Origin of the sequence: Georgenia sp. SUBG003 (assembly GCF_000715355.2) — a bacterium.
Taxonomy (GTDB): Bacteria; Actinomycetota; Actinomycetes; order Actinomycetales; family Actinomycetaceae; genus Georgenia.
In genome coordinates this window covers 2,624,856-2,678,914 of sequence record NZ_CP180204.1, presented here as the reverse complement: position 1 = coordinate 2,678,914, position 54,059 = coordinate 2,624,856, and the positions used below count along the sequence as shown (strand labels likewise).

The 54,059-nt window shown below is 73.7% G+C and carries 59 protein-coding genes and 9 pseudogenes (2 of these 68 cut by a window edge); 37 read left to right on the top strand and 31 right to left on the bottom strand.

The annotated features are described in order from the left end of the window. From DA06_RS13620 to DA06_RS13610, 3 genes are all read right to left on the bottom strand, one after another. Nucleotides 1–982, bottom strand: partial view of an MFS transporter gene (locus tag DA06_RS13620; protein ID WP_043500941.1) — the 5' portion only. It extends 284 nt beyond the left edge of the window; 982 of the gene's 1,266 nt are visible here — the first part of the coding sequence; its start codon is at nt 980–982; its stop codon lies beyond the left edge, outside the window. A 93-nt stretch (nt 983–1,075) separates the two neighbouring features. After that, nucleotides 1,076–1,480: a TetR/AcrR family transcriptional regulator C-terminal domain-containing protein gene (locus tag DA06_RS13615; protein WP_418605252.1), complete on the bottom strand. Its 405-nt coding sequence runs from the start codon at nt 1,478–1,480 to the stop codon at nt 1,076–1,078. Nucleotides 1,481–1,523: 43 nt separating this feature from the next. Next, on the bottom strand, nt 1,524–1,712 hold the full coding sequence (locus DA06_RS13610) for a TetR/AcrR family transcriptional regulator (protein WP_418605251.1): 189 nt from the start codon (nt 1,710–1,712) through the stop codon (nt 1,524–1,526). A gap of 160 nt (nt 1,713–1,872) precedes the next feature. On the opposite strand from DA06_RS13610, the pseudogene DA06_RS13605 reads away from it, so the two are divergent. The 3 genes and pseudogenes from DA06_RS13605 to DA06_RS13595 form a co-directional block, all read left to right on the top strand. Next, nucleotides 1,873–2,733, top strand: a pseudogene (locus DA06_RS13605) (NAD(P)-dependent alcohol dehydrogenase); the annotation flags it as partial. A gap of 67 nt (nt 2,734–2,800) precedes the next feature. Beyond that, nucleotides 2,801–2,917, top strand: a complete 117-nt coding sequence (locus DA06_RS13600; RefSeq protein WP_418605250.1) for a hypothetical protein — start codon at nt 2,801–2,803, stop codon at nt 2,915–2,917. Nucleotides 2,918–2,974: 57 nt separating this feature from the next. Further along, nucleotides 2,975–4,060, top strand: a complete 1,086-nt coding sequence (locus tag DA06_RS13595; RefSeq protein ID WP_418605249.1) for a DNA polymerase IV — start codon at nt 2,975–2,977, stop codon at nt 4,058–4,060. Between the two features lie 16 nt (nt 4,061–4,076). Here DA06_RS13595 and DA06_RS13590 read toward each other — a convergent pair whose 3' ends face one another. Next, nucleotides 4,077–5,333, bottom strand: a complete 1,257-nt coding sequence (locus DA06_RS13590; protein ID WP_043500936.1) for a M18 family aminopeptidase — start codon at nt 5,331–5,333, stop codon at nt 4,077–4,079. Between the two features lie 296 nt (nt 5,334–5,629). Between DA06_RS13590 and DA06_RS13585 the strand changes: the two genes are divergently transcribed. Continuing rightward, nucleotides 5,630–6,061 (top strand): ester cyclase, encoded by a 432-nt coding sequence (locus DA06_RS13585; protein ID WP_418605248.1) that lies wholly within the window; start codon nt 5,630–5,632, stop codon nt 6,059–6,061. Between the two features lie 209 nt (nt 6,062–6,270). On the opposite strand, the gene DA06_RS13580 is transcribed toward DA06_RS13585, so the two are convergent. Next, nucleotides 6,271–6,681 carry a YchJ family protein gene (locus DA06_RS13580; RefSeq protein ID WP_043500933.1) on the bottom strand — a complete coding sequence of 137 codons (411 nt, stop codon included), beginning with the start codon at nt 6,679–6,681 and terminating at the stop codon, nt 6,271–6,273. A 97-nt stretch (nt 6,682–6,778) separates the two neighbouring features. Between DA06_RS13580 and DA06_RS13575 the strand changes: the two genes are divergently transcribed. Then, complete coding sequence (locus DA06_RS13575) at nt 6,779–7,021, top strand: hypothetical protein (RefSeq protein ID WP_418605247.1); 243 nt, start codon at nt 6,779–6,781, stop codon at nt 7,019–7,021. A gap of 239 nt (nt 7,022–7,260) precedes the next feature. Here DA06_RS13575 and DA06_RS13570 read toward each other — a convergent pair whose 3' ends face one another. The 3 genes from DA06_RS13570 to DA06_RS13560 all read right to left on the bottom strand — a co-directional run bounded on the left by DA06_RS13570 (nt 7,261) and on the right by DA06_RS13560 (nt 8,756). Further along, complete coding sequence (locus DA06_RS13570; RefSeq protein ID WP_418605246.1) at nt 7,261–7,485, bottom strand: hypothetical protein; 225 nt, start codon at nt 7,483–7,485, stop codon at nt 7,261–7,263. A 267-nt stretch (nt 7,486–7,752) separates the two neighbouring features. After that, a complete protein-coding gene (locus DA06_RS13565) occupies nt 7,753–8,214 on the bottom strand; it encodes a tRNA (cytidine(34)-2'-O)-methyltransferase (RefSeq protein WP_418605245.1) in 462 nt (153 codons plus the stop codon). Beyond that, nucleotides 8,097–8,756 (bottom strand): AAA family ATPase, encoded by a 660-nt coding sequence (locus DA06_RS13560; RefSeq protein WP_418608007.1) that lies wholly within the window; start codon nt 8,754–8,756, stop codon nt 8,097–8,099. Before DA06_RS13560 ends, DA06_RS13565 begins: the two co-directional genes overlap by 118 nt. 526 nt (nt 8,757–9,282) lie before the next feature. Here DA06_RS13560 and DA06_RS13555 point away from each other — a divergent pair. The 6 genes and pseudogenes from DA06_RS13555 to DA06_RS13530 form a co-directional block, all read left to right on the top strand. Next, a pseudogene (locus DA06_RS13555) lies at nt 9,283–9,630 on the top strand (IS30 family transposase); the annotation flags it as partial. A gap of 155 nt (nt 9,631–9,785) precedes the next feature. Next, nucleotides 9,786–10,592 (top strand): histidinol-phosphatase, encoded by an 807-nt coding sequence (gene hisN, locus DA06_RS13550; protein WP_043500923.1) that lies wholly within the window; start codon nt 9,786–9,788, stop codon nt 10,590–10,592. An 89-nt stretch (nt 10,593–10,681) separates the two neighbouring features. Then, on the top strand, nt 10,682–11,209 hold the full coding sequence (locus tag DA06_RS13545; protein ID WP_043500922.1) for a DUF1992 domain-containing protein: 528 nt from the start codon (nt 10,682–10,684) through the stop codon (nt 11,207–11,209). A gap of 58 nt (nt 11,210–11,267) precedes the next feature. Further along, nucleotides 11,268–11,675: a metallophosphoesterase family protein gene (locus tag DA06_RS13540; protein WP_418605244.1), complete on the top strand. Its 408-nt coding sequence runs from the start codon at nt 11,268–11,270 to the stop codon at nt 11,673–11,675. A 41-nt stretch (nt 11,676–11,716) separates the two neighbouring features. Further along, complete coding sequence (locus DA06_RS13535; protein WP_418605243.1) at nt 11,717–12,472, top strand: exonuclease SbcCD subunit D; 756 nt, start codon at nt 11,717–11,719, stop codon at nt 12,470–12,472. Beyond that, nucleotides 12,472–14,031 carry an AAA family ATPase gene (locus tag DA06_RS13530; RefSeq protein ID WP_418605242.1) on the top strand — a complete coding sequence of 520 codons (1,560 nt, stop codon included), beginning with the start codon at nt 12,472–12,474 and terminating at the stop codon, nt 14,029–14,031. The genes DA06_RS13535 and DA06_RS13530 overlap by 1 nt, the downstream gene beginning before the upstream one ends. A 174-nt stretch (nt 14,032–14,205) precedes the next feature. On the opposite strand, the gene DA06_RS13525 is transcribed toward DA06_RS13530, so the two are convergent. Continuing rightward, complete coding sequence (locus tag DA06_RS13525) at nt 14,206–14,913, bottom strand: hypothetical protein (RefSeq protein ID WP_418605241.1); 708 nt, start codon at nt 14,911–14,913, stop codon at nt 14,206–14,208. Nucleotides 14,914–15,003: 90 nt separating this feature from the next. On the opposite strand from DA06_RS13525, the gene DA06_RS13520 reads away from it, so the two are divergent. From DA06_RS13520 to DA06_RS13505, 4 genes are all read left to right on the top strand, one after another. After that, complete coding sequence (locus DA06_RS13520; RefSeq protein ID WP_418605240.1) at nt 15,004–15,246, top strand: hypothetical protein; 243 nt, start codon at nt 15,004–15,006, stop codon at nt 15,244–15,246. 495 nt (nt 15,247–15,741) lie between these two features. Further along, complete coding sequence (locus DA06_RS13515; protein ID WP_043500910.1) at nt 15,742–16,116, top strand: cold-shock protein; 375 nt, start codon at nt 15,742–15,744, stop codon at nt 16,114–16,116. A 117-nt stretch (nt 16,117–16,233) separates the two neighbouring features. Then, nucleotides 16,234–17,289 carry a DUF3027 domain-containing protein gene (locus DA06_RS13510; RefSeq protein WP_418605239.1) on the top strand — a complete coding sequence of 352 codons (1,056 nt, stop codon included), beginning with the start codon at nt 16,234–16,236 and terminating at the stop codon, nt 17,287–17,289. Further along, a complete protein-coding gene (locus DA06_RS13505; protein WP_418605238.1) occupies nt 17,286–17,540 on the top strand; it encodes a hypothetical protein in 255 nt (84 codons plus the stop codon). Before DA06_RS13510 ends, DA06_RS13505 begins: the two co-directional genes overlap by 4 nt. A 111-nt stretch (nt 17,541–17,651) precedes the next feature. Here the strand turns inward: DA06_RS13505 and DA06_RS13500 are convergent, their stop codons facing one another. Then, nucleotides 17,652–18,038: a hypothetical protein gene (locus tag DA06_RS13500; RefSeq protein ID WP_418605237.1), complete on the bottom strand. Its 387-nt coding sequence runs from the start codon at nt 18,036–18,038 to the stop codon at nt 17,652–17,654. On the opposite strand from DA06_RS13500, the gene serC reads away from it, so the two are divergent. Next, nucleotides 18,016–19,128: a phosphoserine transaminase gene (gene serC / locus DA06_RS13495; RefSeq protein ID WP_043500903.1), complete on the top strand. Its 1,113-nt coding sequence runs from the start codon at nt 18,016–18,018 to the stop codon at nt 19,126–19,128. The genes DA06_RS13500 and serC overlap by 23 nt on opposite strands. A 33-nt stretch (nt 19,129–19,161) precedes the next feature. On the opposite strand, the gene DA06_RS13490 is transcribed toward serC, so the two are convergent. Together DA06_RS13490 and DA06_RS13485 are read right to left on the bottom strand one after the other, a co-directional pair. After that, a complete protein-coding gene (locus tag DA06_RS13490) occupies nt 19,162–19,716 on the bottom strand; it encodes a carbamoyltransferase N-terminal domain-containing protein (protein WP_418608005.1) in 555 nt (184 codons plus the stop codon). Nucleotides 19,717–19,879: 163 nt separating this feature from the next. Next, nucleotides 19,880–20,287, bottom strand: a pseudogene (locus tag DA06_RS13485) (carbamoyltransferase N-terminal domain-containing protein); the annotation flags it as partial. Nucleotides 20,288–20,594: 307 nt separating this feature from the next. On the opposite strand from DA06_RS13485, the gene DA06_RS13480 reads away from it, so the two are divergent. Continuing rightward, entirely contained in the window at nt 20,595–20,810 is a 216-nt protein-coding gene (locus tag DA06_RS13480; protein ID WP_418605236.1) for a PfkB family carbohydrate kinase, read from the top strand. Between the two features lie 39 nt (nt 20,811–20,849). On the opposite strand, the gene DA06_RS13475 is transcribed toward DA06_RS13480, so the two are convergent. Next, nucleotides 20,850–21,335 (bottom strand): VOC family protein, encoded by a 486-nt coding sequence (locus DA06_RS13475; protein ID WP_043500890.1) that lies wholly within the window; start codon nt 21,333–21,335, stop codon nt 20,850–20,852. 100 nt (nt 21,336–21,435) lie between these two features. Here DA06_RS13475 and DA06_RS13470 point away from each other — a divergent pair, with 100 nt between their 5' ends. After that, complete coding sequence (locus DA06_RS13470) at nt 21,436–22,287, top strand: helix-turn-helix domain-containing protein (RefSeq protein ID WP_052436740.1); 852 nt, start codon at nt 21,436–21,438, stop codon at nt 22,285–22,287. Nucleotides 22,288–22,324: 37 nt separating this feature from the next. On the opposite strand, the gene DA06_RS13465 is transcribed toward DA06_RS13470, so the two are convergent. After that, nucleotides 22,325–22,552, bottom strand: coding sequence for a hypothetical protein (locus tag DA06_RS13465; protein WP_043500888.1), 228 nt, complete (start codon nt 22,550–22,552; stop codon nt 22,325–22,327). A 203-nt stretch (nt 22,553–22,755) separates the two neighbouring features. Between DA06_RS13465 and ppk2 the strand changes: the two genes are divergently transcribed. The 4 genes and pseudogenes from ppk2 (at nt 22,756) to DA06_RS13445 (ending at nt 26,409) form a co-directional block, all read left to right on the top strand. Beyond that, complete coding sequence (gene ppk2 / locus DA06_RS13460) at nt 22,756–23,682, top strand: polyphosphate kinase 2 (protein ID WP_418605235.1); 927 nt, start codon at nt 22,756–22,758, stop codon at nt 23,680–23,682. Nucleotides 23,683–23,753: 71 nt separating this feature from the next. Further along, nucleotides 23,754–25,046: a hypothetical protein gene (locus DA06_RS13455; RefSeq protein ID WP_043500886.1), complete on the top strand. Its 1,293-nt coding sequence runs from the start codon at nt 23,754–23,756 to the stop codon at nt 25,044–25,046. Nucleotides 25,047–25,134: 88 nt separating this feature from the next. Continuing rightward, complete coding sequence (locus tag DA06_RS13450; RefSeq protein ID WP_043500884.1) at nt 25,135–25,491, top strand: winged helix-turn-helix domain-containing protein; 357 nt, start codon at nt 25,135–25,137, stop codon at nt 25,489–25,491. Continuing rightward, nucleotides 25,488–26,409 (top strand): annotated as a pseudogene (locus DA06_RS13445) (cation diffusion facilitator family transporter). Before DA06_RS13450 ends, DA06_RS13445 begins: the two are co-directional and overlap by 4 nt. 548 nt (nt 26,410–26,957) lie before the next feature. Here DA06_RS13445 and DA06_RS13440 read toward each other — a convergent pair. Then, entirely contained in the window at nt 26,958–28,085 is a 1,128-nt protein-coding gene (locus DA06_RS13440; RefSeq protein ID WP_043500877.1) for a ferrochelatase, read from the bottom strand. Continuing rightward, a complete protein-coding gene (locus DA06_RS13435; protein ID WP_418605234.1) occupies nt 28,082–28,465 on the bottom strand; it encodes a hypothetical protein in 384 nt (127 codons plus the stop codon). Before DA06_RS13435 ends, DA06_RS13440 begins: the two co-directional genes overlap by 4 nt. Here DA06_RS13435 and DA06_RS13430 point away from each other — a divergent pair. Further along, on the top strand, nt 28,464–28,808 hold the full coding sequence (locus tag DA06_RS13430; protein ID WP_418605233.1) for a hypothetical protein: 345 nt from the start codon (nt 28,464–28,466) through the stop codon (nt 28,806–28,808). The genes DA06_RS13435 and DA06_RS13430 overlap by 2 nt on opposite strands. Before the next feature lie 55 nt (nt 28,809–28,863). Here DA06_RS13430 and DA06_RS13425 read toward each other — a convergent pair whose 3' ends face one another. Both DA06_RS13425 and rpmB read right to left on the bottom strand, forming a co-directional pair. Next, a complete protein-coding gene (locus tag DA06_RS13425) occupies nt 28,864–30,258 on the bottom strand; it encodes an FAD-binding oxidoreductase (protein WP_043500867.1) in 1,395 nt (464 codons plus the stop codon). A 354-nt stretch (nt 30,259–30,612) separates the two neighbouring features. Further along, a complete protein-coding gene (rpmB, locus tag DA06_RS13420) occupies nt 30,613–30,804 on the bottom strand; it encodes a 50S ribosomal protein L28 (RefSeq protein ID WP_139929421.1) in 192 nt (63 codons plus the stop codon). Between rpmB and DA06_RS13415 the strand changes: the two are divergent. Then, a pseudogene (locus DA06_RS13415) lies at nt 30,739–31,407 on the top strand (DAK2 domain-containing protein); the annotation flags it as partial. The gene rpmB and the pseudogene DA06_RS13415 sit on opposite strands and share 66 nt — an antisense overlap. A gap of 93 nt (nt 31,408–31,500) precedes the next feature. Here DA06_RS13415 and DA06_RS13410 read toward each other — a convergent pair. Beyond that, nucleotides 31,501–31,944, bottom strand: a pseudogene (locus DA06_RS13410) (MFS transporter); the annotation flags it as partial. 314 nt (nt 31,945–32,258) lie between these two features. On the opposite strand from DA06_RS13410, the gene DA06_RS13405 reads away from it, so the two are divergent. Then, nucleotides 32,259–32,528, top strand: a complete 270-nt coding sequence (locus tag DA06_RS13405; RefSeq protein WP_052436737.1) for a type II toxin-antitoxin system VapC family toxin — start codon at nt 32,259–32,261, stop codon at nt 32,526–32,528. A gap of 43 nt (nt 32,529–32,571) precedes the next feature. On the opposite strand, the gene DA06_RS13400 is transcribed toward DA06_RS13405, so the two are convergent. Together DA06_RS13400 and DA06_RS13395 are read right to left on the bottom strand one after the other, a co-directional pair. Continuing rightward, a complete protein-coding gene (locus DA06_RS13400; protein ID WP_043500857.1) occupies nt 32,572–32,979 on the bottom strand; it encodes a TIGR03668 family PPOX class F420-dependent oxidoreductase in 408 nt (135 codons plus the stop codon). A 39-nt stretch (nt 32,980–33,018) separates the two neighbouring features. Beyond that, nucleotides 33,019–34,200, bottom strand: coding sequence for an FAD-dependent monooxygenase (locus tag DA06_RS13395; RefSeq protein WP_043500855.1), 1,182 nt, complete (start codon nt 34,198–34,200; stop codon nt 33,019–33,021). Nucleotides 34,201–34,373: 173 nt separating this feature from the next. Between DA06_RS13395 and DA06_RS13390 the strand changes: the two genes are divergently transcribed. Continuing rightward, nucleotides 34,374–35,069 carry a hypothetical protein gene (locus tag DA06_RS13390; RefSeq protein ID WP_052436736.1) on the top strand — a complete coding sequence of 232 codons (696 nt, stop codon included), beginning with the start codon at nt 34,374–34,376 and terminating at the stop codon, nt 35,067–35,069. Nucleotides 35,070–35,276: 207 nt separating this feature from the next. On the opposite strand, the gene DA06_RS13385 is transcribed toward DA06_RS13390, so the two are convergent. Then, on the bottom strand, nt 35,277–36,140 hold the full coding sequence (locus tag DA06_RS13385; RefSeq protein WP_043500853.1) for a potassium channel family protein: 864 nt from the start codon (nt 36,138–36,140) through the stop codon (nt 35,277–35,279). 107 nt (nt 36,141–36,247) lie between these two features. Continuing rightward, a complete protein-coding gene (locus DA06_RS13380; protein ID WP_043500850.1) occupies nt 36,248–37,477 on the bottom strand; it encodes a metal-dependent hydrolase family protein in 1,230 nt (409 codons plus the stop codon). Between the two features lie 79 nt (nt 37,478–37,556). Here DA06_RS13380 and DA06_RS13375 point away from each other — a divergent pair, with 79 nt between their 5' ends. Then, nucleotides 37,557–38,423 carry a hypothetical protein gene (locus DA06_RS13375; RefSeq protein WP_043500849.1) on the top strand — a complete coding sequence of 289 codons (867 nt, stop codon included), beginning with the start codon at nt 37,557–37,559 and terminating at the stop codon, nt 38,421–38,423. A gap of 31 nt (nt 38,424–38,454) precedes the next feature. Beyond that, nucleotides 38,455–39,153: pseudogene (locus tag DA06_RS13370) on the top strand (sodium:solute symporter family protein); the annotation flags it as partial. Nucleotides 39,154–39,249: 96 nt separating this feature from the next. Here the strand turns inward: DA06_RS13370 and DA06_RS13365 are convergent. The 7 genes and pseudogenes from DA06_RS13365 to DA06_RS13335 all read right to left on the bottom strand — a co-directional run. Then, nucleotides 39,250–40,356: a hypothetical protein gene (locus DA06_RS13365; RefSeq protein WP_418608330.1), complete on the bottom strand. Its 1,107-nt coding sequence runs from the start codon at nt 40,354–40,356 to the stop codon at nt 39,250–39,252. Further along, a complete protein-coding gene (locus DA06_RS13360; protein WP_418605232.1) occupies nt 40,314–41,093 on the bottom strand; it encodes a dynamin family protein in 780 nt (259 codons plus the stop codon). The genes DA06_RS13365 and DA06_RS13360 overlap by 43 nt, the downstream gene beginning before the upstream one ends. Before the next feature lie 88 nt (nt 41,094–41,181). After that, nucleotides 41,182–42,336, bottom strand: coding sequence for an IniB N-terminal domain-containing protein (locus tag DA06_RS13355; RefSeq protein ID WP_043500848.1), 1,155 nt, complete (start codon nt 42,334–42,336; stop codon nt 41,182–41,184). Nucleotides 42,337–42,496: 160 nt separating this feature from the next. After that, nucleotides 42,497–42,805, bottom strand: coding sequence for a helix-turn-helix domain-containing protein (locus tag DA06_RS13350; RefSeq protein ID WP_418605231.1), 309 nt, complete (start codon nt 42,803–42,805; stop codon nt 42,497–42,499). Next, nucleotides 42,777–43,340, bottom strand: a complete 564-nt coding sequence (locus tag DA06_RS13345; RefSeq protein WP_418605230.1) for a hypothetical protein — start codon at nt 43,338–43,340, stop codon at nt 42,777–42,779. Before DA06_RS13345 ends, DA06_RS13350 begins: the two co-directional genes overlap by 29 nt. A gap of 188 nt (nt 43,341–43,528) precedes the next feature. Further along, a complete protein-coding gene (locus DA06_RS13340) occupies nt 43,529–43,729 on the bottom strand; it encodes a glycerophosphodiester phosphodiesterase (RefSeq protein WP_418605229.1) in 201 nt (66 codons plus the stop codon). Nucleotides 43,730–43,842: 113 nt separating this feature from the next. Beyond that, nucleotides 43,843–44,493, bottom strand: a pseudogene (locus tag DA06_RS13335) (glycerophosphodiester phosphodiesterase family protein); the annotation flags it as partial. A gap of 182 nt (nt 44,494–44,675) precedes the next feature. Between DA06_RS13335 and tatA the strand changes: the two are divergent. The 9 genes and pseudogenes from tatA to DA06_RS13290 all read left to right on the top strand — a co-directional run bounded on the left by tatA (nt 44,676) and on the right by DA06_RS13290 (nt 53,708). Further along, a complete protein-coding gene (gene tatA, locus DA06_RS13330) occupies nt 44,676–44,990 on the top strand; it encodes a Sec-independent protein translocase subunit TatA (RefSeq protein ID WP_043500842.1) in 315 nt (104 codons plus the stop codon). Between the two features lie 51 nt (nt 44,991–45,041). Further along, nucleotides 45,042–45,773 carry a twin-arginine translocase subunit TatC gene (tatC, locus tag DA06_RS13325; protein WP_043500839.1) on the top strand — a complete coding sequence of 244 codons (732 nt, stop codon included), beginning with the start codon at nt 45,042–45,044 and terminating at the stop codon, nt 45,771–45,773. Nucleotides 45,774–45,775: 2 nt separating this feature from the next. Beyond that, the gene (locus DA06_RS13320; protein ID WP_052436733.1) at nt 45,776–46,810 is read left to right on the top strand and encodes a diacylglycerol kinase family protein; all 1,035 of its coding nucleotides are present in this window, start codon (nt 45,776–45,778) and stop codon (nt 46,808–46,810) included. Beyond that, nucleotides 46,807–47,727: a DEAD/DEAH box helicase gene (locus DA06_RS13315; protein ID WP_418605228.1), complete on the top strand. Its 921-nt coding sequence runs from the start codon at nt 46,807–46,809 to the stop codon at nt 47,725–47,727. The genes DA06_RS13320 and DA06_RS13315 overlap by 4 nt, the downstream gene beginning before the upstream one ends. A 174-nt stretch (nt 47,728–47,901) precedes the next feature. Then, nucleotides 47,902–49,163 (top strand): annotated as a pseudogene (gene urtA / locus DA06_RS13310) (urea ABC transporter substrate-binding protein). A gap of 58 nt (nt 49,164–49,221) precedes the next feature. Continuing rightward, nucleotides 49,222–50,106 carry an urea ABC transporter permease subunit UrtB gene (urtB, locus tag DA06_RS13305; RefSeq protein ID WP_043500829.1) on the top strand — a complete coding sequence of 295 codons (885 nt, stop codon included), beginning with the start codon at nt 49,222–49,224 and terminating at the stop codon, nt 50,104–50,106. Next, the gene (urtC, locus tag DA06_RS13300) at nt 50,103–51,227 is read left to right on the top strand and encodes an urea ABC transporter permease subunit UrtC (RefSeq protein WP_052436732.1); all 1,125 of its coding nucleotides are present in this window, start codon (nt 50,103–50,105) and stop codon (nt 51,225–51,227) included. The genes urtB and urtC overlap by 4 nt, the downstream gene beginning before the upstream one ends. After that, nucleotides 51,224–53,068, top strand: coding sequence for a PhoX family protein (locus tag DA06_RS13295; protein ID WP_418605227.1), 1,845 nt, complete (start codon nt 51,224–51,226; stop codon nt 53,066–53,068). Before urtC ends, DA06_RS13295 begins: the two co-directional genes overlap by 4 nt. A 154-nt stretch (nt 53,069–53,222) precedes the next feature. Continuing rightward, nucleotides 53,223–53,708, top strand: a complete 486-nt coding sequence (locus DA06_RS13290) for an NUDIX hydrolase (RefSeq protein ID WP_043500814.1) — start codon at nt 53,223–53,225, stop codon at nt 53,706–53,708. A 51-nt stretch (nt 53,709–53,759) separates the two neighbouring features. Here DA06_RS13290 and DA06_RS13285 read toward each other — a convergent pair whose 3' ends face one another. Then, nucleotides 53,760–54,059 carry the 3' portion of a DsrE/DsrF/DrsH-like family protein gene (locus DA06_RS13285; RefSeq protein ID WP_418605225.1) on the bottom strand. It continues 36 nt past the right edge of the window, so 300 of the gene's 336 nt are visible here — the last part of the coding sequence; its start codon lies off the right edge, out of view; the stop codon is at nt 53,760–53,762.

Genomic DNA, 54,059 nt, shown 5'->3' with positions numbered 1-54,059 from the left:
CGCCGACCACGGACCACGTCGTGAACGCTCCGGGCGCGAGCAGCAGCCCGAGCGGGAGCACAGTCCACAGCGCGCCGATCACCACGACCGGGACCCAGGCCGGGGCGCGCGCGGCGATGACGGGCACGGTGAACGCCCCCGCGATCGCGGCGATCTGGAAGAGCGAGGCGGTCGCGCCGGACGCGGTGGCGCCGAGCCCGCGGGTGTCGGCGAGGAGCGTCGGGAGCCAGGCGCTGACGGCGAAGTAGGAGAAGGACTGCCCGCAGAACGCGACGAGGAGCAACCAGCCGATGCGATCGACGCGGTCGGAGGTCCGGGCGGTCGCTCCTGGTGCCGGTTCGGCGTTCGTCGGCGGCGTGACCGCGTCGGTCCCCGCGGTGGCCGCGGCTGCGGCGGTGGTGCTCCGGCGCCGGGCCAGCCACATCCAGAACACGGCGCCGACAGCCGCGAAGAGCCCCCACGCGGCCAGCGCCCAGCGCCACCCGAACGCCGCAGCCAGCGGTGCCGTGCCGAGCGAGGTGATCATCGAGCCCACGTTCAGCGCCGCCGTGTACACGCCCGTCACGACCGACGTGCGGCTCCAGTGCACGTCCCTGCGGATGATCACAGGCACGACGATGTTCCCGATCGTGATCGCCGCCCCGATGACGGCCGTGCCGGCGAAGACGGCCCACGACGGGCCGGACGACCGGACGACCGTTCCCGCCAGCACACCGAGGAGGCAGGTCACGACGGCGAGCTCCGGTCCGGCCCGTCGGATCACGCGCGTCGCCAGCGGGGTGGCGAGGGCGAAGCAGAGGACCGGAAGGCTCGTCAGCAGTCCCGCAGCGGTGGCCGAGAGGCCGAGGTCAGAACGGATCTCGCCGATCACCGGTGCCGGAGCAACGATCGGCCCACGCAGGCTGAGCGCCACGAGGACGACGCCGGCGATGACGGCCCACGGCATCACCACCCGTACCGGGAACGGAGGATCGGTTGCCATCGGCTCGATCGTAGGCCGCGGGCGGCGAGGGGCCGGGAGGGGTCCGGCTGGTGGCTCCGGACGTCAGGTCCGGCCCCTCCGCCAGGCGGTGCGTCAGCCGCGAGAGCCGCGCTCTCCGTCGGGGAGGAGCCTCGCCAGGGAGTCCAGGACGACGTCGATCCCGAAGTGGAACTCGTCCCCGAAGTCGTAGCCGGGCCGCAGGACGCGCTCGGTGGCGTACTCCACCAGGTGCGGATACTCGCCGGGGTCGAACTGTGCCGCGATCGAGCTCGCCACCTCCGGCGGCGTGTCCGTGCCGGTGAACGGCAGACCGGCCTCCTGGACGGCGAAGCCGTAGAGGAAGGCGTCGAGCAGGGCGTAGGCGTGGCCGGTCATCTCCACGGAGAAGCCGGCGGAGCGCAGCGTGGCGAGCACCGCCTCGTGGTGCCGCAGCGTCGCGGGCCCCGGAGTCGCCCGCGACTCCAGGAGCGGGATCGCCCAGGGGTGGCGGCGCAGCACGAGGCGGGCCGACGACGTCCGGCGGCGGAGCTCCTCGCGCCAGTCACCGCCGGGGGGAGGGGAGGTCCATCTCGCCGAAGACCACGTCGACGATGCCGTCGAGGATCGCGCTCTTGTTGGGGACGTGGTGGTAGAGCGACATGGGCTTGACGCCGAGCGCCGCGGCCAGCGACCGCATCGTCAGCCCGTCGATGCCGTTCTCGTCCGCGAGGTCGATGGCCTGCTCGAGCACGCGTTCACGGCTCAACGGAGCCCGCGCGCCGACGGCGGCGCTCGTCCGGCTCATGGATGCTGCTCCAAGTCTCTAGACGACCGTACTTTGTAAGGGTACCGTCCCGTACTAAGTAAGGCAGCCGGTGGGGCTTGCCTGACAGGACACGAGGAGCACGGAGATGACCGCTCAGCAGAACCTCACCGACGCCGGAGGCTCGCGGGGGGCCGAGGCCGCCACGATGCGTGCGGCGGTGCGGGAGGAGTACGGCCCCGCGGACGTCGTGCGGGTGGCGTCGGTGCCACGGCCGGCGCCTGGCGACGGCGAGGTGCTCGTGCGCGTCCACGCCGCGGGCCTCGACCGCGGCGCATGGCACATGATGACCGGCGAGCCGTACCTCGGTCGGCTCGCGTTCGGGCTCCGCCGGCCGAAGAACCCGGTCCTCGGCTCCGAGCTTGCCGGCACCGTCGTCGGCCTCGGGCGCGGCGTGAGCCGTTTCTCGGTGGGGGACGAGGTGTACGGCGTCGGCCGGGGGAGTTTCGCGGAGCTCGCCGTGGCCAAGGAGGGCCAGCTCGCCCTCAAACCACAGAACCTCACGTTCGAGCAGGCCGCCGTCGTCCCGGTCTCCGCCGCCACGGCGCTCCAGAGCGTGGTCGACGTCGGTCACGTCCGGGCGGGCCAGCATGTTCTCGTCACGGGCGCGTCGGGCGGCGTCGGCAGCTATGCCGTGCAGATCGCCAGGGCCAACGGCGCTGAGGTTACCGGCGTGGCCGGCACCGCGAAGCAGGATCTCGTGCGCGGTCTCGGTGCCGAGCACGTCCTCGACCGCACGCGCGAGGACCCCTTCGACGGTGCCCGCCGGTACGACCTGGTCCTCGACGTCGCCGGGCGACCGTCGCTCACCAGGCTGCGGCGGGCCCTGACGCCGCGCGGGACCGCGGTGCTCACCGGTGGCGAGGGCGGCGGACGGCTGAGCGGCGGCATGAACCGCCAGCTGCGCGCGGTGCTGCTGTCGATGTTCCTGCGTCAGCGGCTCGCGATGTTCGTCGCCGTCGTCCGCGCGCCCGCGCTCGAGCGCCTGTCGGCGCTGGTCGAGACGGGGGGAGCTGGTGCCGGCCCTCGGCGCGACCTATCCCCTCGACCAGGCGCCCCAGGCGATGCGCGACCTCGTCGCCGGGCGGCTGCGCGGCAAGGCGGCGATCTCCGTCGTGGACTCCGCGACGTAGCCTCTCCACCGGTCGAAAGGCGTGGCGGCACTCCTCCCGCACGGGAAGACTCGTGCCATGAGCGACGGTGCCAGACCCTGGGTGCTGCACGTGGACCTCGACCAGTTCATCGCCGCTGTCGAGATCCTGCGCCGGCCCGAGCTCGCCGGCCTGCCGCTGATCGTCGGCGGGCGCGGGGACCCCACCGAGCGTGCCGTGGTCTCCACGGCGTCGTACGAGGCCCGCGAGTTCGGCGTCGGGTCCGGGATGCCGCTGAAGACGGCGGTCCGAAAGATCCCGGACGCCGTGCTCCTGCCCGTGGACGCCCCGGCGTACGAGGCCGCGTCGGCGCAGGTGATGGCGGCGCTGCGGGACCTGGGCGGCGTCGTCGTCGAGGTGCTCGGCTGGGACGAGGCGTTCGTCGGCGCGGAGACCGCGGACCCCGAGGCGCTGGCACGGCGGGCGCAGGAGGTGGTGCTCGCCGCGACGCGGCTGCACTGCTCCGTGGGGATCGGCGACAACAAGGTGCGGGCGAAGATCGCGACCGGGTTCGGCAAGCCGCGGGGGATCTTCCGGCTCACCGCGCAGAACTGGTTCGAGGTGATGGGTGAGCGGCCCACGCGCGAGCTGTGGGGCGTCGGTGCGAAGGTGTCCAAGCGGCTGGCCGACCACGGCATCCGCACGGTCGCCGAGCTGGCGGCGGCCCCGCGCGAGGAGCTCGTCGCCGAGTTCGGTCCCCGCATGGGGCTCTGGTACAGCGAGCTCGGGCACGGCGTGGGGCCGGCGGTGGTCGACGACAGCCCGTGGATCGCCCGCGGCCACAGCCGCGAGACGACGTACCAGCAGAACCTCACGACGACGGAGCAGGTCGCCGCGGCCGTGCGCGAGCTCGCCGAGCAGGTCTTCGCGGACACCGTGCGTGAGGGCCGGCCGGTCTTCCGGGTCACGCTGAAGGTGCGGTACGCCCCGTTCGTCACGAAGGTCATGGGGAAGAAGCTGCCCGCCCCCACGAGCAGCCGGGAGGTCGTGGTGGACGCGGCCCTCGCGCTGGTGGAGCGTCTCGACCGTGACCGGGAGATCCGGCTGCTCGGCGTCCGGGCCGAGATGGTGATGCCCGAGGCCGGGGACCAGGCCGAACGGACGCCGGTGCGCGGGCGGCTGTGACCGCCTCGTGCGGCGGTCAGGCGCCGGCGTAGAACGCTCCGGCGGCCGCGGCCAGCGCCGCCACGTCGTCGACGTGCGCGAGCTCGCGGGCCGAGTGCATCGACAGCAGCGGCACGCCCACGTCGACGGTGCGGATCCCGAGGCGCGTGGCCGTGAGCGGCCCGATCGTCGAGCCGCACGGGACGGCGTTGTTCGACACGAACTCCTGCCACGGCACGCCCGCGGCCTCGCACGCTCGCGCCCACAGCGCCGCACCGTGCGCGTCGGTGGCGTAGCGCTGCTTGGCGTTGATCTTCAGCAGCGGGCCGCCACCGAGGGCGGGGCGGTTCACCGGGTCGTGGCGCTCGGGGTAGTTGGGGTGGATCCCGTGGCCGGTGTCGGCCGAGAGGCACGACGACTCGGCGTACGCGCGCCGCAGCTCCCCGGCCGTGCCGTCCGAGAGGCGGGTGAGGACGTCGTCGAGGAACGGGCCGGAGGCCCCGGACCGTGACTCGGAGCCCAGCTCCTCGTGGTCGAAGGCCGCCAGCACGCTGACGTGCGCGGCGTCGTCGGGCGCCTCGGCCAGGGCGGTGACGCCCGCGTGCACCGAGACGAGGTTGTCCAGGCGGCCCGCGGCGAACAGGGCGTCTTCCAGGCCGAAGCGGCGCGGCGCCTGCGTGTCGGCGGTGAGCACGTCGTACCCGGCGACGTCCTCCACCCGGAGGCCGGCGTCCTCGGCCAGCCGGGCGAGGACGTCTCCGTGCGCCCCGACCCCGAACACCGGTGCGGTGTGACGCTGCGGGTCGAGCGTGACGCCCTTGTCGTTGACCGAACGGTCGAGGTGGATCGCCAGCTGCGGGATGCGCAGGAACGGGCCCGTGCGCGCGAGGTGCTCGCGGCCGTCTCGGTCCACGAGCCGGCCGGCCAGCTCGAGCTCCCGGTCGAGCCAGGAGTTCAGCAGAGGGCCGCCGTAGACCTCGACGCCGGCCTGCAGCCAGCCGTGCGCCGTGACCGTCGGGTGCGGCTTGAGCTTGAAACCGGGGGAGTCGGTGTGCGCGCCGAGGATGCGGAACGGGGTGGTGGGCCCCGACGCCGTCGGCCTGACCCAGGCGACGACCGCGCCGTCACGAACCACGTAGTGCCGTCCCGCGGGCTCCCAGTCGGTGGCCTCGTCGAGGCGGCTGAACCCCGCGGCGTCCAGGCGCCGCGCCACCTCGGCGGCGGCGTGGTACGAGGACGGCGAGGCGGTGACGAAGTCGGTGAGATCGGCGATGTGGTCGGCGGGGTCCGGCATCCGACCATCCAAGCACGCGCCCGGACTCGGACCGCCCGCGAGGTGGCGGGGCCCCCAGTGCGGGCCGGAGGCGCCGGGTGCGCCGGGGGACTACCGGCGGCCGCGGCGCGGTGGGAGAATTTCTCGCTGTCCCCGGAAGTGACTCCGGGGGGTGGCTCATCGGCGGACGACGTTCACAGTCGAACCCGAAGCGGGGCCCACCTCGGCCCCGGCGGCGCGGGAGCGCACACCCGCGCCGACCACGCGCGGGCACGCGCGCCCGCACCGACCGAACGAGATGACTCACGATGATGACGATGGACGAACGTGTCGACCTCTACCGGCGCACCATTGACGCCGTGTGGAACAAGGGCGACCTCGACGCGTGCGACAACCTCTTCGCCGCGCACTGCATGTTCCACGACCCGACGTTCCCGATCGACGGCCTCAAGGGCTTCAAGGAGTTCGTGCGCGACCTGCGCGCCGCGCAGCCGGACTTCCACATGGACGTCCACGACGTCGTGGCGGGCGAGGACATGACGGCCACCCGGTGGACCTGCGGCGCGACCGACACCGGCGAGTTCCGCGGGATTCCTCGGACGGACAAGACGTACGTCATGAGCGGCATGGGCATGAGCAAGTGGGAGGGGGACGAGATCGTCGAGGACTGGGTGGTCTACGACATGCTCGGCGTCCTCCGGCAGCTGGGCCTGGTGCCCGAGCAGGCCTCGCAGGAGACGACCGCCTGAGAGGCGCACGCCTGAGACGCGCGTCGATCGAACCGGCGCGCACCACCGGGTCCGCGGCACCGCGCCGCGGACCCGTTCGTGTGGCGGCGGCCCAGGCTGTGACGGTGGGCCACCTGCCGGCCCACGCTATGACACGGAAACGGTGCGCTTTTCGCACCGAAGTTGTAGCGGTCCATGGCCCGTGCGGCCACGCCGGCCCTTCGCCGTCGTCACGGCGACGGATGGTGCCCCTCGACGTAGTACCAGCGACCGCCCTCGCGCACGAACCGGCTCACCTCGTGCAGCTGACCCGGCCCGACGGCGGAACTGTGGCGGGCCACGAACTCGACCACGCCGGCGTCGTCGAAGGGACCGCCCCCCTCGGTGCGGAGGACGTCCAGGCGCCGCCAGGTGACGCCGTCGTCCAGGTCGAGCCCGTCCGGGCGGGTGGTGGGGTGCCACGTCGCCAGGAGGTAGGCGGCGTCGCCGACGGCGAACGCGCTGTAGCGCGAGCGCATGAGCGCCTCCGCGGTGGGGGCGAACGGGCCACCCGACCCGAGGGCCGCGTGGAAGCGGCCGCAGCAGCCTCCGTAGGTCTCGCCGGACAGGCACGGGCAGCGGGCGTCGGGGAGGGCAGGCACGGCGCCATTGTGCCGCCCGAGGCAGGACCGTCCCAGTGCGCGGGCAGACCGGCGGGCCCTCTGTGGCCGTTCGGGCACAGCACGTAGTCTCGGACACATGAGGCAGCGAAACGCCGTGGTCGCGCTGGTCACCGCCGCCTGCCTCGGGCTCGCCGGGTGCGCCGCCGACGAGGAGGCCCCGGTCCGCGCGGACGCCCCGTCCCCGGCGGCGACGGCGGAGCCGGGCCCGGTCCCGGCGCACCGGACGTGGCCGCCTCCACCGCGACCTGGTGGGCCCGCCGGCTGTCCGCCCTGGTCGCCGCGCTGCTCGCGGTCTCGTCGCTGGCCGGGCTGCTGGTGACCGGGCTCTACCGGGACCCGGACGCCGTCGTCGCGATGCTCCGGGGCAACGACCTGGTGACCGTCGTTCTCGCCGTCCCCGTCCTCGTGTGGTCCCTCCTCGCGGAGCGCCACGGGTCCGGGCGGGCGGCGCTGGTGCGGGCGGGGATGCTCGCCTACACGGTGTACGCGTTCGCGACAGTCGTGTTCGGCACCGCCTTCAACGCCCTCTTCCTGGTGCACGTCACGGTGTTCTCGCTGTCACTGATCGCCCTCGTCCTGACGTTGATCGGCCTCGACGTGACGGGCCTCGCGAAGCGGGTCTCGCCCCGCACACCGCTGCGGCCCGTGGCCGTGCTGCTCGGGGTGCTCGGCGCCGGACTGGGCGGGATGTGGGCGTTCTACGCCGTGCGGTTCGCGCTGACGGGCGAGCCGCCGGCGGAGAGCCAGCTGGTCCTGCCGATCTCGGGCGTCCACCTCGCCCACACGCTGGACCTCGCCCTGCTCGTGCCGGGCTACCTCCTCGCAGCGGCGGGCCTGTGGCGGCGGACCCCGTGGGGCTACGTCCTCGCCGCCGTCCTCCTGACCTCGGGCACCCTGCAGCAGCTGCAGTACATGACCGCCCTGCTGTTCCAGACGGCGGCCGGCATCCCGGGCGCGTCGCCCACGACCCCGCCGAGCCGTTCATCGCCGCGGCGTTCCTCGCCGCCACGGTGGTCGTGCTCGCCGGTCTCCGTCCCGCCGGGGAAGGGGTCACACCCCCTGGGCGTAGCCGTGCTGGCGCCACGCCTCGTACACCGCGATCGCTGCCGAGTTCGACAGGTTGAGCGATCGGATGCCGGGCACCATGGGGATCCGCAGGCGGTCCGTGAGCCGTCGGTCGGCGAGGACGTCGGCCGGCAGGCCCGTCGGCTCCGGACCGAACAGGAGCGCGTCGCCGGGGACGTAGTCGACGTCGGCGAAGCTGCGGGTGGCGCTGCCCGTGAACGCGAAGACCCGTCCCGGCAGCGCCGCCAGGGCGGCGTCGAAGCTCGGATGGACGACGACGTCGGCCAGGTCGTGGTAGTCCAGCCCGGCCCGGCGCAGGTGGGCGTCCGTCAGCTCGAAGCCAAGGGGCTCGACGAGGTGGAGGGTGGCGCCGGTGCACGCGACCATGCGGATGGCGTTGCCCGTGTTGGGCGGGATCCGGGGCTCGTAGAAGACGACGTGGAACACGCCCGCCATCCTCGCACCCGGCCGCCGGACCGACCGCCGCGCGTCGTCCCGTCCACCCGGGTCGCCCGGCTCACGGCCACCGCCACGCGGGCCGGTCCAGCAGGCCTTCCTGCCCGGCGACGACCGTCTCGCCGGCCCGCTTGGCCAGCTCGACCATGACGACGCCGTCCTCCTGGGGGGCCGGGACCGTCGCGCGCGCTCCCGAGCTCGGCGGCCAGGGCGGTGGAGTGCGTGACGACGACGACCTGCGTGTGCCGCGACGCCCGCACCATCATCCGCGCCAGCGCCGGCAGCAGCGAGGAGTGCATCGACTGCTCGGGCTCGTTGAGGACGATCAGCTGCGGCGGTCGCGGCGTGAGCAGCGCCGCGGTGACCATGAGGTAGCGCAGCGTGCCGTCGGACAGCTCGGCCGCGCGCAACGGGCGCAGCAGCCCCGGCTGCCGCAGGAGAACCTCGAACACGCCCTCGGCCGCGGCCACCTCGAGCCGGGACCCCGGGAAGGCGTCCTCGACGGCGAGCGCGAGCGCACGGTCGCCGCCCATGTCCTCGATGCTGGCGAGGGCGGCGGCCAGGTCGGCGCCGTCGTCGGCCAGTGCGGAGGTCCGCGAACCGGGGCGCGGGGAGCGGGCGGGAGCCCCGGGGTCGGTGCGCAGGTGGTCGTACAGCCGCCAGGAGCGCAGCTCCTCACGCAGCGTCACGAGCTCGGGCGAGCGGTCCGGGTCGGCGACGACGTCGAGCATCGACTCGTGCGGCCGGGCCACCTTGGTCAGCGTCTGCCAGCCGTCATCGCCCCGCGTGCGCACGTGCGGCCCCCGGCGTTCGGTGAGCACGGACGCCGGGCGGAGCACCGGCCCGGCCCAGACCGTCTCCTCCTTGACCTCCGGGTCTCGCTCGAACGGGGTGGGCAGTCCCGTCGGCCGGGGCAGTCCGAGGGCGAGGACGTACCCGGTGTCCTCGCCCACCACGCCGAGCTCGACGCGCACGGGACGACGGCGGACCGTGCCCTCGGTGCCGCCGCCCTGCTCCGGCCCCGCCCAGAGGGCCGACGGCAGCCCGCCCTCCCGCGCCAGGGCGATGCGCACCCTGCCCGAGCAGCTGCGCCGCTCGCTGACCTGGGACCAGGGCCGGGAGATGGCCCGCCACGCCGAGATCACCTTCGCCACCGACCTGCCGGTGTACTTCTGCGACCCGCACAGCCCCTGGCAGCGCGGCTCCAACGAGAACACCAACGGCCTGCTGCGCCAGTACTTCCCCAAGGGCACCGACCTGTCGGTCCACGGCCCCGAACGCCTCGACGAGGTCGCCGCCCTCCTCAACGGCCGCCCCCGCATGACCCTGGACTGGCGCACCCCGGCCGAGGCTCTCGAGGCGCTACTCTCCACCCACCAACAAGCCGGTGTTGCAACCACCCCTTGAGACCGCCCGTCAACTCCTCCGCGAAACGTCAACTCCTCGACGAGAAGTCAAGCCCTCCGCGAGACGTCAAGGCCTCCGCGACGACCTCCCGGCCCGCAGCTCGGGCTCCGTGCGCCGTGGCCGGCCAGGGCGGGGACCGCGATAGGTTGCCGAGCATGACTGTGCAAGGCGCGAGCCGCTTCACCGACGACCTGCGCCTGGCGCACGTGGTCGCCGACCAGGTCGACGGGCAGACGATGGCACGCTTCGGCGCCCAGGACCTCCACGTGGAGACCAAGCCGGACCTTACCCCGGTCTCCGACGCCGACCGCAGCGCCGAGGAGATCGTCCGCGCCCAGCTCGCCCGGACCCGCCCCCGCGACTCGGTGCTCGGCGAGGAGTTCGGGACCACCGGCCACTCGCAGCGACAGTGGGTGGTCGACCCGATCGACGGGACCAAGAACTTCGTCCGCGGCGTCCCGGTCTGGGCCACGCTCATCGGGCTCGTCGAGGACGGCGAGGTGGTGCTCGGCGTTGTCTCGGCGCCCGCGCTGAACCGGCGCTGGTGGGCCGCGAAGGGGGCCGGCGCCTGGACCGGCCGGTCCCTGTCCGCAGCCCGCCAGATCCACGTCTCCGGCGTCTCCGACCTCGCCGACGCCTCCCTCAGCTACTCGAGCCTCGACGGCTGGGCCGAGCGCGGTTCCCTGCGCTCGTTCCTCGGGCTGGCGCAGCAGGTGTGGCGCACCCGGGCCTACGGGGACTTCTGGTCGTACATGCTGGTGGCCGAGGGGGCGGTCGACATCGCCTGCGAGCCGGAGCTCGAGCTGTACGACATGGCGGCCCTGGTCCCGATCGTCACCGAGGCGGGCGGCCGGTTCACCAGCCTCGACGGCGCGGACGGCCCCTGGGGCGGAAACGCGGTGGTGACGAACTCGCTGCTCCACGACGCCGTGCTGGCCCAGCTCTCCTCCGAGCTCGACTGATCCACGCGCACGCCCCTCTCGGCGCCCGGGCCCGCCGCTCCGGGAGAACCACCTCGCGTCCGCGCGCCGTCCCGCCGACAATGGGGGCGATGACCGAGCGCAAGCCCACGGACGTGCCGGCCGGAAACTGGGTCGACCAGCTGATCCGCGCCGCCCAGGAGCGGGGCGAGTTCGACGACCTGCCCGGCGCCGGGAAGCCGTTGCCCGGCATCGACGCGCCGCTCGACGAGGACTGGTGGGTGCGCCAGAAGATCCGCGACGAGGGCCTTCCCGCGGACGCGCTCCTGCCGCCCGCGCTGCTGCTGCGCAAGGAGGTGGCCGGGCTGCCGGAGGCGGTGCGGGACCTCCCCACCGAGGAGGCCGTGCGCGAGGCCGTCCGCGAGGTGAACCTGCGCGTGGCGGCGTGGATCCGTACGCCGACCGGACCGGTCGTGCCCGTCTCGCCCGCCGACCCCGAGAAGGTCGTCACCGCCTGGCGGACCGCCCAGGGTGGTCCGGCGGCCAGCGGGGCGGAGGCGCCGGAGCCGCCGGAGCCGCCGGAGCCGGAGCCGACGCCGGACGGCGAGGAGCCGTTCGCCCGTCGCTCCTGGTCGCGCCGGCTGCTGCGCGGCGTGTGAGCGGCACGCGTCCAGAGGTTCCCGGGCGATGTCGGTGCCCGGGGTTACGTTCACCCGCATGCGGATCCTGCACACCTCGGACTGGCACCTGGGCCGGACCCTGCACGGGGTGGACCTCACGGACCACCACGCCCGGTTCCTCGACCACCTGGTCGAGCTCGTGCGTGACGAGCGTGTCGACGCCGTTCTGGTGGCGGGCGACGTCTACGACCGCGCCATCCCTCCGGTCGACTCCGTGGAGCTGCTCTCCGGGACGCTGGCGCGACTGACCGAGCACGCGCACGTGGTCCTCACGCCGGGCAACCACGACTCCGCCACGCGCCTCGGCTTCGGTTCGGCCATGTTCCGGGACCGCCTGGCCGTGCGCTCCAGGATCTCCGGCGTCGGCGAGCCGGTCGAGCTCCCCGACGCGACGGCGGCACGGGTGCCCTCGTCTACGCCCTGCCGTACCTCGACCCGGACCTGACCCGGGCCGAGCTGACCGAGGACGGTGAGGACGGCACGCCGGTGCGTCCCGCCCGCTCTCACGAGGCGGTGACCGCCGCGGCGCTGCGCCGCGTGAGCGCCGACCTGACCCGGCGCCGCACGGACGGCGGCGCACGCGTCGCGGCCGTCCTGGTCGCCCACGCCTTCGTGACCGGGGGCGCCCCGAGCGAGTCGGAGCGGGACATCCGCGTCGGCGGCGTCGACCAGGTCCCGTCCGGCGTGTTCGGCGGGCCCGACCTGCTCGACTACGTCGCCCTCGGGCACCTCCACGGAGCGCAGCACGTCGGCCGGGACGGCGTGGACCCGGTGATGCGCTACGCCGGCTCCCCCCTGGCCTTCTCGTTCTCGGAGGCCCGCCACCGCAAGTCGACGGCGCTGGTCGACCTGGGCCCGGACGGCGTCCGGAACGTCGAGCTCGTCGACGCCCCGGTGGCCCGCCGGCTCGCCGACGCGACCGGCACGCTCGAGGAGCTGCTCGGCCGTGGCTTCGACCACCTCACCGACCACTGGCTGCGGGTCACGGTCACCGACGACGTCAGGCCCGACCAGATGTGGGCCCGGATCTCCAGGCGCTTCCCGCACGCCCTGGTGGTCCAGCACAACCCGGCCCGCACGGCGCAGCGGCCGGGAGCCTCCCGCGTCGGGCCGCAGCAGGACCCGCTCGAGGTGGCTGCCCAGTTCCTCCGGGCGGCCGGCGGGCGACCGCCCGGACCGGGCGAGCTCGCGGCGCTGCGGGACGCGTACGAGTCCGTCCTCGCCGAGCAGAGGAGCGCCTGATGCGGATCCACCGGCTCACCCTCCAGGCCGTCGGGCCGTTCCCGGGCAGGCACACCGTCGACCTCGACGCCCTCTCCGCCGGCGGGCTGTTCCTCCTGGAAGGGCCGACCGGCGCCGGCAAGTCGACGATCATCGACGCCGTCGTGTTCGCCCTCTACGGCACCGTGGCGGGCGGCGAGTCCTCGGACGACCGCCTGCACTCCGACCACGCGGCGGCCGAGGTCGAGCCCTACGTCGAGCTGACCTTCTCCACCGGCGCGGGCATCTACCGGGTGTGGCGCTCGCCGAGGTTCGAGCGCCCGAAGCGGCGCGGGGGCGGAACGACCACCCAGAACGCGCGGGCGAAGCTCTGGCGGCTGAGCACGGTGGACGACGAGGGTGAGCCCGTCTCCGCCCAGGTCCAGGAGGTCGGCGCGGAGCTCGGTCGCATCGTGGTGCTCGATCGGGCCCAGTTCACCCAGACCGTGGTGCTGCCCCAGGGACAGTTCGCCTCCTTCCTGCGCGCCAGGCCGGAGGACCGGCGCACGGTCCTGCAGGACGTTTTCGGCACCGAGATCTACGACCGGCTGCAGAAGCGGCTCGCCGAGATGGCACGAACCGCCAGAGCGGACCTCGAACGTGCGACGTCGGAGGTGACCGCGGCGGCGTCGACCTTCGCGACCTGCCTGGAGCCGGACCAACGGGTGCCTGCCGGTGAGGCGCCAGCCACCAGCACCGGTACCGCCGTCACCGGGGACGTCGGCACCACCGTGGAGGGCGCCGGCAACGCCGGCACGACCGGTGCAACGGCCGCGGCACCTGGCCTCCCCGTGCGCGAGGCGCTGCTCCGGGCGGCCGAGGATCTCGACGGCGCGGCGCTCACGGCCGCCGCCGAGGAGGCCTGCGCGCGGGCCGACGCTCGCGCGGCCCGCGCCGACGCGGCGCGCGAGTCGGCCGTCACCGCCGAGACGTCGGCCCGGCAGCGGCTCGACGCCCAGCGCGACCTCGGACAACGGATCGAGCGGCGGCGCACGCTGCGGGCCGAACACCTCGAGCCGCCTCAGGGCAGGGCCGGCGTCGAGACCGGCCGCCTTCGTGAGCGCGGCGGCCGTCCCCCTCCTCACCGGCGCCAGCGCGACGACCGCCTCGGCGACGGCCAGCTCCACCGTGTCCAGGGTGGCGAGCGCGCGCTCGACGCTGGGCCTGGACGAGGCGCGTGCGGCCAGCGACGTCAGGGACGACGGCGCGGGGGAGGACAGGTCCGGGCGGGCGGCGAGGAGCGCGGCCAGGGCGTCGTCGTCCCGGCGCTCCAGCGCCTCGGCGATGTCCGCCGTCGCGACCGTCCCCTGCGTCCTCATCCGCACCACATTACGACCGTGGGGAGCCACTTCCCGACGGCTGTCCGGCCGTCGCCGCGGCGCGCCCGCGGCCGGAGGGCGAAGATGTGGTCAGTCCGTCACTGCGGTCCGCCCGTCACCGGGTTCGCCGGCCGACGCCGACATGGGCGTAGGTGGCCGAGCGCGGTGAGGGCCGGCACGCGGATGGCGCGCGGCAGCGCTGGGCGTCGTCGGCGTCCGTAAGTGGGTCCGGTCAGCGGCTGTGCGGCAGCCCGCGTCCGTAAGTGGGGCTGAGCAGATTCAGTCCGCCTGGATCAACTTCACGTGCCAGGTGCCACTTACGGAGGGGCGGGCCCCTCGGCTCTGGTGCGGCCGCTGGTCAGTGGTGCGGCCGCTGGTCAGTGGTGCGGCCGCTGGTCAGTTTCTCGTCGGAAGCTGCATGAGCGCGGCGACGGGCTTCAGGTGGTCGAGGACGCTCCGGGGGAAGCCGTGGCACAGTCGGGTGAACGCTGACCGCGGGTCCCGAAGGTGACGGTCGACGTACCGGTGCATGACGGTACGCCTCGCACGAATAGCGTCTTCGCGCTGCTTCTCGGCGAACAGGGACTCGGGCGAGCTCAAGTACTTGCCGGCTCCGTCGTACTCGGCGACCACGCGTCGCGGTGCGAGCGGTCCTGGCGCGTATCGCCTCAGGTCCCATCCCATGTCGGTGTAGAAGTCGCCCTCGTCCGTCGCGACGAGGAGCTGAAGGGTGGGCTCGGGAAGTCCTCCGGCAACCGCGATCCACCGGAGATCGCTCTCGCCGGGTGACTCCGAGAAGCCGTCCGCGTACTGCAGCGCCGCGCGAGCAGCGACAAGGCCGTTACGGCGCCCGAGGTCAGCGAGCTTCGCGCGCAGGCCTTGCCGCGCCTTGGTCATCGCGCTCTCGGAACGCTCGCGATCGAACCGGTTGGGGCGGGCGAGCATGCGCAGAACGCTGTCCACGACCGGCAGCGCTCGACGGGGCGGCAGAGTCAGTGCGCAGTCGATAGCCGTGCGTTCGAGCGTCGTGACCTGCAGGCCGCCGACGACGGTGAGGTCATCCTGCGTCAGGTCGTGTGCGTAGTGGCGTCGAAGGTCGGGCACGTCCGGCTTGTGGGGTCGCCATCCGACGCTCAGATGAGTCCGTTCGTCCGAGGGACGGACCCAGGCCCCGTGCACGAGAGCGGCAGACTCGTGGCTCAGGACGACTCGACGGGGCAGCTGCTGGGAGACCGCGACGCACCGGGCGAGCGCAAGGAACTCGCGATGGGCCCAGCGTTCGGCCGGGAGCTCGCTGCTGAGGACGTACGCACCGGTACGTACGCGTACCAGTTCGCCGGCTCGGTGGGCGGATCGAGCGGTGCCGTACCCGATGTCGCGGGACAGCACGACGGTTGGCTGGGGGGCGGGGTGACGGTATCGGGGGCGGCATCGTGACAGCGTGGCCCGCGTCGAGCCGGGGTGTCGGCTGACCTGTGGAGCGGAACTCGCGTGGCGGAGCCTGTGGACCGGTCCTCCGGAGAGTTCTGCGCCGACGGCCCCCGGGCGCTCCGTCACATGTTCGATGCCCTTGTCTCCGCCAGCTGTCGGTCGTGCTCGACGAGCGGCGGCCGGGTGAAGTAACCGTGAGTGCCCCCGGGCCGATGAAGTTGGTCTCGATCGACTTCATCAGCTCAGGCCCACTTACCGTGTCGCTTGGCCGGAAAGCCTTGGCCCGGCGCGCACGGAGCTGCCCGCTCGAGGTGGCCCGGCGTGCACGGAGCTGCCCGCCCGAGGTAGCGCGGCGCGCCCGCAAGTGCCCGTGCCAGGCCCGGGAGTCCGCTCTCGGGGAAACGGCGGCCCGGGCGGTGCAGCGCCGGTATCCTTGGGGGCAGGAAGTGGCGCCGGCAGTGCCGGCGCCTTCGTCACGTGAGCAACAAAGGGGTCAGTCCCGTGCCTACCGGCAAGGTCAAGTGGTACGACGCCGAGAAGGGTTTCGGCTTCATCGCGGAGGACGGCGGCGGCGAGGTTTTCCTGCACGCCTCGGCCCTGCCGCACGGCGTGGCCCCCAAGCCCGGCACCAAGGTGGACTTCGGGGTCGCCGACGGCCGCCGCGGCCCGTCCGCGCTGTCCGTCACGATCCTCTCCGAGCCGCCCTCGGTGGCCAAGGCCCACCGCCGCCCGGCGGAGGAGATGGTCCCGATCGTCGAGGACCTCATCAAGGCGCTCGACCGGGCCTCGAACAGCCTGCACCGCGGCCGCTACCCCGAGAACGGGAAGAAGCTGGCCCAGGTGCTGCGGGTGGTCGCGGACCAGTTCGACCTCTGATCCCGCGGCCGGTCGTCGCCGTCGGGCGGGCGGGTCCGCCTCCGGCGGGCGCCCGCCTGCCGCGGTGTGCCCAGCCCGTAGACTGACGTCGTGCCAGCAGCCACGAAGAGCCCGCGCGTGACCACCCGAGCCCCCAGGGAGACGGTGCTCGCGAACGCGGTCGACCTCGCACGCGCGGCCGCCGAGGAGGTGGCGCTGCCTGGGCAGGTCGGCGAGCACCGCGGCGTCGTCGTGGAGGCCGACCGGCTGCTCACCCACGTCTTCGACGCCCTCGTCCCCGGCTACCGCGGCTGGCACTGGGCGGTCACCGTCGCCCGGCCTCCCCGCGGCCGCACCGCTACCGTCTGCGAGGTCCAGCTGCTCCCCGGCGAGGGGGCGCTCCTCGCGCCAGAGTGGGTGCCGTGGTCCGAGCGGCTGCGCCCCGGCGATGTCGGTCCCGGTGACGTCCTGCCCTACGTCGAGGACGACGAGCGCCTCGAGCAGGGCTACGAGGCCACCGGCGAGGATGCGGACCAGCTCGCCCTCTACGAGCTCGGCCTCGGCCGTGCCCGAGTGCTCTCCCCGGAGGGGCGCGCGCAGGCGCTGACCCGCTGGTACGAGGGCGACCGCGGTCCGTTCGCGCCGTCCGCGAAGGCAGCCGCGGCGCCGTGCTCGACCTGCGGGTTCTTCATGAAGCTCGCGGGCTCCCCGCGCACCGTCTTCGGCGTCTGCGCGAACGAGTGGTCGCCCGACGACGGTCGTGTCGTCTCCATGGACCACGGCTGCGGCGCCCACTCCGAGACCCGCGGCCCCGAGCCCGCCTCGCTGTGGCAGCCCTCCGAGCCGGTCGTGGACGAGCGCGACATGGAGGTGCTCGCGACCGCTCCCGTGGCCCCCGCCGCAAAGGCGGCCGACGGCGGGGCGACCGCACCCGCGGACAACCAGCCGGACGCCGGGGACCAGGTGTCGCGCGGGACGCCCGCGCCGGCCGAGAACCAGCCCGACGCCGAGGACCAGGCGCGGGCCGAGAACCAGCCCGACGTCGAGGACCAGGCGCCGGCCGACGTCACGGCCGAGATCGCCGGTGAGCAGGAGACCGAGAGCGCCGCCGACGGCGTCGCCGACGCTGACGCCGTCGCCGGCCCGGGCGCCGCGACCGGCACCGCCGAGGACGGGTCCGCGGACCGGGCATGAACCGGGCAGGCGCCGACCCGTTCGGTACCGCCGCCCTGCGGGAGGCAGCCCTCACGATCTGGCGCCGCGACCCCTCGCGCCTGCGTCAGGACGCCAACCTCGAGGAGGACCACGCCCGCGGCTACTACCGCGACCGCGTGGTCGTCGAGCTCGCCCAGCGCTCCGGTGGTCCTGCCGGTACTGGCGTGCCCATCGCGCACCGACGCGTCCGCGGCCGTGGCAGGCCTGGCACTCCTCTGCGGGTGACTTGAAGTCGGGCAGGGAGGCGGGCCGTGGGGCCGGGCCGGTGTCTCGGACCAGGCCGAGCCCGGAGCAGGCGGGGCAGGTTACGGTGGTGTTGCGTCGCACGGAACTCCTACGGGTCAGCGAGTCGGGGTGAGGGCCGGCGCCTGTTCGACGGGGTGGTCCGCGTCGGGAACGGGGCGTCGACGGAGGTGCGTAGGGACGATGACCGTCACCACGACGAGGAGCGCGGCGGCCAGCAGGACAGAAGCGCCGGTCAGGGCGGTGCTGACGTGCGCGGTGATCTCAGCGCCATCGTCTGGGCCGTCGGTGCCGGCGTGCGCGGAGACGGCGACGAGGATGCCCAGCCCGAGGGCCGTTCCCATCTGGTGAGCAGTGTTGACCAGGGCCCGCCCCCGGTGCTGCCGACCCGTGTCGCCACGGGGGCGCCGCGGCATGGACGCCCGGAACGACGGCGGCGAGCGGGTGGGAAGATCGGCTCCCATGGAGACGATCGCAATCCCCACCGACCTCCTGCCGGCCGACGGCCGCTTCGGCTGCGGCCCGTCGAAGGTGCGCTCGGCGCAGACCGACATGGTCGCCGCCCTGGGCACGACGGTGCTCGGCACCTCCCACCGGCAGGCGCCGGTGCGCTCCCTCGTCGGCCGCGTGAAGGAGGGTGTGGCCGCGCTGCTCGGTGCTCCGGACGGGTACGAGGTGGTCCTCGGCAACGGCGGCTCCACCGCGTTCTGGGACGCGGCGACCTTCTCGCTCGTCCGTGACCGCGCGCAGCACGCCGACTTCGGCGAGTTCGGGCACAAGTTCGCCACGGCCACCGACCGCGCGCCGTTCCTGGGGGCGTCGGACATCCGCACGGCCCCCGCCGGGCGCCTGGCCGTGTGCGAGACGGCCGGCGGCGTCGACGTCTACGCGTACCCGCACAACGAGACCTCCACCGGGGTGGTCTCCCCCGTCACCCGGTTCGGGGCCGGCGACGCGCTCACCGTCGTCGACGCGACCTCGATCGCCGGCGCGCGAGAGGTGGACCTGGCGGAGACGGACGTCTACTACTTCGCGCCCCAGAAGGTCCTCGCCTCCGACGGCGGTCTCTGGATCGCCGTCGTCTCCCCCGCCGCCGCGGCCAGGATCGAGGAGGTCACCGCGGACCGGTGGGTCCCCGACTTCCTCAACCTCCAGCTCGCCGTGGAGAACTCCCGCAAGGACCAGACCCTCAACACTCCGGCCGTCGGCACGCTGGTGCTGCTGGCCGAGCAGCTCGACTGGCTGAACGAGAACGGCGGCCTGGCGTGGTCCGCGGGACGCAGCCTCGAGTCCGCGGCGGCCCTCTACGACTGGGCGGAGGCGACGGCGGTGGCGACGCCGTTCGTCGCCGAGCCGGCGCACCGCTCCCCCGTGGTGGGCACGGTGGACTTCGACGCGTCGGTCGACGCCAAGACCCTCGCCGCGCAGCTGCGGGACAACGGCGTGCTCGACACGGAGCCGTACCGCAAGCTCGGCCGCAACCAGCTGCGCGTGGGGATGTTCCCGGCGATCGACCCCGAGGACGTCAGGGCCCTGACCGCGTGCGTCGACTACCTGGTGGAACGGCTCGCCTGAGCGGCGACGGCCGCGCGCGGTGACGCTGCAGGGCTACGGCCGCGACGACGGCGCCTCGGCGGTGCTCCCGGGGACGACGACGCTCAGCCGTCCCCCTTCGCGCCCGCCTTGGCGTGCCCGGGCGGGCTGCGACGGCATGGGGAGCGTGCTCTCGCCGCGGTCGGCGGCCGCCTGCAGGGCGGCACCGAGGGCGGTGCCGGCGTCGCCGGCGGCGGGCTGCACCCAGACGTCCTCGAACGCGGTCTCCCGCCAGATCCGGGAGTTCGCCACGCAGTTCAGGGCCGTTCCGCCGGCCATCGTGAGGACCTTGTCGCCGGTGCGCTCGTGGATCCAGGTGGCGAGGTCGACGAGGACCTCCTCGAGGCGGGCCTGGACCGAGCAGGCAACGTCGGCGTGCGCGCCTCGCCAGGACTCCTCGTCGAGGTGGGCGTCCCGGTCGCGGGCGGGCGCCCAGCGCGACCAGTCGGGGATCGGCGCCTCGAACCCGCCGTCGTCGGTGGCCCGGATCGTCTCGCGCAGCTCGTCCAGGTGACGCGGCGTGCCGTAGGAGGCCAGGGCCATGACCTTGTACTCGTCGGACGAGCGCAGGAAGCCCAGGTGTTCCGTGAGCGACTCGTAGAGCAGGCCGAGCGAGTGGGGGGAGGTCCTGGCTGGCGAGGACCTCGAGGGAGCCGCCGGTGTAGCGGCCGGACAGGTGCGAGGCGTGCTCGCCGCGGCCGTCGAGGACCAGCACGCTGCTGCTCGCGTGCGGCGAGGCCAGGGCGCCCGAGGCGGCGTGGGCGACGTGGTGGGGGACGAACCGGACCTTCTCGGGGTCGAGCCCGGGCAGCGCCGCGGCCAGGAACTGCGGGGCGCGTCGCGCGTAGGTCTGACGCAGGTGGTCCCAGGGGTCCACCAGCCCCATCTCCTCGGCGGGGCGGGCGAGGTCCGGGTCGTAGGAGTAGGCGACGACATCCAGGTCCGAGGCCCTCAGCCCCGCCTGCGCGAGGCACCAGCGCATGGCGAGCTCCGGCAGCTCCCAGGCGGCGAACGGCACCGGCCGCTTGCCGTGCTTGCGGCGGCTGAACCGCTCCTCCTCCGCGGCGGCGACGACCCTCCCGTCGATCACCAGGGCTGCGGACGGGTCGTGAAACAGGGCGTTGACTCCCAGTACGCGCATGAGTGGCGGACCTCCTCCGACTCGTTCACAGTCACCTATAGGTGATTCGGCTCACGGCCACCGTGGACCGTCTTCGCCCTCGCCGCACGCTGAACCGTTCTGCAGGGCAGAAACGCTTCTGCTGAACAGAAAGGGATGTGCCAGTGACCACCACCGCAGACCGGCCCACCACCCCCTCGGAAACCACCAGCGCGGGCCCGGCGGCCACCGGCGGGGCGCTCGCGCCGACCGCCGCGGGCCGCAGGCTGGCCGCGCGGTACATCGCCGGACGTGAGGTCCCGGCGACGGCGCGGCCGAGGTGGTCCGGGTGCCCGCCGTCCGTGTGGCGGCGCTCGACACCACGGGGGCGGGCGACTCGTTCGTCGGGGCGCTGGCGGTCGAGCTCGCCGGCGGCGCGACGCTGCAGGAGGCGGTGGGACTAGCGACGAAGGTCGCCGCGGTCGCCGTCACCCGTCGCGGAGCCCAGACCTCCTTCCCGACCCTGGAGGAGGTCAGCGGGCCGGGGGACGAAGCAGTCCGGTGAGCCTCGGCGGCCCGAGGGAGGGAGCGGGGCGGCAAGGCCTCAGGAGCCGCCGGAGCTCATCGACGCGGTCCAGGCGTCCAGCCCCCGCTGCACCTCGGCGTCGGTGCGGCGCACGGTCCGCGTCATGATGGTCCAGCGCACGCCGAACGGGTCCTGGATCGAGGCGAAGCGGTCACCGGTCACCTCGAAGTCGGCCGCCTCCTCGCGGACCCGGGCGCCCCGACCACGGGCGCGGTCGAGCACGGCGTCGACGTCGGGCACGTAGACGGCCAGGCTGAACGCGGCGTCGTCGGTGGACGGGTCGCACGCGACGGTGCGGAACTGCGGGCTCGGGTCCATGACGGTCATCCGCCCGGCGCCGAGGTCGAGCTCGCAGTGCAGGACGCACCCGTCCGGGCCGTCCATCCGGGTGGCGACGCGCGCGCCGAGCACCGCGGTGTAGAAGTCGATGGCCTCGCCCGCCGGCGAGACGACGACCAGCGGCGTGAGGGACGTGTAACCGGCGGGGAGAAATGGGGTGTCCATGGCGGACAGCGTCCCTAGGGTGCGGTCCGTGGCGCTTGAAGCTTCGCGACAACCTGGTCCGGTCGCCGCGGGGCCCCCACCGCGCGGCCCGGAGGGTGCGGTGCTGTGGCCGGCGGCCGGTTCCGAGGTGTTCACCAGCGACCGGCTGGCGCTGCCCGAGCCGCTCTCGCTCGTCGCCTCCCACTACTGGTCCGTGACGTGGCGGCGCGAGGCGTCCGAGCCCTTCCGCCAGCAGGTGCTCGGCCATCCGGTCACCCACCTGACCGTGGAGGCCGCGGAGGGCGGGCGGATCCACGGGCTCGCCGTGCCGGCCGCGCTCGTCCACGGCGTGGTCACGCACGTGTTCTCCGTGGACCTCCCGGTGGCGGGCCGTGTCGCCGGGCTGGCCTTCCGGCCGGGCGGGATGGCGGCTCTCCTGGACGTCTCCGTCCGTGACCTCACCAACCGGGTGGTGCCCGCGGAGTCGCTGTTCGGCGAGTCCGTGCACCAGCTCGCCGGGGAGGTCCTCGCCGAGCCCGACGACCCCGCCCGCCGCGACGTCGTCGCGCGCCACCTCGACCGGTGGCTCGGGCCGCACGTCGAACGCATCCGGTCCGACGCCGCCTACCGCACCGTCCGGGAGGCGACGGCGCTCATGCGGTCCCGCGAGCACGTCGCGCTGGCGTCGGTCGCGGCGCAGCTGCACGTCTCGCCACGGACGCTGCAACGGCTTTTCGCACGGTACGTGGGCGCCTCGCCGCTGTGGGTGCTGCGCCGTTACCGGCTCCAGGACGCCGTGGCCGCGATCGACGCGGGCGAGGGCGAGGACCTCGCGGGGCTTGCGGCGGCGCTCGGCTTCGCCGACCACGCCCACCTCGCGCGGGCGTTCAGCGCCGTGGTCGGGACGCCGCCGTCGGTGTACCGGCGCGGCGGCGCGTCCGGGCCGCGGACGGGAACCTGGCCGAGGCCGTGAGCACCGCTTCCGTCCGCGGGCCGGCCCGCGCGGGACGTCAGAAGTTGGACTGCGGCGGCGTGGAGTCGAACGACGTGCCCGTCGGGGCCGCGCCGCCGCCGGAGTAGCCCTCCCCAGTCGGGCTCTGGTCCCCGCCCCGGTGGAGACGGTCCTTCACCGTGGACGCGAGCTTGTCGGTCACCGCGGAGCCGCGCTCCTTGGCCATCTCGGTGACCCGGGACTCGACCTTCTGGACGTTCTGCTGGATGCGCGGGTTGTCCCACACCTTGGAGCTGGCCTTCTTGATCTTCTCGTACTGGCCGCGGCCGCGCGGGTCCCGAACAGGTAGCCGAGGCCGGCGCCGACGACGAAAGAGAACTTGCCCATGTGCGGAACCTCCGTGTGCGCGTGGTCAGGATGTCGTGCTGGTTCCCGAGCCTAGAACCGATCGCCCACGCCCGCCCGCGCTCGCCGGTCTAGCCTTGCTCCATGGCGAACGCGAAGAAGCGTCCCGACGGCGCGGCGGGCGCCGCCCTCACCAGCGCCGCCGAGGTGGGCGCGGACGGCAGGGCGCAGGGTGCGCCGTCGGAGGCCGTCGGGTTCCGCACCACGAAGATTCCGGACAAGATCTACAACGCCGAGCTGTACCGGCTGCAGGGCGAGCTGGGCAAGCTCCAGACGTGGGTGAAGTCGACGGGGGCGCGCGTCGTCGTCGTGTTCGAGGGCCGGGACGCCGCCGGAAAGGGCGGCACGATCAAGCGGATCACGGAGTACCTCTCCCCGCGCGTGGCTCGCATCGCCGCCCTGCCCGCACCGACCGAGCGGGAGAAGGGCCAGTGGTACTTCCAGCGCTACGTCGAGCACCTCCCCTCGGCCGGGGAGATGGTGCTGTTCGACCGGTCCTGGTACAACCGCGCCGGCGTCGAGAAGGTCATGGGGTTCTGCACGCCCGAGGAGCACAAGCGGTTCCTGCGCCAGTGCCCGATCTTCGAGCAGATGCTGATCGAGGACGGCATCTACCTGCGCAAGTACTGGTTCTCCGTCTCCGACGACGTCCAGCTCGAGCGGTTCCGCAAGCGCCTGACCGACCCGCTCCGGCAGTGGAAGCTCTCCCCCATCGACCTCGAGTCCATCACGCGGTGGGAGGACTTCTCGCGCGCCAAGGACGAGATGATGGTCCACACCGACACGCAGGTCGCGCCGTGGCACCACGTGGCCAGCGACTCCAAGAAGCAGGCGCGCCTGAACATGATCCACCACCTGCTGGAGTCGCTGCCCTACCGGGAGGTGCGCCAGGAGAAGGTGCGGCTGCCCGAGCGGCCGCCGGGCACGGGGTACCAGCGCCCGCCGATCGAGATCTCCTCCTACGTGCCGGACTGGGCCTCGACGCTCGTGGAGGATCCCTCGCGCGGCTGAGCGCGTCCTGGCATGCGCCGGACGGGACGACGGCGTAGAACCGGAAGCGTGAGCATCTCGAGGACGCGCCCGTGAGGGCGACCGCGCTGTACGAACGCCTCGTCCGCTTCCCCGAGGGCTCCGGGAGCACGGTGCCGGACCGGGCGGTCCGCGACATCCCCGGCAACGGGCTGAGGCAGATCATCGCGCAGGCGCTGCAGAGCACCGGCGACCAGGTGGTCAACGCCAAGACCGTGCTCCCGTGGCTGTTCGCCGCGCTGGGCGCGCCCGCCGCCCTGATCGGCCTGCTGGTGCCGGTCCGCGAGTCCGGCTCGATGCTCCCGCAGGCCGCGATGGTGCCGTGGGTCAGGCGGTACCCGGTGCGCAAGTGGCTGTGGGTCGCCGGTTCCTCCGGGCAGGCGCTCGCCACCGCGGCGATGGCCGTCACGGCCGCGACCGCCACGGGCACCGCGGCGGGCCTCGCGGTCCTGGTGGCCCTCACGGTCTTCTCGCTGTCGCGGGCGCTGAGCTCGCTCGCCAGCAAGGACGTGCTCGGGCGCACGATCCCCAAGGGTCAGCGTGGGCAGATCACCGGCCTGGCCACCGTCCTCTCCGGCGTCGTCGCGATCACCGTGGGACTCGGGATCCGGCTCCTCGGGGGCGACGACGTCGGGCCCCTGGTGGTCCTGCTGGGCGCCGCCGCGCTGGCGTGGGTGGCGGCGCTCGTGGTGTACGCCGGCATCCGGGAGCCGGCCGAGGAGCCCGCCCCGGCCCGGGCCGACGGCGCGGGCTGGGCCTCCAGGTCCGTCGCCCTGCTGCGGGACGACGCGACTTTCCGCCGCTTCGTCGTGGTGCGCACGCTGCTGCTGGTCTCGGCGCTCAGCCCGCCGTTCGTGGTGGCCCTGGCGGCCGAGCACGGCGGCGGCCTCGGCGGGCTCGGCGCGTTCGTCATCGCCTCCGGCGTCGCGAGCCTGGTGGGCGGCCGCATCTTCGGCCGCTGGGCGGACCGCTCCAGCCGGGGTCTGATGACCTTCGGCGCCGGGACCGCCTCCGCCGTCATCCTGCTCTTCCTCGCCGTGCTCCTCGTGCCCGGAGCGCGCGGGTGGACGCTGCTCTACCCCGCGGCCTACCTGCTGCTCGCGCTCACGCACACCGGGGTGCGGGTGGCACGCAAGACGTACGTGGTCGACCTGGCCCACGGCGACCGGCGCACGGAGTACGTGGCCGTCGCCAACACGACGATGGGCGTGCTGCTCCTCGCGGCGGGCGCCCTCTCCAGCGCCCTCGCCCTGCTCGGCGCCGAGGTGGCGCTGGTGTTCCTGGCGGTGCTGGGCCTGGCCGGGGTGCTCGCGGGGCGCTCGCTGCCGGAGGTCAGCGCCCGCTGAGCAGCCGAGCGCCCGCGGCAGTTAGCATCGCTCTGTGGCGATGAAAGCAGATGTCGGCGATCGCGTCAGCCTGCGTACGGGCAGTCCTGTGACGGCTGCGGCGGCAGAACCCGCCGAGCCCCGCGGCCTCGGACCGGCCGCGGCGCTGTTCCACAGCCTGTCGGACCCCACGCGGCTGGCGATCCTGCAGCACCTCACGGCGGGCGAGCACCGGGTCCGCGACCTCACCGACCACCTCGGCCTCGCCCAGTCCACGGTCAGCGCGCACCTGGCGTGCCTGAAGGACTGCGGCCTGGTGGACTCGCGCCCGCAGGGCCGGGCCTCGCTGTACTTCCTCACTACCCGTCGCCCGCTTCTCGCGCTGCTGGCCGCGGCCGAGGAGCTGCTCGCCCTCACCGGCTCCGCCGCCACGCTGTGCCCCACGAACTCCCCGGAGCAGCGATGACCGCTCACGACCACGGCCGGGCCGTCACGCACGCCGTCAACCGCAGGCGACTGGCAGCCGCGTTCGCGGTCACCGCCACCATCCTCGTCGCGGAGGTCGTCGGCGCCTGGTGGACCGGTTCGCTCGCGCTGCTGGTCGACGCCGGTCACATGCTCGTCGACGCCGGCGGTCTCGGGATGGCGCTCGTGGCGGCCAACCTCGCCGTCCGGCCGGCGACGGCGGAGCGGACCTGGGGCTACCGGCGCGCCGAGGTGCTGGCGGCCGCGGCACAGGCGCTCGTGCTCTTCGCCGTCGGCGTGTACGCCCTCATCGAGGGCATACGGCGGCTCTCGGCGCCGCCGGAGGTGCCCGCCGGCGGCCTGCTGGTGTTCGGCGTGGTCGGCCTCGCCGGCAACGTCGTCGCCATCGTCGTGCTCGCCGGGGGGCGCACGGACAATCTCAACATGCGCGCCGCGTTCCTCGAGGTCCTCAACGACGCGCTCGGCTCGGTCGCGGTGATCGTCAGCGCGGTCGTCATCGCGACCACGTCGTTCGAGCGCGCCGACGCCATCGCGGCCATGTTCATCAGCCTGCTCATCGTCCCGCGCACCCTGGTGCTGCTCCGGGAGTCCACCGACGTGCTCCTCGAGGCGACCCCCGCGCGGCCTCGACCTGCAGGCCGTACGCGGGCACATCCTCGAGCTGGAGCACGTCGTGGACGTCCACGACCTGCACGCCTCCCAGATCGCCACCGGACTTCCCGTGCTCTCCGCCCACGTGGTGCTCGAGGACGCGTGCTTCCACGACGGCCATGCCCCGCACGTCCTCGACCAGCTCCAGGCCTGCGTCGCCGAGCACTTCCCCGTCAGCGTCGCGCACTCGACCTTCCAGCTCGAGCCCGCCGGGCACGTCAACCACGAGCCGCACCACCACCACTGACCAGGGGCCGGCCGTCCCGCTCGCGCCGCGGCTCCCCCCACGCCGCGCCGGGTGGAGAATCGAGAGGTGGAGCCATCGCGGTGGCGCCCCGCCCTGCCGCTGATGCTGGCGACGACGACGTCGCAGGCGCTGCTGGTCGTCCTCGCACCGCTCATCGTGGCCGTGGGCGAGGACCTCGGCGCGCCCGTCGCGGCGGTGGGCCAGGCGCGCTCCGTCACGGCCGTCGTCGCCATCGCCGTCTCGCTCCTCCTGACCTCGCGGCCGGCCCGGTGGACCGTACCGCGGCTGCTGCTCATCGGGGCATGGCTGGCGGTGGCCGCCTGCGCGGCGGTGGCGTCCGCCGGCTCGGTCGCCGGCTTCCTGGCCGCGCACGTCGTCGTCGGCCTGGCGTTCGCGCTGCTGCTCTCGGGCAGCTTCGCCGGGCTCGGCGCGTTCGACGGCGGCCGTCGCGCCTGGGCGGCGGGTCAGGTGGCCGGGGCGAACGCCCTGGCGTGGGTCGTGGTGAACCCGGTGGCGGCCGCGCTCGCCGGGTGGTGGTCCTGGCGGGCTCAGCGGGCGGCGACCGGCATCTCAGCGGGGGCGCCGCAGGCGGCGGGCACGCCGGAGTCGGCGCCTGCGCGCAGGCGGCAGCACCCCGGGGCGCACACGTCCCGCCAGGGGCCGAGAGCACCGGCGGTGGCCCTCTCCGACTGCTCGCCGCGCTCGGACGCGGCGCGCTCGACCAGCAGGTCGACGAGGCCCGCGACGAACTCCGGCGCCGTGCCCGCGGTCGCCGCCCGCTCCATGCGCATGCCGAGCTCGTCGGCCGTCTCGCGTGCCTCGGTGTCGAGGTCGTAGATGACCTCCATGTGGTCGGAGACGAAACCGATCGGGGCGAGAACCACGTGCTCGGCGCCGTCGGCCTTCAGGGCGGCGAGGGTCCGGTTGACGTCGGGCTCGGTCCACGGGGTGAACGGCGTGCCGGAGCGGGAGCAGTACGCGAGCTCCCACGGGATCTTGTGGCCGAGGCGCTCTCCCGCCCGTCCGGCCACGACGGCCGCGACGTCGAGGTGCTGGGCCGAGTAGCTGGCGCGCGTCTCCGCCCCCGAGGCCACCTCCATCGTCGTCGGGATGGAGTGGGTGACGAAGACGAGCGGCGCCTGCGGCGACGGGGCGGTGCCGAGCCGCTCGTAGGCCGCGACGACCGCGTCGGTGTTGGCGGCGACGAAGCCCGGGTCGTTGAAGTAGGCCCGGATCTTGTCGACGGCGAGCCGGCGGCCCTCCCCGGCGAGCGTCGTCAGCGAGGCCGCGATGTTCTCCCGGTACTGCCGGCACCCGGAGTAGGAGGCGAAGGCGCTGGTCACGATCGTGAGGACGCGGCGGGCGCCGGAGTCGTGCAGGTCGCGCAGCACGTCGGTCAGGTAGGGGTCCCAGTTGCGGTTGCCCCACACCACCGGGACGTCGACGCCGCGGGCCGCGAGCTCGGTGCGCAGCTCGGCGAGCAGCGCCTTGTTCTGGTCGTTGATCGGGCTCCGGCCGCCGAAGGAGTAGTAGTGCTCGCCCACCTCCTCCAGGCGGGAGTCCGGGATCCCGCGGCCGGCGGTGACGTTGCGCAGGAAGGGCACGACGTCCTCGGGCTTCTCGGGGCCGCCGAAGGACAGCAGCAGGACGGCGTCGTACGGGGTGAGGCTGGTCATCTGGCTCGTTCTGTCTCGGCCGGCACGGTGGCCGGGGGCGGCGCCTCGGTGGAGGCGAGGATCGGGGCGGGAACCGGCGCCTCGCTGGGGGCGACCACCGGAACCGGCGTGTCCACGGACGGCAGGATCGGGGCGGCGACCGGCACCGCGGGCACCGTCAGGTTCCCGTCGGCCTCGTCGGGGCCGGCCACGCGGACCCCGAGGGCGACCTCGAGGGCGCGCAGGTGCTCCTCGGCGCGCCCCTCCCGCCCGGCGGACCGGGCGAGCACCGTGGGCTCGTGCACCAGGCGAGCGGCGAGGCGGCGGAGCGCCTGCGCGGCTCGTTCGGCGCTGACGCTCGCCGCCGGCCCGGCCGCCGCCGACGCCGGAGCCACCGCCATGATGGACGTCTCCGACGGGCTGCTGCGCGACGCCACGAGGCTGGCCCGCAGCTCCGGCGTCGTCCTCGACCTCGAGCCGCTGGAGCGTTCCGTGCCGGGCGATCTCGACCGGCTGCGCGACGCGGCGGCCCGCATGGAGACGGACCCGGCCGCCTGGGCGCTGACCGGCGGCGAGGACCACGGGATGCTCGCCACCTTCCCGGCCGGCGCCGCGCTGCCCGAGGAGTTCCGCCGGCTCGGCACCGTGCGCGCCGCGGACGCCGGGAACCCGGCCGGGTCGGTCCTCGTGGCCGGGGCCCCGCCCGCCGTCACCTCGCTGGGCTGGGACCACTTCCGTCAGTGACGGCCCGGCAGGGGAGACACCTTGCGCGACGGCGCCGCCGGCAGCCCAGGAGCTGTCAGGCCGGGACGACGTTCTGGTTGAGGTGGAACAGGTTGTCGGGGTCGTAGCGGGTCTTCAGGCCCTGGAGCCGCCGGTACCGCCGTTCGCCGTACGCGCGGCGCACGCGTTCCTCCCCCTCGGTCATGAGGAAGTTGGTGTAGGCGCCGACGGCGTGCGGCGCCAGTGCGTCGAACAGCCGGTGCACCCACTCGCGCTCCGGGCCGTGGTCGTCGGCGGTGAAGGCGTTGCCGTTGATGTTCACCGTGTGGGAGACGTGCCGGCCCGGGAATGCCGTTGCGTCGGCGTCGACCCGGGAGGGAGCGCCGTCGCCCGTGTGGAAGTAGTTGAAGGAGCTCAGCGGGGAGCGGATCAGGGGCGCCTGCTCGGCGAAGATGTCGATCACGTCGTCGGTCAGCGGGCCGAGGTCGCAGGACCGGAAGTAGTAGTGGCGGCCGGGCGGGAACGACGGGTCGAAGGTGGCCTGGTGGGTGACGTAGGGCTTGGGGAAGCACAGGTCGAGCAGCGGGGTGCCGACGCGGCGCAGCGGGGCGACCACACGTTCGCCGGCGTCCGGGTTCCCCGCCCAGCACACCATCACAGCGGTGACGTGCCGCCCGTGCAGCTCGGTGGGGATGGTGGGCAGGGCGGGGGCGCGGCGGTGCACCACGACGGTCCCGAGGTCCTCGGGCGCTCCGGCGATCCACTCGCGGTAGAAGCGCAGCACCTCCCGGGTCTGCCCGACGGGCCAGAAGACGGGCCCCGCGAGCACGGTGGGGCCGACGTCGGCGAGCCGGTACTCGAACTCCGTGACGACGCCGAAGTTCCCGCCCCCGCCCCGCACGCCCCAGAACAGGTCGTGGTTCTCCGTCTCGCTGGCGCGGACGAGGGAGCCGTCCGCCGTCACGACGTCGACCGCCACCAGCCGGTCGAGGGTGAGCCCGTGGCGCCGGGTGAGCCAGCCGATGCCGCCGCCGAGCGTGAGTCCCGCGATGCCGGTGTGCGTGACGATGCCCGAGGGCACCGCGGTCCCGAACGCCTGGGTCTCCCGGTCCAGCTCGCCGAGCAGCACGCCGCCCTGCGCGCGGACCGTGCGGGTGCCCAGGTCCACGCGCGTGCCCTTCATGAGGGAGAGGTCGACGACGATGCCGTCGTCGCACGTGGACAGGCCGGGGAAGCTGTGCCCGCCGCCGCGCACGGCCACGGTCAGGCCGGTCTCGCGGGCGAGGCGGACGGCGGCCATGACGTCGGCGACGCCGGCGCAGCGGGCGACGACGGCGGGGCGGCGGTCGATGGCGCCGTTCCACACGTGGCGGTGCTGCTCGTAGCCGGGGTCGCCCGGGCAGAGGACCTCACCCCGGAACTGCGCCGACAGGTCGGCGAGATCGGCCCGCGTGACCGTCGTCGTGCCCATCCCGACCTCCCCGTCAAAGGTGCGGTTCCCACGATTGTCCGCCGCGCCGTCGGGACCGGCGAGGAGCGCCGGGGCGAACGGGACCCGATTCCGGGCGCGGGGGAGGGGGGACGCCGGGGCGCGAAGGTGGCCGCGCGGCACGGGGAGGCCGCCCCGGGGCGCGGGGAGCGGGGTGCCGGGGGCACTGGACGCCGCCGAGCACGAAAAGGCCCCGGGCCGGCGAAGGGCCCGGGCATGCGAAGGGCCCTGGCATGCGAAGGGCCCGGGTGCCGCGAAGGGTCCTGGGCATGCGAAAGGCCGCCGTCCCCTCGACGGGGGAGGCGGCCTCAGCGGTGCGCGTCGCCGCGCGACGCGTCAGATGGCGCGGGTGACCTTGTCGGCCTTGAGGCACGAGGTGCACACGTTCACGCGCTTCGGGGCGCCGTTGACGAGCGCGCGCACCCGCTGGATGTTCGGGTTCCAACGGCGGCTGGTCCGCACGTGGGAGTGCGAGACGCTCTTGCCGAAGCTCGGGCGCTTGCCGCAGACGTCGCAGGTGGCAGCCACGGTCGTTCTCCTGATCTTCTCGCTGACGCACCGCCGGGGCGGCGGCACGCGGTGTCGGTGAGCCCGGGCGCAGGCGGATGCCAGCCGGGTCGGGCAACCTGGCAAGAGTACCCGAGAAAACTCCGGCGCCTCAAACGGCCCGGAGGCTCGCCGGCGTGGGATCCGACACAGGGCCGCGCCCTCGCGTTCCCACAGCCGTCCCGGCCCGTGTGGGCGACGGCGGATAACCTGAGGATCGTAGACGACCGGCGCCGGGCCGGTCCGGCCGAGCCGCGTCGAGGGGAGCCCGTGATCACCAGCCTCGCCGTGCTCGACGCTCCGGCCGTGCGTCGCTGGTTCGAGCACGCCCTGCGCTCCCTGCTGCTCGTGCGCGAGCAGATCGACCGTCTCAACGTCTTCCCGGTGCCGGACTCGGACACCGGCACGAACCTGGTGCTCACGCTCGCGGGCGCCGCCGAGGCCGTCCGGCCGCTGGGCCCTGACGCCGACCTGGCCACGCTCACCCGTGCGGCCGCGGACGGCGCCCTCCTCGGTGCGCGGGGGAACTCGGGCATCATCGTCGGTCAGTGCGTCCGTGCGCTCGCCGTGACGCTGAGCGGCCGCCCGGTGGCCGGCCCCGCCGACGTGGCCGCCGCGCTCGGGGTCGGCACCCGGGCGCGGAGCACGGCGAGCAGCACCACTGGCGGCCGCCCCCGGCACCGCCAGCACGAGGAACGCCGGCCAGAGCGCACCGGTCGCGGCGATCACGGCGGCCATGACCAGCGGCCCGGCGAACGCGCCCACCTGGTCCATCGCCTTGTGCACCCCGAAGCCGCGGCCGCGCCCCACCTCGACGGCGACGTGCGCGAGCAGGGCCGACTTGGACGGGCTGCGCACGGCCTTGCCCGACCGCTCGAGCAGGATCAGCACGATCCCGACGGCGAGGCCCGCCCCGCCGAGGAACGGCGTGACGGCGAGCAGCGGCACGCACACCGCCGTCAGGCCGTAGCCGAGGATCGTCAGCGCCCAGTACCGACCGGTGCGGTCGGCGAGGGGCCCGAACACGAACCGGAGCACCAGCGCCATCGCCTCGCCGGCGCCGGTCACCAGGCCGACCACCAGCGCGCTCGCGCCGAGGGCGGCGAGCAGCGGTCCGTACATCGAGCGGGCGCCCTCGTAGACCATGTCCGCGGCGAGGCTCACCCCGCCGAACATGACCACCACCCGCCAGGCGTCCAGGCGCGGGCTCGCATGTCGGCACAGTAGTCGCGGCCGGCCCGCCCGGCCGTTCCGCGCCGCCGCGGCCGGCCTCGCCTCCTGGCAGCAACCTGTCGTGGCCGCCACTGCCACCGCGGACCGGCCTCTGCCGCGGAGTGCGGGCCCGTACGCTCGGACGAGGCCGGACAACGGAGTCCGGCCGAGTTCGTCGACGCCGTTTTCCGCATGGCGTGCGACGTCCGAACGCGGACGGGATTGTGCCTCGGGCGCGGTGCGACGCAGGCGCGCTCGACCAGAGACGCGCATGCCTGGCGCTCGACGATCTGGTCGCGCTCCCGGCGGAGCGCGCGCCGCACCGACCGCTGCTCGACCGGGTGTGGCAGCTGCGCGCGAATCTGACGGTGTACGACGCCGTCTACGTGGCCCTCGCAGAGGCGCTCGGTGCCGTGCTTGTGACCGGGGACCAGAGACTCGGCAGCGCTCCGGGCCCTCTCTGCGAGGTGGAGGTGCTCGAGCCACCGCACTGACCGCGATGCGCCCGGCGCCCGGCAGGTGCGCCGGAGCTCGGCGTCAGGCCGCCCACCCGCGCCAGCACGTCACCTCGATCCGCACGAGCGGCCCTGGGGGAGGCGTCGCGTACTGCGGGTACTTCGCCACCAGCGCGGCGATCGCCGTCCGGGCCTCCGGCGTCCCGTCCGCGTCCACGACGCCGGCGGCGCCGTCGGCGCGTACCCACCACAGCGCCGACCAGTCCTCCTCGTAGTGGTCCACTAGCACACTGACCGCCGGGTGCGCCGCGATGTTCGCGAGCCGCTGCAGCGCACGGGTCGACTTCGGCTTGTCGTCGACCGCGGTCCACACCACGTCGCCGACGAGCACGAACGTGACCGGCACGAGGTGCGGTCGCTCGTCGGGCCGTACTGTGGCGAGCCGGGCGACGCGGGCCGCGGCGAAGCGCTCGCGCGCGCCGTCGTCCATGCCCCCACGGTAGGACGACGGCGCACGCGCGGCTCGGATCTACCGGGCGATCCGTCCCGCGACGCGGCCGGCCACGAGCCGGTCCAGTCCCGGCACACGGGTCGCCCGCACGATCCACCGGCGCAGGAGGCGCTGAGCCCCGTTCGCGGGGAGGAACGACCATGCCGCGCGCCGCCCGGCGGCCTGGGCCTCCGCCACCACGGGCCGCCAGCGTCGCTCGAACTCGGCCAGGGCCGGCCCGATCCGGTCCGGCGAGGCGACGGGCCCGAGCACGTCCCCCAGCAGTGCGGCACCGGCGATCGCGAGCGAGCCGCCCTGACCCGCGAGGAGCGACACGGCCCCGCAAGCGTCCCCGACGAGAACGGTCCGGCCGCTCTGACAGCCGGGCATGACGATCTGGGCGACGACGTCGTCGTACGGACGCTCCGGGCACAGCTCGAGAAGCCGGTCGACGGCGTCGCCGAGCCCGGTGAACTCACGGCGGAGCCGCTCCCGCGGGCTCGTGGTGTCGCCGCTCGGCCCTGCCGGGTCCCGGTAGACCATGAGAGCCGCGACGTCGCCCGAGCGGAGGCTGTAGAGGGCGGCCGTCCTGTCGACGGTGTCCGTGAGGACGAACCGGTTCCCGATGCGGGCGTTCAGGACTGGTTCGGTCACGACGAAGGCGGCGGCACGCATGCCTAACGGGCGCAGGTACTTCTCCTCGGGACCGAACACCTCGGCGCGAACCCGCGAGTGGATGCCGTCGGCGCCGACGAGGACGTCCGCGTCGAGCGTCCCGCCCGGCGGGTCGCCGGCGACGACCCGCACGCCGTCGTCGCTCGTGCACACCCGGGAGACCGGCGCACCGTAGCGGACGCGCACGCGGCCGGGGGCGACGTCGTCGAGCGCCTCCAGGGCCGCACCCTCCAGGTCGGGACGCAGCAGGCTGAGCACCTTTCCGCCGGCGAGCCGGGCGAACTGGCCGTAGTCGAGGCTGGCTGTGGTCCGTCCGGCGGCGTCGACGTACGCCGCGGCCTCGACGCGGTAGGCCACCGCCGCGAGCCGGGGATAGAGGCCGATCCTGTCCGCCGCGTCTGCTCCGGGACCGAAGAAGTCCATCATGTAGCCGTCGGTGCGCGGAGCGGTCGACCTCTCCACCACCTCGACGTCCCAGCCGGCCAGACCGAGCTGACGCGCCGCCACGAGGCCGGCGATGCCGGCCCCGGCCACGATGGCCCTCATATCCCGATTCTGACTCGGTCCGCAGCCGGTCGAGGGCAGTTCACACGGTGGGCCCGCTTCCCAGCCCCGTCACAGGTCCGTCCCGGGGTCGTCCCAGCGACGCCCTGAAGTATCGGGCGGGCGGGACATCGAAACCCCGGCCCACCGCAGCCGGACGACTGGAAGGAACCACCATGCGCAGACTTACCGGAGCCCTGGCCGCGGGCGCTCTCGGCGTGGCCGGGATCGTCGGCCTCGGCATCGTGCCGGCCTCCGCCGACACATCGACCGGCACCACGACCACCGACACCGCCGTGGACGGCCTCGCCGAACGGGTCCAGCGGATCCGTGACGCGCTCGCCGGGCTCATCACGGACGGCACGATCACCGAGGGCCAGGCCGACGCCGTCGCCCAGGCGCTCGGCGAGTCCGAGGCGCTCCGCGGCCCCCACGGCCACGGACCCATGGGCGGAGCGTCGCTGACCGCGGCGGCGGAGACCCTGGGCCTGACCGAGGAGGAGCTGCGCGACGCGCTCGCGGACGGCAGCTCCCTCGCCGACGTCGCCGAGACCAACGGGGTGACGACGGCGGAGCTCGTCGACGCGCTCGTCGCGGCGGCGCAGGAGGAGATCGACGCGGCGGTCGCCGACGGCCGCCTCGACCAGGACCGGGCCGACGAGATGACGGCGGACCTCGAGGAGCGCATCACCGCCATGGTCGACGGCGACCTGCCCGGCCCGATGGGCGGCCACCACGGACCGCGGGGCGACTGGGCGGAGGACGACCCGACGGGCGACGGGGCGGACGAGGGCCAGTCGGGCGAGGACCAGAGCGACGACTCCGCCGACGGCGCCACGGCCGAGACCACGTCGACGGTCTGGACCGCCTGACAGCGCGCCGGGGATGACCACCACCGGGTAGGGGCTTGGCGCCGGAGGGAAGCGGGACGTCGCTCCGTCCGGCGAGGCGCCGGGGTGGACGGTCGGAGGCGCGGCCGGACTGCGGCGACGTGGTCCGGCCGCGCCTCCGGCCACCAGGGCTGTCCGGCCCTTCGGTGGCACCGGCCGCCTCCGCAACCGCGGCGGAGGGCCGAGGGATCACCGGTCCGTCTGGGCCGCGGAGTAGGCGGCGAGGACCTCGGAGGTCGAGCCGTCGGTGTGGAGGAACTGCTCGTCGAGCACCTGAGCGAGGTCGTTCAGGGCCTTCAAGAGGCGCCTGGAGGCCAGGTGCACGTCCTGGCGGTCGGACTTCTCCGCGGCGAGCGCCAGCTCGTGGGCGTACCCGATGGTGACGGCGAGCGTGGCGTCGCGGGAGGACTCCTGGAAGAAGTAGCTCTCGGTGTACTGGGTAAGGTCGACACGGATCTGGGCGACGCTAGCGGTCAGGTCGTCGAGGATGCGCGCTGCGGTGACGTCGGTGAGCTTGTCGAGATCCTCGAGCATCCCCGCCTCCTCCAGCGTGGCCAGCCGGAGGGAGAGCGTGCGGCGACGGGTCAGGGCCGGGTACACCTGCAGCACCCACGAGACCGCTGCGGTGAGCAGCGCGAACCCGACCATGGCCTGCAGGGGCGCCACCAGGCGCAGCCACGGCGTGGTCGGCACGATGTCGCCGAAACCGAGGGTGGTGACCGTGACCATGGAGACGTAGAGGGCGTCGACGACCAGCGACCCGCGCCCGGGGTCCAGGCCCGGCCCGTAGCTGAACGCGTCGGGCAGGTGCGGCCAGTACACCAGGGCGCCGCCGATCACGACCAGCGACGCCCACGCGAGGATGACGGTGGCCATGGCGAGCGGTCCTGCCAGCCGGCGCAGCCGCCCGCCGAGGTGGCGGGTGAGGCGCCACACGAACGCCATGAGCGCGTGGCTCAGCCGTCCCTGTCCGCTCGGGTGCCACAGGGTGTGGAACACGTCCCACACCACGGCGGCCGTCACGGCGGCGCCGATCAGGGAGAGAAGTCCCACCGGTCCTCTTCTCTGTCGACAGCGGAGACGTGGTGGTCGGCCCGCTCGGGCAGGCCGTGCTCCACCATCTCCTCACGCGGACCGCGACGGCCGCCAGCGGGGCGGCCTCAGAGGCGGTCGACGACGACGTTCCCGTCCTGCAGCACCATCCTCAGACGGCGGTCGGGCTCGGCGAGCACGGCGATGTCCTCGAGCGGGTCCCCGTCCACCAGCAGCAGGTCGGCGGTGGCGCCCTCGGCGATCACGCCCAGCTTCCCCTCGGCGCCGAGCAGCTCCGCCCCGACGAGCGTCGCCGAGCGGAGGATGTCCGCCGCCGGCTGCACCTTGGCGCGGATGCTGAACTCCCCGCTCTGGTGACGGTGCATGGCACCCAGGAGGTCGGTGCCCAGGGCGATCTTGACGCCCCCGCGCCAGGCGATCTCCAGCGCGTGCAGGCCGGCCTCGAGAACGTCGGAGACCTTCGCCTGGCTGGCCGGCGGCAGGCCGGCCTCGGCGCCCTCGCGGTGCAGGTACTCGTAGGTGACCAGCGTCGGGACCAGGAAGGCGTCGTGCTCGACGAACAGCCGCACGCTCGACTCGTCGATGAGGTTGCCGTGCTCGATGCACCGCACGCCCAGCTCCAGGCCTCTGTTGACCGCCCGGGCGGTGTAGGCGTGCCCGGTGACGTAGCGGTTGGCGTTCGACGCCTCCTCCACGGCCGCCCGGACCTCCTCGGCGGAGAACTGCAGGGAGTCCACACGGTCGGTCGGGGAGGCCACGCCGCCGGAGAGCATGAGCTTGATGTGGTGGGCGCCGGTGCGCAGCTGGTGGCGCGCCGCCCGGCGCAGCTCGTCGACCCCGTCGCACACCGTGCCGATGTTGGGGCAGCAGGTATGGTTGTCGAGCACCTGGCGGCCCCTCGCGCGCAGGTCGGCGTGCCCGCCCGTGGGAGAGAGGGCCTTTCCGCCGAAGTGGACCTTCGGTCCTGCCCACAGGCCCTCTGCGACGGCCGCCTCGACGCCGTAGTCCGCCCCGCCCACGTCCCGCACCGTGGTGAAGCCCCGGTGGAGCATGCCCCTGAGGATCGCCCCGGTCTGGGCCGCGACGTAGTACGGCGAGTCCTCGGCCTGCCCGCCCAGGTCGGCGGTGCCGGCCGTGACGTGGACGTGGGCGTCGATGAGGCCGGGAACGACGTGGAGGCCCGAGGCGTCGATCTCCGTCGCCGAGCCCGGCGCCCGGAGACCGCTCCCTACCTCGGCGATCTGGTCGCCGACGACCAGCACGTCCGCGGGCCGGCTCTCACCGCCCTCGACGTCGCACACCGTGCCGCCCCGCACCAGCAGAGTCCGATCCGTCATCCCGCAGTCCTTTCGCCGAGTTTCGGGCATGCTGCCAGTTCTCGCACCAAAGGTGCAAGGAACGTTGCAGTATGTGCGGATGAGCGAGAGCCTGCCGGCCTGGATCCGCACCCGCCTCGGGGACCGCACGCCCGGGAGCGGGACGGGGAGGGTGCTCCACGCACTGGCCACCCACCCGCGGAAGATGTCGTTCGCCAGTACCGCCGAGGCGGCGGCTCTCGCCGGCGTCAACGCGGCGACGGTGGTCCGCGCCGCGCAGCTGCTCGGTTTCGGCGGATGGCCCCAGCTCCGCGCGGAGGTCCGCTCACGGTTCCTCTCGGGACTGTCCGCCTCGGCCGTGCTCGCGGAGCACGCCCCGACGGACGAGGGTCCGGTGGGGTCCAGCCTGCGCCGGGACATCCAGAACCTGCACGACCTGGCGCTGCTCATCGACGACGCGCAGATCGAGCGCGTGGCACGGCTGATGTTCGACGCCCGGGTGACGGTCGTCCTCGGCTCCGGCAGCTACGCCGGCCCGGGGATCCAGCTGTCTCACCTGGCGCAGCTGATCGGCCACGACGTGCGCCTGCACCAGGTGGCGGGCACCGGCCTCTACAACGCGGTCAACCTGCTGGGGCCGCAGGACTGCCTCGTCGCCTTCCACCTCTGGCGCTCGCCGTGGGAGGTCATCAACGCCGTGCGGACCGCGGCGGCCGCGGGCGTGCGCGTGGTCCTCGTCAGCGACCAGACCGACGAGGTGTCCGCGCTGGCCGACGAGGTGCTGCTGGTGCCGAGCGAGGGGGCGAGCATGTTTCCCTCGCTCACGGCCACCACCACCGTTGTCCAGGCGGTCTTCGCCGCCATGGTCGCCGTCGACCCCGCCGGCGCGGCGGCCGCCACCGACCGCGTCGAGGAGATCTGGCGTCGCTACTCGCTCTTCCCCGAGCGGTCATCAAAACCGCAATGACTGTTGCACGACGTAGGTCACACCCTGTTTGATGTCCCCACGCCGCCGGCGGGGCCGTGTCTCCGCGGCTGGTGGAGGCGCACCCGTCACGCCTCCTCCGCCCCTTCACCGCCGGCCCACTCCGACCGCTGGGGGCTCGATGCAAACCGTGCACGTGACGATCGTGGTGCTGTACCTGCTTCTGATGATTCTCGTCGGTGTCTGGTTCAGCCGCTCCAAGGTGATGTCCACGGGCGACGACTTCATGTTCGCCGGCCGGCAGCTGCCCCGTCCGGTCATGATCGGCACCCTGCTGGCGACCTGGGTCGGCTCGGGCACGATCATCGGCGGCGCCAGCTTCGCCTACAGCTACGGCCCCTTGGCGTCGATCTTCTTCCTCGGCGGCACCCCGGTCGGCATCTTCGTCCTGTACCTCATCTCGAAGCGGATCCGGCGGCACTCGACCTACACCGTCCCGGAGCTGCTGGAGCGGCGCTACGGCGTCGGGGTCCGGATGATCGCGGCCCTCATCACACTCCTCGCCTACACCGGCATCGCGGCGTACCAGTTCACCGGCGGCGGGTACATCCTCAGCGTGATCACGCCGCTCTCGCCCGAGGCCGGAGCGATCGTCGTGGCGGTGCTGGTCACCTTCCTCGCCGTCGGCGGTGGCCTGAAGTCGGTGGCCTGGAGCGACTTCTTCTCCGCGCTGGTCATCGTGCTCGGCCTCATGGCCGCACTGCCGATCGTGCTGGGCGGCGAGATCGGCGGGTGGAGCGAGTTCCGGCAGGGCCTGCCGGAGACGCACACCTCCCTCACCGGCGGTCTGTCCGCCCTCCAGCGCCGGTCACGCGTGCCCCGCCGGCGCCGGCTCCTGCCCGACCAGCTGGGCCTGCGCGCGGAACCGCTCCACCGTGGCCAGCTCCGCCCGCAGCTCCCGGATGCGGACCTCGCGTTCCGCGGCGAAGGTGCTCGCCGCCTTCTGGGCGGCCTGGACGGAGTCGGCGAGCGTGCGGTGGTGCTCCTCGGCGAGCTCGGTGAAGTGGTCCCGGATGGCGCGCTGGACCGCGCGCAGCCGGTCCCTGAGCTGCTTGCCGACCTGGAAGATCACGTCGTCGGCGGCGCGCCGCACGATGGTCTTGGCCTCCGCCTGGCGGCGCTTGAGGCGCGTCTCCCGATCCTCCCGGTAGGCCTTGGTGCCGATGAGCAGCCCCGCGCCCACGGACAGCGGGTTCACCAGCGACATCCCGAGCAGGCCGGTCAGCAGGCCGAACATGAGGACGCCGCCGTAGGAGCCGCGCATCCCGACGAGGATCTTCTGCCCCGCGCCGAGGTGACCGGGATCGAGGAAGGGCACCGGCTCGACGGGGTCGAGGACGCCCTCGGTGTCCCCCGTGCGCAGGTCCGGCAGCCGCAGCTCCTCGAGGGAGAAGTGGTCGGCCACCCGGCGTGCGAGCCACTGCGAGCGCTCGTCGGTCCAGACGAACGTGTCGGAGACGGCGGAGGCGGTGCGCTGCTCGAACCAGTCGGAGAACTGGTCCCAGACCGCCCCGGGGTCCCCCTGGTCGATCGCCTCCTCGGCCTCGCGCAGCACCGAGCGCATCCGGTCGCGCAGGTCGTGCTCCATGTCGGCGATGAGGTCCGTCATGCCGTCGGAGAGGGTGAGCTGCCAGCGCGCGCTGCGACGGCGCTGGTCGTCCGCCCTGGCCTTGGCCTGCTCGAGCTCGACGAGCAGCCGAGGTGTGGTCGTCGGGTCCTGCAGCGCCTGCAGCTCCGAGCCCACGGACAGGCGCAGGCTGTCCGCCGTCGAGAGAAGGTCGTGCGCGGCGGACCGGCGCGCGAGCCGCTCGGCCTGGCCGAGCACGTCCTGGCGCAGGTAGCGCACCAGCGCCGGGAACCCGGACTCCTCGTTCAGCTCCCGGTCCCGCTCCCGGGCCGCGTGCAGCCGGAGCACCGAGGAGACGGGGGATGAGGGGGGATGCCTTCGGCGACGGCGTCCAGGTGGGCGCGGTCGAGCTCGACGATCCGGCGCCAGTCCGGGTAGATGTCGGTCTTCGTCACCACGCACGCGACGTGGGGGCAGATCCGCATCGCCTGGCGCAGGAACCGGATCTCGGGCTCGGTGTACTCCTGGGAGGCGTCGGAGACCAGCAGGACGACGTCGGCGCTGGGCAGGGCTGTCAGCGTCGTCAGGGAGTGCGCGGAGTCGAGCCCGCCGACGCCCGGCGAGTCGACGACCGTCAGCCCGCCGGCGAGGATGGCCCGCGGGAGAACGACCTCGGCCGCCAGCAGCCGTCGCTGGTTGCCCGGGTTCCCCCGCTCCGAGACGTACGCGGCGAGCTCCTCCAGCGGGACGGGCCGGCGGACCGGAGGGGCGTCGTCGGCCCCCTGCCGTCCCTCGGGCGGGGCGAGGACGACGGCGGAAGGTACCTCCCCGTGGCGCACGATCGTGGGGAGCGCCGTGGCGACGTCGTCGTCGACGGGGCACACGGGCGCGTTCACCAGCGCGTTGACCAGGAGGCTCTTGCCCTGCTTGAACTCGCCGACGACCATGACGCGCACGTCCGGGTCGAGCAGCCGCTCGCGCGTCTGCTCCAGTCGCCGCGCGAGATCGGGGCGCCCCTCACCGCACAGGGTGACGCCCTGCTCGACCAGTTTCACCAGCTCCACGTCGGCCCCCTTGCCGTCCATGGACCAATGACACCACAGAGGGCCCGGCGACGGACGGGGGGGACGATGGGCCGCCGGGCCCGGTGCAGTGGTTCCGGTGCTGGTCAGGTCAGAGCTCCACCTCGCCTTCGTTCAGGGAGTCCTCGACGTCGACGTCCACTGCGTCGTCGTCGCTGGTGAAGGAGTCGTCGACCGTGAAGGAGTCCTCGACGGTGAAGGAGTCCTCGACCGTGAAGGAGTCCTCGACGTCCACGTCCGTCTCGTCGTGGCTGTCCGTCGCGTCCCCGCCGGCGATCTGACCGGAGTTGTCGAGGTCGAGGTCCACGTCCGTCTCGTCGTGGCTGTCCGTCGCGTCCCCGCCGGCGATCTGGCCGGAGTTGTCGAGGTCGACGTCCACGTCGGTGTCGTCGTCGGTGAGGTCGTCGCCGGCGGCCTGGCCCCCGCCCTCGGCGTGCAGGGCGTCACCACCGGCGATCTGGCCGGAGTTGTCGACGTCGACGTCGACGTCCGTGTCGTGGTTCTCGCCGCCGCGGTCGGCGTACTGGCCCGAGTTGTCGATGTCGGTGTCGTCGTCCTCCACCGATCCGCCCCGGTCGGCGTAGTTGCCGGAGTTGTCGATCTCGTCGGAGAAGTTGTCGTCACCGACCACCACGGTGGCGCCGTCGTCGGCGTCGACCCACGTGTTCGTGGACTCGTCGTGGGAGTTGTCCACGTGAGCGTCGTCGCCCGCGGCGACCGCGTGGTCCCCGGAGGCGATGACGGCGTCGTTGTCGAACAGCTGCACCACGTCGCCGTCCGCCCAGATGTTCTGGTTCACCGACTGGTCGGTGACGGTGTCGCGGTCGTCGATCCTCGAGGTGTACGAGTAGTTGTTGACCACGTAGCTCAGCTGCTGCACCGCGTGCGCGTGGTCGTCGTCGTAGCGGTCGTGGTCGTCGTCGTAGCGGTCGTGGTCGTCGTCGTAGCGGTCGTCGTGGTCGCGGCCCGGGCGGTCGTGGTCGTCGCGGCCCGGCCGGGGGACGTAGCCGCCGGCCTCGGAGTCGTTGCCGCCGGTGTCGTAGCCGCGGTCGAAGGAGGAGCCGACCCGTACGGGCGCGTAGTCGAGGATCACCGGCATCACGGCCTCGACGTCGTCGGTGCAGACGTCACCGAGACCGGCCTCCGCGAGAACCTTGTCAGGATCGCTCCGGAACGCGGCAGCCGCCTCCGGGTCGCGCAGGATCTTCATCAGGAACTCGAGGAGCATGTTGGCGATCGTGGTCATCGGGTCTCCCTCGTCGTCGAAGTGGTGCGCCAGACCACTCGTGGCCGGCTACCCACGAACGTACGAAGGCCGATGGGGGAAAGCATCGGGGGCCCCTCCCCTACGGAGGTGCGACCGCGTGGGGATCCGCCCCGGCACGACCAAGGGGGTGAGGGGGGACCTACTCCCCCAGCAGGGCGCGCAGGCGGGTGAGCATCTCCGCCCGGGTGTCCACGCCGAGGCGACGGCGGATCCGGGCGATGTGGTGCTCGGCGGTGCGCGGGGAGATGAAGATCGTCTCCCCGATCTCCCGGTAGGTCTTGCCCACGAGCACCAGTCGCGCGACCTCCTTCTCGCGCGCGCTGAGCCCGGTCTCGTCCACGACGCCGACCGGTATCCCGGTCGGGGTGGTGCGGGCGCCGTCGTCGGGCGGGCGCACGTCCGCCGCGGAGGGGTGCAGGTCACGTGCGCAGGCGAGCAGCCGCGTCATGTCCGCCCGCTCGGGCGCACGGGCGGCGGCGTGGCCGGCGAGCCGCGCGCCGTCCCACGCCAGGCCGACGGCGGCCAGGCCCGTGGCGGCCCGTTCGACGGTGGTGACGTCGACGTCGGCGCTGAGCACCCGCACCCACGCGCGGCCGGCCGCCGCCAGGGCGGCGGCGTAGGAGCTGGTGGCGGCGGCGGTGACGAGCCCCCGGGCGTGCGGGGCCAGCCGGGGAGGGCTGCCCGGTGAGGATGGCCGCCTGGACCCCGGACCAGTGCAGCGGTGCCGTCCACACCGACGGGCCCCCCAGCCGCTCGAGCAGCTGCCACGCGTCGGCCAGGTGCGGCTCGAGGCGGTGCTCCTCGTGCAGGCGCGCGCCCGCCATGAGCAGCTCGCCGAGCGGCAGGAGACTGAACAGGTCGACGGGAAAGTGCAGGAGCGCCTCGCGGGCGCGGGCCCAGCCGCGCACGAGGCCGGCCGCGTCGTCGGACCGCCGTGCGATGCCGACCTCGAGCGCGATGCGGATCATCTCGTCGCGCGGCACGAGCTCACCGTCGGCCGCCTGCAGCGCCGCCCCGTACCGTGCGGGAGCGGGTCAGGGTCGCCCGCTCCGTCCGGCGGCAGGGTCGGCTCGAGCGGTCGGCCGCCCGCTGGCGTCGCCACGGCCTGCTCGGCAGCACGCCGGCGCGTCGGTCGTGCGCGGCCGCGGCGAGTGAGAGACCGGGCGACCCTCTACCGCAGCACCGGACGGCCCTGTCCGGGGTAGTCGGTGATCAGGCCGTCCACGCCCGCCTCGATGACGAGGGCGAGATCCTCGTCGGCGTTGACCGTCCACGGCACGACGGCGATCCCGGCGGCGTGCGCCCGCCGGACGAACGCCCGGTCCGTGACGAGCCGGGACCGCGGGTCCGCGGTCGTCGTCCCGTAGGGCACGGCGTAGGCGGGGGGCGACCGCGACCGCGCCGAGGGCGAGGGCGGCGGAGACGAGGTCGCCGTCGTGGTCCTCGTACCGCGCCGCGGACGTCCAGGGGCTGCCGGGGGGAGAAGGTCCGGTCGTCGGCGAGTGCGACGAGCGGCAGGTGCGGGGCCGCCCGCCGCGCGTGCTCGAGCACGCGCCAGTCGAAGGACTCCAGCAGCACCCGGTCCGCGGCGCCGGCCGCCTCCACGCTGTCGGCGACGGCCGCGAGAAGGTCCTCGGGGGCGCTGCTCAGCTCCGGCCGCGTGGGGTCGCACTTGACCTCGACGAGGAACCACACGTCCGGATCGACCTCGCGCACGGCGTGCAGCACGTCGGTCAGCAGCGGGATCCGCGTGCCCGGGCGCGCCTGCTGGCCCGGGAACTGCGTCAGCGTGCGCCGGCCGACGTCCAGGCACCCGAGCTGCCCGAGCGTCAGGTCCACCACGGGTGTGCCGACGTACGGGAACGCCGGGTCCGACGGCGTGGCGGGGCCGGTGTCGACCGCCTTGTCCGCGCCGGCCACGAGGTCGTGCCAGACGACGAGGGCGCCGTCGGCGGTCAGCTGGACGTCGAGCTCGAGGGTGCTGGCGCCGAGCGAGACGGCGCGCAGGAAGCTGGGCACGGTGTTCTCCACCACGAGGCCCCGCGCACCACGGTGGCCCTCGATGTCGACGAAGCCCGGGCGCCACGGCCCGCGCGGCCGGTCCGGGGCCCGCGTCGTCGTGCGAGGTACGTCCATCCCTCGGCCCCTCCTCGGTCCGGCGGCTGTCGGAAGGTCCCACCCTGACCCGTCCAGGTGAACGGCGCGACCGTCGCGGGTGAACGTCGCACGGCGCCTCCGCGACGGCGGGGTGAACGTCCGTGCGGCCTCCCGCGGGCGTTATTCTCGTGCCAAGACCTCCCACGAACGAAGGTGCCTCGATGTTCCGCAACGGCTTGCAGCCATCGCACATCATCATCCTCCTGCTGGTGATCATCCTGATCTTCGGTGCCTCCAAGCTCCCGGACATCGCGTCGAACATCGGCAAGTCGCTCAAGGTCTTCAAGAAGGAGGTCAAGGAGCTGCGGGACGACGACAACGACGACCGGGCGGACACCTCCTCCTACACGGCGACCGGCGGCCAGCCGCCGGAGGGCACCAGGCCGCAGTACCCGGGGTCCCAGAACCCGACCGCCGCGCAGGAGCAGCCACCCGCCGGCGGGCAGTCCTCGCAGCAGTCTCCGCGCCAGCCCTGACGGGTGAGCGCGGTCAGCGCGCACTCGCGACGGAAGAACCCTGAGGGGCGCATGCCCCTCGGGGAGCATCTCCGCGAGCTGCGGAGGCGGCTCATGCTCGCCGCGGCGGGCATCGTCGTCGGCGCGGTGGGCGGCTGGTTCCTCTACCCGCCGCTCTTCTCGTCGATGGTGGCGCCGCTCGAGACGATCGGGAGCCTGAACTTCACCACGGTGGGGCAGGCGTTCGACCTGCGCCTGCAGGTGGCGCTCTTCCTCGGTCTGTTCCTCACGAGCCCGTGGTGGATCGGGCAGCTCTGGATGTTCGTCACGCCCGGGCTCACGCGCACGGAGCGTGTGTACTCGCTGTCCTTCATCCTCGCCGGCGCCGTGCTGTTCGTCGGTGGCGGGGGTCTCGCCTGGTGGGTGCTGCCGCACGCCGTGCAGATCCTCACCTCGTTCACACCCGAGCAGGCAGTCAACCTGCTCGACGCGCGCACGTACTTCGCGTTCTTCATGCGCGTCATCCTCGTGTTCGGGGTGGCGTTCCTGCTGCCCCTGGCGATGGTCGGCCTGAACTTCCTCGGCGTCGTCCGGGCCCGCGCCTACCTGCGGGCCTGGCGGTGGGCGGTGCTGCTGGCGTTCACGTTCACCGCCGTCGCGAACCCGCTGCCCGACGCCTGGTCGATGATCATCATGGGCGGCGCCATCAGCCTGCTCTTCTTCCTCGCGGTGGGTGTGTGCTTCCTGCACGACCGCCGCGCCGACAGGCGCCGCGCCGCCCACGACGCCGCGCTCGGGATCTGAGGGTGGGCGCCGGCACCGTCCACCGCACACCGACGCGGCGCGTGGGGCTCGTGCTCAACCCCACCTCGGGCCGGGGCCGGGGGGCGAAGGTGCGCGACCGTGTGGTGGCCGGTCTCGCCGGGGCCGGCCTGGACGCCGTCGATCTCTCGGGGACCGACCTCGCCGCCGCCGTCTCCCGTGCCCGGGCCGGTCTCGCCCAGGGGCTCGACGCGCTCGTCGTCGTCGGCGGGGACGGCATGGTCCACCTGGGCGCCAACGTCGTCGCCGGGACCGGGGTGCCCCTGGGCGTCGTCGCGGTGGGAACCGGCAACGACGTCGCCCGTGACCTCGGCCTGCCCGTCCACGACGTCGACGCCTCTCTCGCCGTGATCCGGGACGGACTGGCGTCGCTCTCCACCGGGACGTCGTCGGCCGCCGGCTCGACGGCGCAGGGTTCGTCGGCGACCGAACGCCTCGGCCCGGCCGGGGTCCGGATGGTCGACGCGGTCGCCGTCTCCCGTCCCGGCGGGCCGACCGAGCACTGGTACATGGCGGTCTTCTCCTGCGGCATCGACGCCGCCGTCAACGACCGTGCCAACCGGATGACCTGGCCCTCGGACGGCGGGCGGTACGTGCGGGCCCTGCTCGCCGAGCTGGGCGCCTTCCGCCCGTTCGGGTACCGGGTGACGATGGACGGCGAGGTGTGGGAGGGCGACGGCACGCTGGTCGCCGTCGCCAACACCCGCAGCTTCGGCGGGGGACTGCTCATCGCGCCGGACGCGGAGCCGGACGACGGGCTTCTCGAGGTGGTCATCGCGGACGGCCTGCGCCGCAGCGAGCTCCTGCGGATCTTCCCGCGCCTGTACCGGGGCACGCACGTCTCCCACCCGGCCGTTCAGGTGCGGCGCGCGCGCTCCGTGGTCGTCGAGCCGCTCCTGTCCCGGGGCGCGGCACCACCCGTCGCCTTCGCCGACGGGGAGCGGCTGGACGCCCTGCCGCTCCAGTGCGACCTCCACCCGCGTGCGGTGGGGGTGCTGGCACGTAGTCTCGGGGCATGAGCTCCCCGGCGGAACGCTACGCCGCCTCCCGACGTCGCCAGCAGGCCGAACGCAGCATGCTGGGCGCCTTCCGTCGTCGGCTGGGGTTCGAGCTCGACGACTTCCAGGTCGAGGCGTGCGAGGCGCTCGAGTCCGGGCACGGGGTCCTCGTCGCCGCCCCCACCGGCGCCGGCAAGACGGTGGTGGGGGAGTTCGCCGTCCACCTGGGCCTCGCCAGCGGCCGCAAGGCGTTCTACACCACGCCGATCAAGGCGCTGAGCAACCAGAAGTACCTCGACCTGGCCGCCGTGCACGGCAAGGAGAACGTCGGCCTGCTCACCGGCGACACGTCCATCAACGGCTCCGCGCCCGTGGTGGTCATGACCACCGAGGTGCTGCGCAACATGCTCTACGCCGGCTCGGAGACGCTGGACGGGCTCGGTTTCGTCGTCATGGACGAGGTGCACTACCTCGCCGACCGGTTCCGCGGGCCGGTCTGGGAGGAGGTCATCATCCACCTGGACCAGGGCGTCCAGGTGGTCTCCCTCTCCGCCACCGTGTCGAACGCGGAGGAGTTCGGCGAGTGGCTGACGATGGTGCGCGGCAACACCCAGGTGGTCGTCACCGAGCGACGCCCCGTGCCGCTGTGGCAGCACATGATGGTCGAGAAGCGCCTGCTGGACCTGTACTCCGCGCACGTCGACCCCACCGACGTGGGCGCGGACCCGCCGCTGAACCCGGACCTGCTCGAGGCGATCCGGCGCGCCCACCGCACCGGCTCGGCGCGCGAGGTGCCCGGACGCGGGCGCGGCGGGGTGCACCGCCTCGACCTCGAGGGGCGCGGCGCCGTCGCCCGCAGGCTGGACGCCGCGGCCCACACGTCGGCCGGCCTCGACGGGATCTGGCGCCGCTGGCGCGGCGAGTTTTCCCGGCCGTAACACGGCCGTTCCGGCCGTTAACAGTCCGGCACCGCCCGTAACACCACCGACACGGATCGACGCGTCTTCCGGAAACACGGCGTCCCTAGCGTTCCAGCACACGGAGCTCGACGCCCGCCGCGGCGACCGCTCCCGGACGCCCCGCCCTTCCGGGGCCAGACCCGAGAGGCACCCATGACCATCAGCACCGCCCGTCCGCGCGCCGGCCTCGCCGTGGCCGTCGCCGTCGCCCTCACCCTGTCCGCCTGCGGGTCCCGCGTCGCCAGCGGCGAGTCCGCGGCCACCGGCTCCGCCGGCGCCGAGTCGTGCGTCGACACCAGCGGGGAGACCGTCAAGGTCGGCTTCCTCAACTCCCTGTCCGGGACGATGGCGATCTCCGAGCAGACCGTCTTCGACTCGCTGTCCCTCGCGGCGGAGGAGATCAACGCCGACGGCGGCGTCCTCGGCAAGCAGATCGAGGTCGTCTCCGAGGACGGTGCCTCCGAGCCGACGATCTTCGCCGAGAAGGCCCAGAAGCTCATCTCCTCCGACTGCGTGGCCGCCACCTTCGGCGGCTGGACCTCCGCGAGCCGCAAGGCGATGCTCCCGGTCTTCGAGAGCAACGACGCCCTGCTCTTCTACCCGGTGCAGTACGAGGGCCTGGAGTCCTCGGAGAACATCTTCTACAGCGGCGCCACGACGAACCAGCAGATCGTCCCGGCGCTGGACTACCTGCGCGAGCAGGGCACGGAGACGCTCTTCCTCGTCGGCTCGGACTACGTCTTCCCGCGCACCGCCAACAAGATCATCGAGGCCTACGCCGCCGAGCACGGCATGGAGATCGTCGGCGAGGAGTACGCGCCGCTCGGGCACACCGACTTCGCCACCATCGTCGGCAAGGTCCGCGCGTCCGGCGCGGACTCCGTGTTCAACACCCTCAACGGCGACTCCAACGTCGCGTTCTTCAAGGAGTACAACAACGTCGGCCTCACCGCCGAGGAGATGCCGGTCATGTCCGTCTCCATCGCCGAGGAGGAGATCGCCGGCATCGGCCTGGACAACGTCGAGGGCCAGCTCACCGCCTGGAACTACTACCAGACGGTCGACAGCGAGGCGAACACCCGGTTCGTGGAGGCCTTCAAGGCCGCCTACGGCGAGGACCGCGTCACCTCCGACCCCATGGAGGCCGCCTACACCTCGCTCTACCTGTGGCGCGCATGGTGGAGGAGGCCGGCTCCTTCGACGTCGCCGCCGTCCAGGAGGCCGCCGACGGCACCACGTTCGAGGCCCCCGAGGGCACGGTCACGGTCGACGGCGAGAACCACCACCTCAGCAAGACCGCGCTGATCGGCCGCGTCGGCCCCGACGGGCTCATCCACACCGAGTGGAGCTCGGACGGCCCGATCGAGCCCGACCCGTACCTGGAGTCCTACCCCTGGGCCGAGGGCCTGTCCTGACCCACCCGGCCGTTCGCCCGCCAGGGCGGGCGGCCCTCGCTCGACGGACGGATTCGACATGGACGCTGCACTCACCCAGCTGTTCGCGGGCCTGAGCCTCGGCTCGGTCCTCCTCCTCGCCGCGCTCGGGCTGGCCCTGACGTTCGGCCAGATGGGGGTGATCAACATGGCCCACGGCGAGTTCATGATGGCCGGCGCCTACACCGCGTTCGTGGTTCAGCAGGTCGTCGGCCACGCCGGGGTCTCCCTGCTCGTCGCGCTCCCGGCGGGCTTCCTGGTCGGCGGGCTGATGGGGCTGATGCTGGAGACGCTGCTGATCTCGCGGATGCACCGCCGGCCCCTGGACACGCTCCTGGTCACCTGGGGCGTCGCGCTCGTGCTCCAGCAGCTGGCCCGGGACGTCTTCGGCGCGCCGAACGTGGACGTCGCCGCCCCCGCGTGGCTCGCCGGACCCGTCGAAATCCTCGGGCTGTCCCTGCCGAAGTCACGGCTCTTCATCCTCGCGCTCGCGTTGGCGTGCGTCGCGCTCGTGGCCCTGGTGCTCACCAGGACGTCGCTGGGCCGTCAGATCCGCGCCGTCGTCCAGAACCGCGACCTCGCGGAGACGTCGGGCATCTCGACCGCGCGGGTGGACCGCACCACGTTCTTCGTCGGCTCCGGCATCGCCGGTGTCGCCGGCGTCGCCCTGACCCTGCTCGGCTCCGTCGGGCCGACGCTCGGCCAGAACTACATCGTCGACGCCTTCCTGGTGGTCGTCGTCGGCGGCATCGGCCAGATCAAGGGGGCCGTGGTGGCCGCGTTCGGCCTCGGCATCCTCCAGGCCGTGCTCCAGATGTCGACGACGGCGAGCCTCGCCAAGGTCCTCCTCCTGCTCGTCGTCGTGGCCTTCCTCCAGTGGCGGCCCCAGGGCCTGGTCACCGTGCGGACGAGGAGCCTCGCATGAGCCGGCTCCTCGCCGCCGGGCCGCTGCGGACCTGGGCCGGCTTCGCCCTCGCCGCCGTCCTGCTCGGCGTGGTGGCCCCGGCCGTGCTCAGCGACTTCCGCCTCGCCCTCCTCGGGAAGTTCCTGTGCCTCGCGATGGTCGCCGTCGGGATCGGCCTCGCGTGGGGCCAGGGCGGCATGCTCACGCTGGGACAGGGCGTCTACTTCGGCCTGGGCGCCTACATCATGGCCATGCACCTGAAGCTGGCCGACGCCGGGCCGGGCGGGGTGCCGGACTTCATGCTGCTGTACGGCACCGGCGAGGTGCCGTGGTGGTGGGAGCCGATGCGCTCGCCGGTCTCCACGGTGGCACTCGTCGCCCTGGTGCCGGCCGTCCTCGCCCTCGTGCTCGGCACGGCGATCTTCCGCCGCTCGGTGCGCGGCGCCTACTTCGCGATCCTCAGCCAGGCGCTCGCCGCGGCGTTCGCGATCCTGCTCGTCGGGCAGCAGCAGACCACCGGCGGCACCAACGGGCTCAACGGGTTCCGGTCGTTCTTCGGCTACGACCTGGCCGACCCCGTCAACCGGCGCATGCTCTACCTCGTCGCCGCCGCGGTGCTGCTCGTCATGGTCGCCGTCGTGCGCCAGCTGATGCGCTCGCGGTACGGGGAGCTGCTCGTCGCCGTGCGCGACCAGGAGAACCGCGTGCGGTTCCTCGGCTACGACCCGGTGCGCACCAAGGTGTTCGCCTACGTCGTCGCGGCCGTGTTCGCGGCGGTCGGCGGGGCGCTGTTCGTGCCCATCGTCGGCATCGTCTCGCCCGCCGACGTCGGCGTCGTCCCCTCGATCGGCTTCCTCGTGGGCGTCGCCGTGGGGGGCCGCACGACCCTGCTGGGGCCGGTGCTCGGCGCGATCGCCGTCGCCTGGGCGCAGACCAGCCTGTCAGAGACCTTCCCCTCGTTCTGGACCTACCTCCAGGGCGCGCTGTTCATCGTGGTCATCGCGTTCCTCCCCGGCGGGCTGGCGCAGCTCGGGGTTCTGCGCGCGCGCCGCGCCACCCGGCCCGTCGCCCCGCCGCCGCCGGCCCTGAGCCGTCGGCGCCCGGGGGAGCGGCCGGTCACGCGGGTCCCGACCCGGCCGTGACCGGGGCAGCGGCTTGCCCTGCGGGCCGTGACCCGGGCGCCCCGGGTTCCGGCACCGAGGCCGCCGCCGGCCTGCGCTTCACCCCGATCGCGCAGCAGACCGACGACGTCGTCACCGTGCCCGCGGGCTACCTCCACGACGTGGTGCTCAGCTGGGGCGACCCCCTCTTCTCCGACGCCCCCGCCTTCGACGCGGCGAACCAGACCGAGGCGGCCCAGCTGCGCCAGTTCGGCTACAACAACGACCACGTCGGCCTCCTGCCCCTGAACAACCAGGACGAGCAGGTCATGGTCGTCAACCACGAGTACACCTCCGAGCCGATGATGTTCCCGGACTACGACCCGGAGAACCCCACCGAGGAGCAGGTCAGGGTCGCGTGGGCCGCGCACGGGCTCACCATCGTCGGCGTCACCGGCAAGCACCGCGGGCCGCGCTCCGGCGCCTTCGACGCCGTCGTCGACCACCGGCTGAACCGCCGGCTCCACGTGAACACGCCCTTCGAGCTCACCGGCCCGGCGGCCGGCTCGGAGTACGTCCGGACGTCGGCGGACCCCGAGGGCCGCAACGTCCTGGGCACCCTGAACAACTGCGCGGGCGGCATGACCCCGTGGGGCACCTGGCTCACGGCCGAGGAGAACTTCAACCAGTACTTCGCCAACGCCAACCAGGTCACCGACCCGGTCGCCCGCGAGCGGCTGCGCCGCTACGGCCTGCCCGGCGAGGCGTCGGAGCGCAGGTGGGAGCGCTTCGACTCCCGCTTCGACCTCGCCCAGGAGCCGAACGAGGCCAACCGCTTCGGCTGGATCGTCGAGGTGGACCCGTTCGACCCGACGTCGACGCCGAGGAAGCGCACCGCGCTGGGCCGCTTCAAGCACGAGGCCGCCACGATCCGCCTCGCCGCCGACGGCCGCGCGGTGGCCTACATGGGTGACGACGAGCGCTTCGACTACCTCTACAAGTTCGTCTCGCGCGACACGTACCGCAGGAACGACCCCGCCCACAACGCCACCCTGCTCGACAACGGCACCCTCTACGTCGCCCGCCTCACCGGCGACTCCCCCGCCGCCGAGATCGACGGCACGGGCGTCCTCCCCGCCGACGGCGAGTTCGACGGTGCCGGCGAGTGGATCCCGCTGGTCACCGGGAATGTCTCCCACGTGCCCGGCATGACGGCGGAGGAGGTCCTCGTCTTCACCCGCCAGGCGGGCGACGCCGTCGGCGCGACGAAGATGGACCGCCCGGAGGACGTCGAGCCGAGCCCGAGGACCGGCACGGTGTACGTGGCCCTGACCAACAACACCCGCCGCACCGCCGCCCAGGCCGACGAGGCCAACCCCCGCGGAAACAACAAGCACGGCCACGTCCTCGAGCTCGAGGAGGCCGGGGCCGACGCGGCGGCGGGCAGCTTCGCGTGGCGCGTGCTGCTGCTGTGCGGCGACCCGGAGGACCCGAGCACCTACTTCGCGGGCTTCGACAAGTCACAGGTCTCCGCCATCTCCTGCCCGGACAACCTGGCCTTCGACGACCACGGCAACCTGTGGATCAGCACCGACGGCCAACCGGGCACGCTCGGCACCAACGACGCCCTCTACGGCGTCGCGGTGCGCGGGAAGAACCGCGGAGAGGTCCGTCAGTTCCTCGCCGTTCCCCGCGGCGGGGAGACGTGCGGCCCGGTGGTCACCGACAAGCGCGTGCTCGTGGCCGTCCAGCACCCCGGCGAGATCGACGGCGCCTCGTACGAGAACCCGCTGTCCAACTGGCCCGACGGCGGTCGTTCCATCCCGCGTCCGTCGATCGTCGTCGCCTACCGCGCCGACGGCAAGAAGGTCGGCCAGGCCTGACCCGACCGCGCGCCGCGAGGGCCGTCGTCTCCCCGGAGACGGCGGCCCTCGCCGTCGGCCCACCGGCGACGGCCGCTGGCCCCGCCGCCCGCCGTGAGCCTGGTCCCGCGGTCAGGACCGCCCGCGCCGTCGGCGGTCTCGGTAGGTCCGGGACGTGCCCGTCCCTCCCTTCATCACGGCCCTGCGCGCCCACGTCGGGCACGACCTGCTCTGGCTTCCCGGCGTGACCGGCGTCGTCCTGGACGACGCCGGCCGCCTGCTGTTGGGGCGCCGCGCGGACAACGGCCTGTGGGCGCTGATCTCCGGCATCCTCGAGCCCGGCGAGGAGCCCGCGCACGGGCTCGTGCGGGAGATCGCCGAGGAGACCGGCGTGCGGGCGGAGGTGGTCGCGCTGACGTCCGTCAGCTCCGGGGACCGCGTCACCTACCCCAACGGGGACGTCTCGCAGTACCTGGACCTGACGTTCCTGTGCCGTCACGTCGACGGCGAGGCCTTCGTGGCCGACGACGAGTCCACCGAGGTCGGCTGGTTCGCCCTGGAGGCCCTGCCGGGCCGCATCACGGCCAGCTCGCGCAGCCGTCTCGCGGCCGCGCTCGCCTACCGCGAGGACCCGACGGCGGGTCCCGCCTTCGCCCGTTGACCACGCCGGTGCCCGGGCGTCCCTGCCGCCCGGGACGCCGACCGCTGCCGTTCAGATGAACAGCAGCTGCGCCCCTGCAGTCATGTCGATGAAGTCCGCGGCAGAGATGATGCCCTCGATGTCGTCACGGAAGTCGGACTCGTCGAGGTCGTACATGTCGGCGGACAGCCGGCACGCCCACAGGTGCCCGCCGGCGGCGACGATCTGGTCCAGGAACTCCGGGACCTCGGGCACGTCGAGGGCGGCGAGCTGCTTCTTCATCATCCGGGTGGCCATGGCCGACACCCCGGGGGCGGGCGCCAGGGCCTGCGGCATCCGGACCTCCTCGGGCAGCTTCACCCGGCCCAGCGG

Bases quoted from the DNA above. Each gene is read 5' to 3' on its own strand.
- DA06_RS13355 (WP_043500848.1), bottom strand. From the start codon at position 42,336: ATGACCACGATCGCCAACATGCTCCTCGAGTTCCTGATGAAGATCCTG.
- DA06_RS13430 (WP_418605233.1), top strand. From the start codon at position 28,464: ATGATGGACGTCTCCGACGGGCTGCTGCGCGACGCCACGAGGCTGGCC.
- ppk2 (WP_418605235.1), top strand. From the start codon at position 22,756: ATGGCGAACGCGAAGAAGCGTCCCGACGGCGCGGCGGGCGCCGCCCTC.
- DA06_RS13440 (WP_043500877.1), bottom strand. From the start codon at position 28,085: ATGACCAGCCTCACCCCGTACGACGCCGTCCTGCTGCTGTCCTTCGGC.
- DA06_RS13395 (WP_043500855.1), bottom strand. From the start codon at position 34,200: ATGAGGGCCATCGTGGCCGGGGCCGGCATCGCCGGCCTCGTGGCGGCG.
- DA06_RS13375 (WP_043500849.1), top strand. From the start codon at position 37,557: ATGAGCGAGAGCCTGCCGGCCTGGATCCGCACCCGCCTCGGGGACCGC.
- DA06_RS13475 (WP_043500890.1), bottom strand. From the start codon at position 21,335: ATGGACACCCCATTTCTCCCCGCCGGTTACACGTCCCTCACGCCGCTG.
- DA06_RS13350 (WP_418605231.1), bottom strand. From the start codon at position 42,805: ATGACGCGGCTGCTCGCCTGCGCACGTGACCTGCACCCCTCCGCGGCG.
- DA06_RS13380 (WP_043500850.1), bottom strand. From the start codon at position 37,477: ATGACGGATCGGACTCTGCTGGTGCGGGGCGGCACGGTGTGCGACGTC.
- hisN (WP_043500923.1), top strand. From the start codon at position 9,786: ATGACTGTGCAAGGCGCGAGCCGCTTCACCGACGACCTGCGCCTGGCG.
- DA06_RS13530 (WP_418605242.1), top strand. From the start codon at position 12,472: ATGCGGATCCACCGGCTCACCCTCCAGGCCGTCGGGCCGTTCCCGGGC.
- urtB (WP_043500829.1), top strand. From the start codon at position 49,222: ATGGACGCTGCACTCACCCAGCTGTTCGCGGGCCTGAGCCTCGGCTCG.
- DA06_RS13595 (WP_418605249.1), top strand. From the start codon at position 2,975: ATGAGCGACGGTGCCAGACCCTGGGTGCTGCACGTGGACCTCGACCAG.
- tatA (WP_043500842.1), top strand. From the start codon at position 44,676: ATGTTCCGCAACGGCTTGCAGCCATCGCACATCATCATCCTCCTGCTG.
- DA06_RS13560 (WP_418608007.1), bottom strand. From the start codon at position 8,756: ATGGGCGGCGACCGTGCGCTCGCGCTCGCCGTCGAGGACGCCTTCCCG.
- DA06_RS13315 (WP_418605228.1), top strand. From the start codon at position 46,807: ATGAGCTCCCCGGCGGAACGCTACGCCGCCTCCCGACGTCGCCAGCAG.
- DA06_RS13360 (WP_418605232.1), bottom strand. From the start codon at position 41,093: ATGGACGGCAAGGGGGCCGACGTGGAGCTGGTGAAACTGGTCGAGCAG.
- serC (WP_043500903.1), top strand. From the start codon at position 18,016: ATGGAGACGATCGCAATCCCCACCGACCTCCTGCCGGCCGACGGCCGC.
- DA06_RS13425 (WP_043500867.1), bottom strand. From the start codon at position 30,258: ATGGGCACGACGACGGTCACGCGGGCCGATCTCGCCGACCTGTCGGCG.
- urtC (WP_052436732.1), top strand. From the start codon at position 50,103: ATGAGCCGGCTCCTCGCCGCCGGGCCGCTGCGGACCTGGGCCGGCTTC.
- DA06_RS13400 (WP_043500857.1), bottom strand. From the start codon at position 32,979: ATGGACGACGGCGCGCGCGAGCGCTTCGCCGCGGCCCGCGTCGCCCGG.
- DA06_RS13590 (WP_043500936.1), bottom strand. From the start codon at position 5,333: ATGCCGGACCCCGCCGACCACATCGCCGATCTCACCGACTTCGTCACC.
- DA06_RS13575 (WP_418605247.1), top strand. From the start codon at position 6,779: ATGAGGCAGCGAAACGCCGTGGTCGCGCTGGTCACCGCCGCCTGCCTC.
- DA06_RS13505 (WP_418605238.1), top strand. From the start codon at position 17,286: ATGAACCGGGCAGGCGCCGACCCGTTCGGTACCGCCGCCCTGCGGGAG.
- DA06_RS13390 (WP_052436736.1), top strand. From the start codon at position 34,374: ATGCGCAGACTTACCGGAGCCCTGGCCGCGGGCGCTCTCGGCGTGGCC.
- DA06_RS13435 (WP_418605234.1), bottom strand. From the start codon at position 28,465: ATGGCGGTGGCTCCGGCGTCGGCGGCGGCCGGGCCGGCGGCGAGCGTC.
- tatC (WP_043500839.1), top strand. From the start codon at position 45,042: ATGCCCCTCGGGGAGCATCTCCGCGAGCTGCGGAGGCGGCTCATGCTC.
- DA06_RS13540 (WP_418605244.1), top strand. From the start codon at position 11,268: ATGCGGATCCTGCACACCTCGGACTGGCACCTGGGCCGGACCCTGCAC.
- DA06_RS13585 (WP_418605248.1), top strand. From the start codon at position 5,630: ATGGACGAACGTGTCGACCTCTACCGGCGCACCATTGACGCCGTGTGG.
- DA06_RS13545 (WP_043500922.1), top strand. From the start codon at position 10,682: ATGACCGAGCGCAAGCCCACGGACGTGCCGGCCGGAAACTGGGTCGAC.